The following is a 40,384-nucleotide window of genomic DNA, read 5'->3' on the forward strand; positions in this document are numbered from 1 at the left end:
GAGCTCGCCGCGATCGCGGGCAGCGGTCCGCACGGCCGCGTCGTGAAGGCCGACGTCGAGCGCGCCGCTTCCGAAGGAACCGCCAAGCGCGGCAGCGCGGCGGTCCCGAGCGCGGCCCCAGCGGGCACGCTCAGCACAGAGTCCGACGCCTGGGGCCGGCCCTACGTCTCGCGGCCCGACGAGCACGTGCGGCTCAATCAGATGCGCAAGGCGATCGCCCGGCGCATGACCCAGTCCAAGCAAGAGGTCCCGCACTACTACCTCACGCTCGAGGTCGACATGGAGCGGGCGATCGCGTTTCGTGCCAACTACAACGCCGCGATCGCGCCGGCCAAGATCTCGTTCAACGATCTGATCGTCAAAGCCGTGGCCCGATCGCTGCGCGAGTTTCCGGCTGTCAACGTCAGCTTTGCGGGCGCCGAGTTCATCCGCCGCGGCGACGTCCACGTCGGCGTCGCGGTCGCCGTTGACGACGGACTGGTCGTCCCCGTGATCCGCTTCGCCGATCAAAAGAGCCTCGAGGCCATCTCCCGCGAGTCGCGTGACCTTGGCGGGCGGGCCCGGAGCAAGCAGCTGCACCCCGACGAGATGAGCGGCGGCACCTTCACCGTCAGCAACCTCGGGATGTTTGGGATCCAGGAGTTCGCGGCGGTGATCAACCCTGGCGAGCCGGGCATCCTCGCGGTCGGGGCGATCGAGCCGCGCGCCGTCGTGGTTGATGGGCAGGTCGCCGTCCGCCAGCGCATGAGCATGACGATCTCCGCGGACCACCGCGTCACCGACGGGGCGATCGCGGCCCAGTGGCTGAACCTGGTCAAGGGCTACCTCGAGAACCCGCTCTCGATGCTCGCCGATCCCAAGTAGTTCGCTGGCGCCGGCGCGAGCCCGAGCCGGCTTTGATCGGACGATCAGGTGTCCGCGAGCGGGCGAGAAGCCCTCGCCCGAGCTGAAAACAGTTCGCTGGGTGTCCGTAAGCGCGTGATGCGCCTTCGTTGAGCATGGGTGTTTGGTCGATGCTGGCGCGAGGGCCTGCCCTTGCGACCAGGTGAGATCCAGCGAACGCCGTTGCAGCTGGCGACACCCCGAGGGTGACGCGAACGTGGCCAAATCCCACATACGCAGCGCCGCTAACCCATGCTAAGACTCTTCGCATAGTGAGGGATGTGATGACCCGGACGCCTCTCGAGATTTCCCTAGCAATCGGTCTTTCTGCCGCGCTCGCTCTGCCCACGGTCTTGCTGTCTGGCGAGGCCAAGGCCGAGGGCCCGGGCGACGGCACGGACGCGCCGATCATCGTCGTCACACCCGCGCCAGCACCCCAGCCACCGCCACCGCCACCGCCGGCCTATCAGACTGCAGTGCCCGGCTCGATGGCGCCCTCGCCCATGATCGTCAACCCGCGGGTCGCCGCGCTCAAGCAGCAGCGCAACTCGGGGCTCGGCATGACGATCTCGGGCTACACGATCTTCGGAACCAGCTACCTGATCTCGGCCTTGGTCGGCACCATCTCGCTGGATCTGGCGGCCGACGTGGGCGGCACCGGGGTTTACGGCAAGCGCATGCTGATCCCGGTTGCGGGGCCGTTCCTGGCGATCCCCCGGGCTGACTCCGCGACCGGCGGGCTGTTCACCGGGTTCTTGGGTGTGGTCCAGATCGGTGGCTTGGTGCTGGGCACCGCGGGCGCGATCAAGTTCGGTCGCGCCAATCGCCAGCTGCGCCTGTCCGCCAACAGCGGCGGGCTCGAGCTGCGATTTTAGCCGCAGCCCGCTCCAGCCCCCCCGGCCCGGCCCGGCCCGGCCCAACCCTGCGCAGACATGAAGCTCGTCGACCGCGTCGACGGGCTTCACGCGTCTTCTGCGGCTGGGCTGGGATCTTCGTAGTGAACCCGAGACAGCCTCAGCTCCGACTGAAACACGCTGGGCTTGTAGATTGAGCTGCCAAGCAACATCCGCACGCAGTCCTGCAGACCCTCTGTGATCGCCGGGTGCGGGTGGTAGAGTTCCGCGAGCTCGCGGGCCGAGCGACCGTGCTGGATCATCAAGGACACGGCCTCGAGCGTGGTCGAAGCGTGGGTCCCCAGCGCGCGCATGCCCAGGATCCGCATCTCGTCATCGTCGCTGACGAGCAGCTTGACGAAGCCCTCGGTGTCGCGCATGGCGATCGCCCGGTTGACCAAGCTGTAGTCATACACGCCCACGCGGTAGGGGATCCGCTGCTGCTGGGCGCTCTGCTCGTTGAGGCCGATCGCGGCGACCTCGGGGGCCAAGAACATGATCGTGGCCAGGTTTTCGTAGCTCAGCGCCCCGTCGTGAAGCCCGCAGATGCGCTCGGCCGCGTGGCGTCCCTCGATCTCACCGACGTTGACCAGCGCGACGTGCTGGGTGACGTCACCCGCCGCGAAGATGTGCGGAACGCTGGTGCGGGTGTCTTCCTCGCGCACGTAGCCCTGCTCGCTGAGCTCGACGCCGGCCTTGTCGAGCGCGAGCGCCTCTGTGTTGGGCACCCGGCCGACCGAGATCAGGGCCTTCTCGACCCGGATCGTCTCGCGCCCGCCGGTTGCGTGCTCGATCGTGTACTCGACGACGCCGTCGTGGGTGTCGCCGTGGTCCGGCGGGATCCGCTTCATCGAGATCAGCTTGGACTGGTGGTGAATTGTCACCCCCGCGGCCTCGAGGTTGGTCGCGCACAAATTGGCGATGTCGGCGTCCTCGAACGGCAGGATCCGCGGCGCCCGGTCGATCAGGTAGACCTTGGTGTGGCCGTAGTTGGCGAAGATCGTGGCGAACTCGCAGCCGACCACGCCCGCGCCAAGGATGACCAGGGAGCGCGGAAACTCGCGCAGCGTGCCGATGTGATCCGAGGTGATGATCGAGCGCCCGTCGACCTCGATGCCCGGCAGATCACGCGGGCGCGAGCCGGTTGCGATGACGAAGTGCGACGCGCTGATCCGCCAGCTCTGGCCCGCGCCGGTGCCCTCGACCTGAAGGCTGTGTGGATCGAGGAAGCGCGCGGTCCCTTGGAAGTGGCGAATGCTGCCGGGGCAGCCGGGCTGGGGGTGGGCGAGGGCCTCGAGCTGCCGGGCGATCTGCCGGGCCTTCTCGTTGCAAGCTTGATCGACGACCGCGCTGACCCGGTCGAAGTCGACCTCGACTTGCTCGGACCGGAACCCGCGATCGAGCCGCTTGGCGTTGCGAAAGTCGCGAGACAGCTCCCAGAAGGTCTTGCTCGACAGGGCGCCGTTGAACACGCCGACGCCGCCCAGCGGGCCCTTCTCGATCAGCGCCACGCGCTTGCCAAAGTCCCAGCAGCGCATCGCCGCCGCGAACCCAGCGGGGCCACCACCGATCACGCACACGTCGAAGTCGGGCACGCGCAGATGATACACGTCAGCCACGGTACAGTCAGGGCATGTCGACCCTGTTGGCCTACGCAGCCGCGCGCGAGGGCGCGTCGCTGCCGAACACCCGACATCCAACCTTGCAGCTTGGTGTTGGGAAGATCGCCGCGACCATGAGCCTGACCGCCGCGCTGACCAAGCAGCGACCCGACGCCGTCTTGTTGTTCGGCGTCGGGGGGGCCTACCCCGCGCGCCACCTTCGGCGCGGTCTGGATGCCATGGAGCTGCTCGACGCGTGCGTGGTCGTGACCGAGTTCATCGCGGACGACGGCGTCCTGACGCCGTCGGGTTTCTTGGACCTCGGCCACCTCGATCTCGGAGACGTCGGACCGATCCCCTGTGACCCCGAGCTCAGCGGCAAGCTCTCGGCGGTGCTTGGGTGCCCGCTGGTGGCGGGCGCCACGGTCAGCACGGGCGCTGGCGTGGACCCGATCTCGCAGGCCTACGCGCTGCGCAGCGGGGCCCAGATCGAGACCATGGAGGGCGCCGCGGTCGCGGCCGTGTGCCGGCACTTCGAGGTGCCCGTCGCGCAGCTGCGGATCGTCAGCAACCGCACTGGCGACCGCGATCAGGGCGGCTGGGACCTCGACGGAGCCGTGGCGCGGCTCGGCCAAGTCCTCGAGCGGGTGCTCGCCGCGGATGTGCTGCCCTGACCGTGCTATCTAGCGACTCGCATGACCCTCCGCGAGCTCGACATTGGCTTCTCGAGCTGTCCCAACGACACGTTCATGTTTCATGGGCTGATCTCGGGGGCGATCGATCTCGCGGGTGTGCGAGCGCGCCCGGCGATCGCTGACATCGAGGCGCTCAACCTGCGCGCGCTCGGGCGCGGCGAACCGCGGTTGCCCGTGACCAAATTGTCCGCCAACGCGCTCGCGCATGTCTGCGATCAGTACACGGTGCTCAGCGCTGGGGCGGCCCTCGGGCGCGGCTGCGGGCCGCTGGTGGTGCGCCGCGGCGCGGACAGCCAGATCGAAGATCTCGCGGCGCTGCGCGGACGCACCGTGGCGATCCCCGGCGAGTTCACGACCGCGCACCTGCTGCTGCGGACCTGCTTCGCCGAGGCCGCTGGCGCGGGTGAGCCGCTGTCGGTCACGATCATGCGCTTCGACCAGATCATGCCCGCGGTCGCGAGCGGGCGCGTCGACGCGGGCTTGATCATCCACGAGAGTCGCTTCACCTACCCCGAGCACGGACTGGTCGAGCTCGCGGATCTCGGCGTGCTGTGGGAGCAGGCGACCGGCCTGCCGATCCCGCTGGGCATGATCTGCGCCCAGCGCAGCCTCGCTCCCGCGCTGGTCGACGCGCTCGAGCACGGCCTGCGTCGCTCGATCGAGCTGGCCATGGCCGAGCCTGCCCGCTCGCGCGCGTGGATCCGCGAACACGCGCAAGAGCTCGACGACGAGGTCTGCCGCCAGCACATCGAGCTCTACGTCAACGCCTTCAGCGTCCAGCTTGGCGACGAGGGCCGGGCCGCGATCGACGAGCTGCTCGCGCGCGGCCGAGCGAGCGGGTTTCTGCCCGCAGGTCCAAGCCCCTGGCGCTGAGGCCCGCGCCCCCAGGCGAGCACGAGCGCCGCACACCCTGAGTTCGTTTTGGGTTAGGTGCGGAGCTGAGGCCCAAGGGCGAGGAGCGGCGACGACGCTGTACCGGGCGTACGTGCATGACCCAAAACGAACTCAGGGTGTGCGGTACTAGCGCTTTCCCGGTGGGAGCGGCCGGCCGTGTTGATCGAGGGTCTTCCAGAACACCGGCCAGTCGGGGATCTCCACCATTGTTGGCAGCACCTCTTCCCAGTTGTGTGGGTAGGTGCGCTGCAAGAATTCAACGACGGCGCGCGGCGACGGGGCCTCGACGAAGTGGGCCTCGAGCGGCGGGAACTCGTAGCGATACTTGGTCAGCATGGTGACCCCGTCAGGTGTTCTTCTGATCCCAAAGCACTTCGTCGTAGCCGAACCGAGCTGCGGCCGCGCGCGCGACCACGAACAGCCAGTCACTCAGGCGATTGAGGTAGCGCCGGGTCTCGCCGCGGACGGGCTCGTGATCGGCGAGCAAGACCAGCTGTCGCTCCGCGCGGCGGCACACCGTACGTCCCAGGTGGGCAGCGGTCCCCGTCGAGCCACCGCCGGGCAGGATGAAGCTTCGCAGCGGCTCGAGGACCTCGTTGTAGCGGTCGATCGAGTACTCGAGGGTCTCGATGTGGCGCGCGTCGATCTTCAAGCGGGCCCCGCCGTCGGCCGCGGCCGGGTTCGCCAGCTCGGCGCCAAGGTTGAACAGCTCCTGCTGGATCCGCGCGAGCTCGGCGTCCAAGGTCTCGCGGAACTGTTCGTGATCGGCAGCCTTCGGATCGCGGCCGAGCTCGAGGCGGACCAGGCCGACGACAGCGTTCAGCTCGTCGACCTCACCATAGGCGCAGACCCGGGCCGAGCTCTTGGCTACCGTGTCGCCGTTGGCGAGCATTGTTTGTCCTTCGTCGCCGAAGCGCGTGTAGACCTTGGAGATGTAGACCATGAGGCGACCGCAGCATAACAGCCAGCCGTCCAGAACAAGCCCGCGCGAGGCCCGCGAATGTTGCGTGCAAGCAACATTTACAGGTCGACCCAACCGTGGTCCGCGAGAGCATCCCACCGCGGGTTGGGGCATCATCGCCACACATGGGCCTGCTCGATCCTACGCCGCCGCCCTACGATCCGCTCGCGTGGGAGCAGGCGCCGTTCAGCGAGCGGGCCCGTCAGGCCTGCCAAGCGTGGGCGATCCAAGGCTACGGCACGCCGATCCCGGTGTACTTGGTCTACGCGTTCAAGCTCGCGTTCTACGTTGGGATGTGGGCGGTGTTTTGCTCGTTCACGCCGGGGCTTGGTGATCTGCGCAACATCTCGCAGTGGTGGCTCGAGCCGGTCGCGTTTCAAAAGGCGATCGTGTGGAGCCTGCTGTTCGAGATGCTTGGGTTTGGCTGCGGCAGCGGGCCGCTGACGGCCCGCTACATGCCGCCGGTTGGGGGGTTCTTGTACTTCTTGCGGCCGGGGACGACCAAGCTGCCGCTGTTCGAGGGGATCCCGCTGATCGGCGGCCCACGTCGCACGGTGCTCGACGCCACGCTCTACGCGACCGTGATGTGGCTGCTGATCTGGACCCTGATCTCGCCCGCGATCCTGCGCGAGCAGCTGTTCGCGTTGGTGATCTTGATCCTGTTGCTTGGGGTGGTCGACAAGACCTTGTTCTTGGTCGCCCGCGGCGAGCACTACTGGACGACCCTGGTGGTGTTCGCGTTCGCGGCCAGCATGGCTGGGTCCGAAGCCAACCCCGTGGCTTGGATCGCGGGGGCCAAGGCCGTGCAGCTGGCCCTGTGGTTCTGGGCGGGCTTCTCGAAGCTCAACCACCACTTCCCAGCGGTGGTGTGCGTGATGACGAGCAACAGCCCGTTCACGCGGTTTCGATGGTTGCGCGAGCGAATGTATCGCAGCTACCCAGACGATCTGCGGCCGTCTGGCTTGGCGACCTTGATGGCCCACGCCGGGACCGCGCTCGAGCTCGGGGTGCCGCTGGTGCTGATGTTTGCGCCCGGCGGCACCATGCTCGTCGTCGGCATGGTGTTGATGCTGATGCTGCACGGCTACATCACCAGCAACGTGCCCATGGGGGTGCCGATCGAGTGGAACGTGATGGTGGTGTACGGCGCCTTCGCGCTGTTCTGGGCCCACCCGGAGGTCACCGTGCTCGACGTTGGCCCGACCCCGCTGGCGGCGTTCTTGCTCGTCATGCTGGTGGCTGTCCCGCTGGTCGGCAACCTCGCACCGCGGGCCGTGTCGTTCCTGATGGCGATGCGCTACTACGCCGGCAACTGGCCCTACGGGGTCTGGTTGTTCCGCGGCGACAGCTACAAAAAGCTGGCCAAGCTGACCAAGAGCTCGGGCTGGGTCCCCGATCAGCTCGCGCTGTTCTACGATCGCAGCACCGCGGTCGGGTTGATCTCCAAGGTCGTGGCGTTTCGCATGATGCACTTGCACGGCCGCGCGCTGCCGGAGCTGCTGCCCAAGGCCGTCGACGATCTCGAGGAGTACGAGTACGCCGAGGGCGAGGTGGTCGCGGGGGTGGTGCTGGGTTGGAATTTTGGCGATGGCCACCTCCACGCAGATCAGCTGCTGCGCGCGGTCCAGGCCCAGTGCCAGTTCGAGGCGGGGGAGCTGCGCTGCGTGTTCGTCGAGGCCCAACCCCTTGGGCGTGGCACCCAGGCCTGGCGGATCGTCGATGCCCACTCCGGGTTGATCGAGCAAGGCGAGCTCAGCGTGGCACAGATGCGCGCGCGCCAGCCTTGGGAGGCGTCAAATCTCGCAGCGGGTGACGCCGATTTCGGGCGCTAGCGGCGAGCGGGCGAGTTTTTCGATCGAGTGCGTGACACGCGAACGGTCGTCGCTCTAGGATGCGGCCGATGCCTCCAAACGCGCTCGTGACTCTGACTGCTCTCGCTCCCTCGATACCCGGTGTACCCATGGACGGTGGCTTCGGTTCGATCGTCGCCGGCATGACGATCCCCGTCGCCGCCGCGATCTACATCTTGCTGTTTTGGGGCAAGCGCTCCGCGGGTGAGTGCTCCTGGCGCGACGACGACCAGATCGGGCTCAAGGTCATCGTGGGTACGCTGATCATGGTCGGCACCGCGTTGTTCGCTGGCGGGCTGCAAGGGCTCCTGCACCTGTTGCTGACCTTCAAGGAGTTCGTGCCGCGGCTCAAGGCCGCGATGCCGGACCTGCTCGTTGGCGCGGTGGTGCTCGGGGGCGCGATCATGTTCGCGGTGCCCAAGACCAACCATGAGCAGCAACCCAAGGCGCTGCGGTTGGTGGCGGGAGCGATCGCACTGACTGGCGCCGTGGCCACGGTCATGGGCCTCGACTCTCTGCTCAAGACCGTGTTCCAGTGGCCCGATTGGTACGCCGTCGCGGGTTCATTTACTTCGTTGGTGACCGCGATCGTGGTGTTTGGTGGCTCGGGCTACCTGTACGCAAAGATGGTCGGCGTCGAGGTCCCGGACATTCCAATGCCGGCCGAGGCCCAGGGCTATCAGCAACAGCAACAGCAACAGCAACAGCCGCAGCAGGGCTATCAGCAGCCGGGCCAGCCGCCAGCGCAGCAGGGCTACCAGCAGCCACAGCAGCCACAGCAGCCACAGCAGCCGCAGCAGGGCTATCAACAGCCGCAGCAGCCACAGCAGGGGTATCAGCAGCCACAGCAGGGCCAGCAGCCACAGCAGGGCGGGTACCAAGGTGGTGGCTCGCAGCCACCCCGGCCCGGCGGTGCGCCGCCTCCCGGTGGCTACGGCCCCGGCGGCTACGGCCAGTCGTAGTTCATCGATCTGTGTTCGCACGGGACCGCCTGCTCTTCGGAGTGGGCGGTCTTTCGTTTTGCGAGGGCTGTCTTCAGCGCGGGCGAGGCTTCTCGCCCGCTTGCGGATGCTTTCGTGAACTGGTTAACCCCGGGCAGCGAACTGTTTTCAGCTCGGGCGAGACGCCCTCGCCCGCGCTGAAAACACTCAGACGACGATCTGCAGGCGCTTGCGGCCGAACGCGCCGGGTTGTGCGGCGAATCGGCCGGGCAGCGGCGCGGCGCAGGCGGGACATTCGCCGGTTGGGGTCAACCCATACTCCAAGAGCGCATACCAATCGCGCACGATCAAGCGCTCGCCACAGGCCCCACAGGTAGTGGTGTCGCCGTCGACGTCGTGAACGTTGCCGGTATAGACATGGCGGATCCCGGTCGCCTTGGCGATCGCTCGGGCGCGGCGCAAGGTCGCGAGCGGCGTGGGCCCGACGTCGAGCAGCTTGTAGTCCGGGTGGAAGCCCGAGAAGTGCAGCGGCACGTCGGGGCCAAGCCGGTCCACGATCCACTCGCACTGCGCCCGCAGCTGGGCGTCATCGTCGTTGTGCTCGGGGATCACCAGGGTCGTGATCTCGGTCCAGACCGAGGTCTCGTGGACCAGGTACTCGAGGGTCTCGAGCACCGGGGCGAGCCGCCCGCCGGTCAGCTTGCGGTAGAAGTGGTCCGAGAAGCCCTTGAGGTCGACGTTGGCGGCGTCGAGCTTCGCGTAGAACTCTGCACGCGGGGCGGCGTGGATGTAGCCGGCGGTCACGGCCACCGTGCGGATCCCGAGCGCGTGGCAGGCGTCTGCGATGTCGATCGCGTACTCGGCGAAGATCGTTGGATCGTTGTAGGTGAACGCGACGCTGTGACAGCCGTGATGGCGGGCGGCTGCGGCGATCGCCGTGGGCGTGGCTTCGGCCGCGAGGGTGTCCATGTCGCGGGACTTCGAGATGTCCCAGTTCTGGCAAAATTTACAGCTGAGGTTGCAGCCCGCGGTGCCCAGCGAGAGCACGCTGGTGCCAGGGTAGAAGTGGTTGAGCGGCTTCTTCTCGATCGGGTCGATACACAGCCCCGACGAGCGGCCGTAGGTCGTCAGCCGCATCTGCCCGCCCACGTTCTGGCGGACGAAGCACAGCCCGCGCTGGCCCTCGGACAGGGTGCAGTCGCGCGGGCACAGCTCGCAGACGATCCGCCCGTCGTCGCGGGGGCGCCAGTAGCGAGCCGGGTAGGCGGAGTCGTTGGGCATCTCAGGGGCATCTCAGGATTCTGCGAACTCGTGAACTTCGAAGCGCTCGAGCGTCAGCGTAGGACTCCAAAAGTCCGCGGCCAGTCCGGCCTTGCGCTTGAGGTTGTCGAGGAACGCTTGGGCCTCGGGCAGCGCGTCCCAGACCTTGGGCAGGAACACGCCGCGGTGGCCGTCGCATGCCATGATCAGGCCGTCGACGTGGGGTCGCAGGCGGCGGCAGGCGTCGGCTTCGTCGTCAAACTGCAGTGGCGAACGCGGGCCAAGCACCGAGACCGAGAATCGCACCCACTCGAGCTCTGCGGCCCGCAGCGCCCGGGTGCGGGGATCGTGAAACGCGGCCATCACCGCGTTGTGGCGCAGATCCTCGCGCAGACTCGCGCGCGGCTCGATCGATCCGATGCACCCGTGCAGCTGCTCGCCCCGGTGGATCGACACGAAGGTGGCCGCGGGTTGTTCGAGCCAATCGTGCGCGGGGACGCGGAGCGCCGTCGCCCCAAACCGCTCGTCGACGGCGCCGCGAGCGATCGCCAGGACCAGGTCGGGGTCGAGCGCGCGGGGATCGACGCGGGGTCGGGCGTCCAAGCTCATGACGAAGGTTGCGACTCGTGAATGGCGAACGCGCCGTAGCCCACGACTTGGTCGCGCGAGCCCGCGGTGTCGCCGGAGCTGCGCAGGTCGAGCAGCTCGATGTCGAGTCGTCGTTGTTGGCCAAGCGCGATCAGGCCGTCGATACAGCGGGCGCCGCAGGCACGCTGGGGATCCAAGCCCGGGGTGTTCGCTGACGTGATCCAGCTCGCGGTCGCCCGATCCAGCCGGGCTGCCTCGGCGTAGCTGTGATAGTGCGAGAGGTCGCTCGAGATCACGATCGCCGTCTCTGGGCCACCCCAGCACCGCTCGAGTACCGCGGCGACCTGTTGGGGGCTCGCGTCGCCGACGACCAGGGGCAGCAGGGTGAAGTGGGGCAGCAGGGTCTGCAAGAACGGGATGTGGACCTCGAGCGAGTGCTCGAGCGCGTGCGCCTGTGCGCTGCGCTGGACGCATGCCAGCTCCAGCGCCCGTGCGGCGAGCGTGGGGTCGATCTCGACCTCGCCGAGCGGAGTCGCAAACCACGACGCGGCTGGCAGCGCCAGACCCCGAACGTACACGCGGTGAGCGGGGCCAAGCAGGACGACCTTCTCGATCAGCTGGGCGCGTGCAGCCAAGCTCGCGTACGCGGTCGCGGCGACCGGCCCGGAGTACACGTAGCCAGCGTGCGGTGCGATGATCCCCTTGGCGGCGTGGCGTGGGGCTGGCGAGCCGACCCCGGCCATTAGCTGCGCGAGCGCCCCGGCCAGCTCGGTTGGCTCCCGGGGGTAGAAGCGGCCAGCGACTGCTGGGGCACGCGCTCGCTCATCGTCCGGCAACACCGCTCAGCATGCCATGCTCGACGCCCAAATCGTGGGCCTCGCGCGGAAGATGCTGCGCCATTCGAGTTGGCGCGACTACGCTTCATGCTTGCGGGATGGCAAAGTGATCACCGACCCGCAGATATGGTCTACTCGGCCGCATGCGTTGGACTTCGGGATGCTCAATCTTGGCCATGGCGGCCTCGCTCGGTTGCTATCAGGGCATCGACGACTTTGGTGACACGCTGGCGACCGACGCGACCAGCGGCGGGACCGCTGACGGGAACACCAACCCGAGCGGCGATGGCGACGGCGATGGCGATGGCGACTCTGGTGACGGTGACGGCGATGGCGACTCTGGTGACGGCGACGGCGACACCGGCGACGGCGACGGCGACTCTGGCGACGGCGACTCTGGTGACGGCGACGGCGACACCGGCGACGGCGACGGCGACTCCGGCGACGGCGACACCGGCGATGGCGACGGGGATCCGCAGGGGGTCTGCGAGCGCTGGAGCGCGGACCGGGCCAACCTCAGCGAGGGCAACTGGAATGGAGCGGTCAACGGCTGCAGCGCCGGCGACATGGATGCCCCGTGGCGCGACCGCAGCCTCACGCAGATCAACTTGTACCGGTGGCTGGCCGATCTTCCCCCCGTCACGACCTCCGCCGATCGCAACACCAAGGCCCAAGCCTGCGCCCTGATGATGCAGGCCAACAACGCGCTCAGCCACACGCCGCCAATGAATTGGAGCTGCTGGAGCGGGCCCGGATCCGAGGGGGCGGGCAGCTCCAACATCGCCGGCACCGCCGCGGTCACGGCCGTGGACCTCTACATGATCGACTACGGCAACGCGTCCACGCTCGGCCATCGGCGCTGGATCCTGTCGAATTCGCTCGGGCCAACGGGCATCGGATCAACCGACGGCTACTCGTGCATGTGGACGGTCGGCGGCAATGGAAACGCTGGCAAGCAGTGGACCGCGTGGCCGCCCCCTGGGGAGTTTCCGAGCGAAGCGGTCAACCCGCTGTGGTGGGGCGATGGCCTGAACGAGAGCGGCTGGTCGCTGCAGAGCGACGAGCTCAACCTTGGCGGCGCGGCGGTCTCGATCACGACCAGCGGGCAGGATCGGCCCGTGACGGTCGTCAACCTCGCGGGTGGATACGGCAGCTCGAGCGCGATTTCGATCATCCCGAACGGCTGGACCGCGCAGGTTGGGGCCACCTACCACGTCGAGGTGTCTGGGGTTGGGGTGCCGATCAGCTACGACGTCGAGATCGTCGACTGCGGCTGAGCTGCCGCCCACTCGTTGTTACCGTAGTTACGAGGCGACTGGATGGTCAATGCAATGACCATTCGGTAGCCCGAGGTGTGGCCTTTGGGACAGCGGGGACGCTCGTACACAGTTCAACTGGACCGTAATTGGGCTCTCCCTGAAATTACACTCGAACTGTAACGCCGGTCTCGCTCGTGTGGTCGAAAGACCGCACCTGGCTCGAAAACAGACGTTATGAGGGCCATGTGCGGGGCAAACGCGTAGCCAAATTCAGCAGTGGGGTATTTTTCCACATTTTTCGTTGACTCTATTCTGTCCCAAGATTACAGTACTGCTGGAACTGGGGTGGCGGCGAGTGGTGGAGCCCAGTCCCTCACACAGCGAAAAGGTACACAATGCTCGGCCTAAACAATGCGCAAACCTATGATGCAACGTCGTTCCTTCCGGGGCTGATCGCCGACGCCGACGCCGAGCGCGTTGCGCCTGCTTGGTCGCCGGAGGACAGCTACCATGAGGTGATCGCTCGCTGCCTCCGGTCCTTGTGTGATGGGGTTGGATTTTCGGCGGCCCAGCGCGACGCGGCCGTGTCGCTGATGTGCATGCTCGCACCGTGGGGCGAGCGCGCCATTGGGGCGCGTCCAGCGGGGCAGTCGGACATCACTGACGAGCACTTTCCGATCGAGTTCTCCGTGGCGTTCGAGGACGGCGAGCCCGAGATTCGTGTGTTGTTCGAGGCCCAGGCCGACCAGTTCGTCCAAGCCGAGCTCTGGCGAGCCGGCTGGGAAGTCTGCGACGCGCTGCGGGACGGATGCGGCGTGTCCCTCGATCGGCTGCATCAGATCGCGGATCTGTTCGAGCCCACCGATCCGGCCTGCCGCTACGCAATGTGGCACTGCGTGTGCTTCTCGAAGTCGGGACCGCCAAAGTTCAAGGTCTACCTCAACCCGCTCGCGCAAGGAGCCGAGCAAGCGCCGCGCGTGGTGCATGAGGCCCTGGTCAGGCTCGGGTTCTCGGCGGCGCTTGGCGACGTCTTCAACGATGCTGCCGTGGGCGAGCTCCGGTTCTTCTCGCTCGATCTCTCCGCGCGAGAAGACGCGCGGGTCAAGGTCTATCGCGTGCACAGCGACTCGACCCGCGACCAAATCTCGGCGTGGCTCCGCTGCGTGCCAAGCTATGACGATGCGTTCGTCGACCGGTTCTGGCAGATCATCGCGGGCGACACGATGCGCTTTTCCCGGTTCCCGGTGAGCACGTACATCTCGCTAGACTCGCGCAGCAGCCATCCGAACGCCGCCACGATCCACTTTCCGGTGCGGAGCTACGCCAACGACGACCTCGACGCCTACAACCGAATCCGGGCGTTCATGGGTCCGGAAGAGATGGCACTCTATGACCAGGCCCTGACCGGCTTCGCCAAGCGGTCGTTGTCGTCGGGAGTTGGATTGCAGGCCTACGTCGCCGTGCGGATCCACCCGGGAGCGCAGCACACGACCGTGTACCTGTCACCCGAGGCGTACGAGGTCGCTCCGGTACAAAAGGTCGTGCGCGAGGGCCTGCGCGTCGTGTCCTGAGCGATGGTGCCAGGGCGCGGTGGCGAGTATCGTGGCCTCGACACGGGGGTCATGGAGTTCGCCGATGATTTTGGACACATCGTCCATTTGCAGCCTCGAGCGGTCGAGCGGCCGAGGGACGCGGCCGACATTGTTCGAGTCCTAGAACACGCGAAACGCGAGCGCATCAATGTTGCGGCGCGGGGACGTGGCCACAGCGTCTTTGGCCAATGTCAGGTTGACGACGGCATCGTCCTCGACATGAGCGGCCTCGCGGGCATCGAGGTCAACGGCGACACCGCGCGCGTGGGAGCCGGGGTCTCGTGGGGTGATGTCCTGCGGGCAACCGTGCCGCTGGGGCTCGCTCCACCTGTGCTCACGGACTACGTGGGCCTGTCGGTCGGGGGCACATTGTCCGTGGGGGGCATCGGCGCCACCAGCTTTCGGTTTGGTGCGCAAACCGATCAGGTCCGCGCGATGACCGTCGTGACGGGGACGGGGGAGATCGTCGAGTGCTCCGCGACCCGCGAGCGAGGGCTGTTTGACGCCGTTCGTGCGGGACTTGGCCAAATTGGGATCGTGACCCGGGTGGACCTGCCGCTGATCGCTGTTCCTGAGCAGGTTCGGCACTATCGGATACCCTACCCAACGATCGACGAGCTGCTGAGCGCGCTCGAGCGGTTCGTCGCAGAGCGAAAATTCGACCAGCTGAGCGGCGTGGGCGTCATCGATCCCGATGGGCACTGGACGTACCACATCGACGCTGTCTTCGAGGGGGTTGGGGAGGGGCTCGGGAAGGCCGGCCTCGACGTCGCGGGGGTCGACATCACCCCAGCGTCGTACCTCGAGTACGGGACTCGACTGGATGCTGCGATTGAGCAGTGGCGCACGGCTGGGCTCTTTGATGCCCCGCACCCCTGGCTCGATGTCTTCGTCCCAGGCCCCGCGCTGCGCGGGTTTGCCCGAACGGTGGTTCGCTCGCTCGGTCCGCGTGATCTTGGAACGGATGGCGCGATGATCCTGATATATCCGATCGCGGAGAGCTCGACTCCACTCTTGCCAATACAGGCCGGCCGTGGGTACTTGTTCGATGTCCTTCGCTGCAATGTGGGGGCGAGCTCCGAGCGCGTAGATGAGCTGCTGCGAGACAATCGAAGCCTGTATGAAGCGGCGATGCAGGTTGGGGGTACGCTCTATCCCATTAGCGCTGTTTGCATGTCGACGCAGGATTGGCAGCGACACTTTGGATCGCAGTGGGGGCCCCTGCAGCGCGCAAAACAGCAGTTTGATCCTCACGGTATCATCGGGTCCAACTATCGCGCGCCTTGGCCGCGCTCTTGACCAAATAATGCGCACGCCTTGCTCGGCAGCGTCGTTACTCTGGAAGTCGGGGTAGGGGTGGACTATTCTCGGCGGCGCGCAGGCATCACACCGCACCGAGAACTTCGAAATCATGGCCGCCAAAACAGATCAAGATCCCTACCTCGACACCCTCGCCGAGCCCTTTCGCATCAAGACGGTTGAGCGGATCCGGCTCCCGACACGGGCAGAACGCGAGGAGATCCTGAAGCGGGCATTCTACTCCGTCATGTATCTGGACTCCGCCGATGTGTTCGTCGATCTTGGCACGGACAGCGGCACCGGAGCGATGAGCGATGAGCAGTGGGCCGCGTTGATGCGTGGCGACGAAGCCTACGTTCGGTCGCGCAGCTTCTTCACGCTAGAGAAGACGGTCCAGGATATCACCGGGTTCCCGCACGTGGTTCCCACTCACCAGGGCCGGGCAGCCGAGAACATCATGATGAATCTGTTGCTCAAACCGGGCGACATGGTGCTCTGTAACGCCCACTTCGACACCACCAGGGCCCATGTCCAACACCATCAGGCGGTGCCCGTCGATCTCGTGGGTGACTGGCTGTGGGAGTACGACGAGGAACTGCCATTCAAGGGCAATTTCGATCTCGAGCGGCTCGCGGTCGCGCTGGAACGATACCACAGTCGGGTGCCGTTCATCTTGATTACGATCCTGAACAACTTTGCGTGCTCTTCGCCGGTTTCAATGGCGAACATAAAAGCTGTAAAGGCGCTCGCTGACCAGTACTCCAAGCCGATCTACTTCGACGCATGTCGAATGTCGGAGAACGCTTATTTTATCAAGACTCGGGAGCCTGGGTACGAGAACACCTCGGTCACTGACATCGTACGTGAGATGCTCTCTTACGGCAGCGGTTGTTGGATGAGCGCCAAGAAGGACGCGATCGTGAACATTGGCGGCTTCCTGGCCGTGCGCGACGAAGACTTGGCTCGCAAGTGCCAGGAGCAGCTGGTGCTGTATGAAGGCTTTCCGACCTACGGTGGCCTCGCAAGGCGCGACCTCGAGGCGATGGCTGTGGGGTTGCGCGAGGGCCTGGATGAGGACTATCTGTCACATCGTGTCCGGTCGGTCGCTCACCTGGGCGATCTTCTTTCGAGCGAAGCGGGCGTTGTCGTGAGCAAGCCAGTCGGCGGTTCGGGAGTGTTCGTCGACGTGGCGTCCTTGTACCCCCACCTGACTCCGGAGCAGTTTCCCGGGATCGCGTTGGCGTGTGATCTGTACTTGGAAGGTGCGATCCGTGTCGGCGCGATCACGTTTCACATGAATCGGGTCGTGCCCGCGACCGGAGACATCGTGGAGAAGGTGTTTCAGTTCGCGCGCTTCGCGGTTCCGCGGCGCCTCTATACACGCAGTCACCTGGAGTACACGGCCAAGGTGATGGCCAAGGTCAAAGACCGGGCCCCTGCGAATCAAGGCTACCGAGCCGTCTACGTTCCTGAGGTGCTGGGTCACTTCTTTGCCAAGTTCGAGCCGCTCGGCTGAGCTCAGGCCGGGCTGGGCCAGCTGGACTCGCGGGCGGCCGCGCTGCTGGCGCAGTTGCCCGTCTTTGCCCCCATTGGCACCAGGTGACCCGTGGTGTGTCCGAATATTGGCTGACTCGGCACGTGAACGAGCTTCGATTTGACCTGTGGCGCCGTGAAGGATATCCAACCCATAGGCGATGCGGCACACAGGGCAGAGGCCCCCGGAGTCGAGAACACATGGACATGGGCCTGAAGATTGTGAGCTGTGACAACTTGCGGGTCGCGCTCTGGCTGCACACGGAGCAAGACCCGCCCGCGGAACTCTGGACTTCCGCGATCGAGCAGCTGTCCGCCCTCAAGCAGGAATTACGAGGTGACGTCTCGTCCCTGCGCATGCTCGTCATCACGGATGGCGGCGCCCCGAACGCGCTTCAGCGGAGTGCCTTGTTCACGCAGCTGCTCGAAGGCAAGGTCAAGAGCGCGGTGGTGACGACGGTGCTCGCCAACCGTTTCAAGCGCGGGATCGCTACCGCAATTTTCTGGCTGAACCCCAATTTTCGTGCGTTTGGACCCGATCAGCTCGATCAGGCGCTCGCGCACTTGGACTTGGACGGACACGGAGAGCGGCTCATCGAGCAGCTCCGAGAGGTCCAGCGCTCGGTCGCGCCGACCAAGACACTGCCCATGCTCAGCACGGGCGGCTGACAGACGCTCTTTAGCTAGAGCACCGGGTGGGTTGGCAGGTAGCCCCCGTTGCCAAGCAGCGCGTCGGCGATCTCGCCCAGCTGCACGTCGCCGTTCTTGCGACCCTGCTCGATCGCCCGAAGCCGCCGACGGATCCGCCGGTTGGCGCGCTGGCAGAACACCGAGGCCAGCTGGGCTTCGTGGCTGGCGGCCGCCCGGCTTTGCTCGAGGGCTCGCGTGGCCCGGCTGACCACGGCGACCATCGCATACAGCTCGATCGCCACGTCGGCCAGGCGCTCGATGAGCATTTGCTCGTCGATGATCGACTTGCCGTGGTGTCGCAGCAGTCGCTCGATCACCTGGCCGAACGCGTCGGTCTGATCCTCGATCAGCACGGCGGCGCGCTTGAGCTTGGGGTGGGCGCGATCGAGATCCTCTGTGATCACCCGATCGCGCACCCGCGAGACCAGCTCGGTCAGCAGCATGCTGTAGTTCTCGAGCGGATCCTTGAGCGCGCTGGCGAGCTCGCGCAGGTGCTTGCCGGGCGCCTGGATGCCCGAGAGCGCGATGAACAGGCGCAGGATCTCGTTGGTGCCCTCGAAGATCATGTTGATGCGGCTGTCGCGAACGAAGCGCTCGTACGCGTACTCGCGCGAGTAGCCAAGCCCGCCCATCACCTGCAGACACTCGTTGGCGACCGTCCACATCGTCTCGGACGCGAACACCTTCGACATCGCGGCTTCAATCGAGTAGTCGCGGCCGCCGCGATCCATCAGGCCGCAGGTCATGTAGGTCATCGACTCGGCGGCGTAGACGTTGAGCGCCATGATCGCGAACTTCTTCTTGATCAGCCCAAACTCGCTCAGCTTCTTGTTGAACTGACTGCGCTCGTTCGCGTAGGTGGCGGCGTCGCGGATCAGTCGCTTGGCCCCGCCCACGCAGCCGGCGGCCAGCCCGAACCTGCCGTTGTTCAGGATCGTCATGGCGATCTTGAACCCGCCCCCGACTTCGCCGAGCACGTTGGACTTGGGCACCTTGCAGTCCTCGAAGTGGATCGCGGTCGTGCTCGAGCCCTTGAGGCCAAGCTTGTGCTCCTCGGGCCCGCTCTCGACCCCACCAAACTCGCGCTCGACGATGAACGCGGTGATTCGGTCTTGCCGCTTGCCGTCGATCTCGACGGGGGTCTGAGCGAACACGGTCATCACGTCCGCGAAGCCGCCGTTGGTGATCCACAGCTTGCCGCCGTTGAGCAGCCAGTGCTCGCCGTCTTCGGACAGCTCGGCGCGGGTCCGGATGCTGGCGGCGTCGGAGCCCGAGCTGGGCTCGGTCAGGCAGAACGCGGCGATCTTCTCTCCGAGGGCGAGGTCGGGCAGGTAGCGCTGCTTTTGCTCGTCGGTGCCGAACAGCAAGATGCCCTTGAGCCCGATCGACTGGTGGGCGCCAACGGTGACCGCGATGCTGGCGCTGGTCGCCGCGATCCGCTCGAACAGTCGCGCGTAGCCGGTGTTTGACAGGCCCAGGCCGTCGTACTCGGTCGGGATGATCAGCCCGAACAGCCCCATTTCCTTGAGCTCGTCGAGCAGCTCGGGGGCGAGCAGCTTGTCGTGGTTGATGTCGGACTCGTCGATCCGCTCACGCAAGAAGCGATCGAGCGGATCCAGCAGCGAGGCCAGGGTCTCGCGCTCTTCAACACCGAGCTCGTCGGGGTAGGGGAACACCTCGTCGTCTTCGATCGAGCCGAAGAACAGCTGGCGCGCGAACGACAGCTCGTTGTCCTCGGGCTTGCGGGCGGGCTCTTTGTTCGGCTTGCGACGGTCGTCCATACGCGCCCGAGGGTAGCGCTCCCCATGGGCAAGGGCGAGGGCGATGGCGATGGCGAGATTGTGCGCGTGGCGTGGCTCGTTCGGTCTGGAAAACCGGGCTGCGACTCGAGTCTCTCCAGGCGCGCCGAACCTGACGCGCGGTCGCTGGCGGCGCCGTGATACAAGCCGGCCATGCACGTGTTGGTCATCAATTGCGGGAGCTCGTCGATCAAGGCCGAGATCGTCAACACCGAGTCGGGGCTCCGGCATGGCGGCTTCCTCGTCGAGCGGATCGGCGACGCGCAGGGGCGGGCGCGCCTGTCCTGGCGTGGCCCGTGGGCGGAGCGCGATGGGGGCACACACGCCGTCGCGGCCGCAGATCATGCAGTCGCGCTCGCCGAGGTGCTGCCGCAGCTCTGCGAGCGTCTGACGGCGGCATCTGTGGCGCTCGACGGGGTCGTGCACCGGGTCGTGCATGGTGGCGATCGCTTCGCCGAGCCGGTGCGGATCGACAGCGCGGTCGAGGCCGCGATCGCAGAGTTGAGCCCGCTCGCGCCGCTGCACAACCCTGCCAACCTCGCGGGCATTCGCGCGGCGAAGCAGCTGCTCGCCGAGCTCGAGCACGTCGCCGTGTTCGACACCGCGTTTCACCAGACCCTGCCGCGTCGGGCCCAGGCGTACGCGATCCCGACCGAGCTCGCGGCCCGCCACCAGATCCGCCGCTACGGCTTTCACGGCCCCAGTCATGCCCACGTGGCCGCGCGCGCGGCCGAGCACCTTGGCGAGGACCTTCGTGACCTGCGCCTGATCACCTGCCATCTCGGCAACGGTTGCTCGGTGTGTGCCGTCGAGTACGGCCGCTCGGTCGAGACCAGCATGGGCATGACCCCGCTCGAGGGTCTGGCGATGGGCACCCGCAGCGGCGACCTCGATCCTGGGGTCATCCTGCACCTGCTGCGCAGCGGCGAGTTCGATGTTGACGGTCTCGACGAGCTGCTCAACCACCACAGCGGCCTCGCGGGGCTGTCGGGTGTCGGCAACGACATGCGGGACATCGAGCGCCGCGCGGGGGAGGGTGACGAGGCTTGCCGGCTCGCGCTGCACGTGTTTGGGCACCGCCTACGCAAGTACATCGGCGCGTACGCGGCGGTCATGGGAGGTGTCGACGCGATCGTGTTCACCGGTGGGATCGGCCAGAACAGCGCGCTGATCCGCCATCGCGCGTGCCAGCGCCTGGAGTTCCTCGGGGCTCGGTTCGACGAAGATCGCAACCGCGACGCGACGGTCGACGCGGCCTGCCCCGTCGCCGAGCTGAGCGTGGCGACCAGCCGCGTGCGGTTGTTGGCGATCGCAACCGACGAGCAGCTGGAGATGGCCCGAGAGGGCGCGGCGCTGCTGGCTTCGCTCGACAAGATCGGCGCGGGCCGGCACGAGCAGGCCCCGCGAGCGGAGCGTCCGATCCCGATCGCCATCTCGGCCCGCCACATTCACCTGACGCCCGAGGCTGTCACCGCGCTGTTTGGCGAGGGGCACCAGCTCACCCCTCGCAAGCCGCTGTCGCAGCCCGGGCAATACTCATGCGAAGAGACCCTCGACCTGATCGGCCCCAAGCGCAGCATCGAGGGCGTGCGCGTGCTCGGCCCCACGCGGTCCGCTTGCCAGGTCGAGATCAGTCGGACCGACGAGTTTCACCTTGGCATCGACGCCCCGGTCCGGGCTTCGGGGGACGTCTCGAACAGCCCAGGTATCACCTTGCGTGGGCCCAAGGGCTCGCTGCAGCTGCGCGAAGGGGTGATCTGCGCGTGGCGGCACATCCACATGACGCCCGATGACGCCGCGCACTACGGCGTGGTCGATCGGGACGTCGTCGAGGTCGCGGTCGACTCGCCGACCTCGGGCCGCGATCTGGTGTTCGGTGACGTGATGGTCCGGGTATCGCCAAAGTACGCGCTCGAGATGCACATCGACACCGACGAGGCGAACGCCGCGGATCTGAACCCGGACGCAGAGGGGATGCTGGTCCCAACTGGCGGCTCGGCGCGGCTGACCTCGCGCAAGATCGTTGCTGGCCGGCTGGGCTAGGCGGCGACTACGAGACCACCGAGACGGCTCGGGGCGAGCCGATGACGGCGGCGGCGAGACGTTCCTCGAAGGCCTCGCGATCGTCGCAAGCCTCGACCAGATCGCCGCCCGTGACCGCGTTGATGATCACCGCCACGCTCTGGACCACGCGGCTGCGAAACAGGATCACGATGCCATCGAGGGCGGTCTCGTTGCGCTTGATCCACTCCGTCCAGAGGTAGCGAAACCGGGCGTCGTAGCTCGCCATGCCCTCTGCGTCGATCGCCAGGTACAGCCGCCCCCAGGTGTTCAGCAGCTGATCCATCAGCGGGGTCATGGCCTCGGCAAACTCGACGTAGGCGTGGCCCTCGACGTCGATTCGAACGACCGTGCCGCTGAGCTGGGCGATCCTGCCACGCCCAGCGGCGCCCGCGACCCACAGGCCATCTCCAGTCTCGCCAACTTCGATATTGGAGTCGCCGCGGGCCATGAACGAGGAGCAATCCTTGAGGGGTGATTTCGCGCGCTGCCAGATCCGCGTCGCCTGCACTGAGTAGCATGATCAATTCTGGGCAACTACTGTACGTTGTTCGCGTACCGTGAAACCGACATTTGATCTTTGGAACAGGTCAACGGCTCCGGCGTGAGGATCAAGTTTCTCCCGCACATCGTGCGTCCCACGCACACGGAGAATGCGTTCAGATCCCGCCTGTAGGGCGAACACCAGCCCATGCGAACAGCCAGCCCCGAGGAGCGAAGCGACCAGACGCGCCAGCGGCTGCAGTCGGCGAAGTCCAAGGTCCATGTGGGGGTATAAACCAACGATGACCAGCCGCAGGGAGCGACTCGGGATTGTACAAGTACGGCGTTTCGCGCTCGCGGGAGTGCTGTTGTGCGGGTGCGGAAAGTCCGACCAGCAGCCAGAGGGCGCGCCCTCGGGCGAGCGAACCAAAGAGCCCGTCCCCGAGGTGCCGAAGGACGCGCCGACCGGCCCGTTCGCGGCGTTCGACTTCGACGCGGCCGAGGCCAGCTGGCAGGGATCGTGGGTGCTCGAGGGCGAGGTGGCCGGCAAGCAGGTCGCGTGGATGATCGACGGATCCTCGCTGGTGGAGTTCGACGGGACGACGGAGCGCAAGCTCGAGTTCTCGCTCTACTCGCCGTGTCAGATCACCTACACCGACGTCGAGGAAGGGGTCACCGGCTACAAGAGCTTTGTGTTTGTTCGAGACACGCTGCACGCCGGGCTGGGGTCATCGGGCACGGTCGCGGGTGATGCCGTGATCGTGTGCGACGGCGGCAAGACCTACGTGCTCGACGCCGCTGGTGCGTGTCTGGCTTGGACCGAGCGCTTCGACGACTGGAAGAGCGAGCCGGCGACCTGCAGCGTCGCTGGCGAGGGCGACGCGCGCAAATTCGTGGTCGAGGGGCACGAGATCGCGTTCTTGGATGACGCGTCGCTCGGCACAGCGCAGATGAAGAACAACGTTGCGATCAAGCACGCCAATTTCGCAGCAGCCAAAGCGGCGCTCGCGAGCGCATCCGAACCCGCGGGCACCGATGCGCTCTGAGACGCGGGACCCCGAGCCGTCGGTGAGCGCAGGCTCGGCTCGCGCCGAGCGGGTGGCGTGCTATCGCGGGCGGCTGAAAGTATGGGAGGCCACGCTCGCGGGGCTCGAGCGACGTGACAGCAACTTCTCGCGGGCTCGCGTCGCCTGCTTCGTGCTGTTCGTGGTCTTGGTGATCGCAGGCTGGCAGCTGTCGTTTTCGTGGCTGAGCCTGGGCGTGCCGGTTGTCGCGTTCGTGATCTTGCTCGTCGTGCACGAGCGCGTGCTCGCGCGCCGCGACGCGGCCCGCCGCGCGGTCGCCCACTACCAAGAGGGGCTCGACCGCCTGCACGATCGCTGGGCGGGCAAGGGCGTGACGGCCACCGACTACGCAGACGCTTCGCACCCCTACAGCGGGGATCTCGATCTGTTCGGTGAGGGGTCGCTGTTTGATCTGCTGTGCCGGGCCCGGACCCGTGGGGGCGAAGAGCAGCTGGCGAGCTGGCTGACCGACCACGCATCGCGCTGCGTCGACGCAGCGGTCATCCGCGCGCGTCAGGACTCGGTCCGGGCGCTGATCGATCGCGTTGACCTGCGCGAGGATCTGGCCGTGCACGGCGTCGCGGCGCGGGTCCAGGTTCGGCCGGCGGTGCTGATCGACTGGGGTCGCGCGCCGTCGTTGTTCTCGGCCCGCGCGCGGCGGGTCTTGCCGGTGTTGGGCGTGGTGTTGCCGCTGCTGGCGGGCGCTTGCGTGGCGTTGTGGGCGCTCGGGTCCAACCTCGGGCCGTGGGCGCTGCTCGCCGTGCTGGTGATCGAAGGCGGGGTGTATCGCGCGATGAAGGACACCCTGGCGCGCGCGGCCGGGCCCGCGGATCGCCACGGTCACGAGCTCTCGGTGCTCGCGGCGTTGCTGGCTCGGATCGAGGCCGAGCCGTTCGAGGAGCCGCGCCTCGTCGAACTTCGTGGGGCGCTGATCAGCGCGGGGCAGCCAGCTTCGGACGCGATCGCGGATCTGCGGCGGCTCGCGGGTTGGTACGAAGCACAGCGCAACGGCCTGTTTGCTGCGTTCGCGGTGGTCTTGATGTGGGGGCCCAACTTTGCCGGGGCGATCGAGCGCTGGCGTCAGCGCCACGGCCCACAGATCGCCGCTTGGATCGCCGCGCTCGCCGAGCTCGAGGCCTTGTGTTCGCTCGCCAACCACGCGTTCGAGAACCCCGACGACGTGTTCCCCGAGCTGCTCGACGCGCCGACCGAGGTCGGCGAGGGTCTGGGTGGGTCGTGTCTGGTGGGGGAGGCGCTCGGTCACCCCTTGCTGTCGCGGGAGGTCTGCGTGCGCAACGACTTGCGGCTGCTCGCGCCGGTCCGTGCCCACGTGATCAGCGGCTCGAACATGTCGGGCAAGAGCACCTTCTTGCGCACGGTCGGGTCCAACGTGGTGCTGGCGCTGGCCGGGGCGCCGGTTCGGGCCAGCTCGATGCGCCTGACCCCGATGCGGATCGGCGCGACGCTGCGGGTCCAAGACTCGCTGCGCGAGGGCGCGTCTCGGTTTTGGGCCGAGCTGACCCGGCTGCGAACGGTCAGCGAGCTCGCCGCCGCCGACCCCACGCTGTTCTTGCTCGACGAGATTTTTCATGGCACCAACTCGCACGATCGGCGGATCGGCGCGGAGGCGCTGCTGCGCAGCCTGCTCGAGCGCGGCGCGATCGGCCTGATGACGACCCATGATCTCGCGCTGGCGAAGGCCGCCGAGGTCCTCGCGCCGGCAGCGACCAACGTGCACTTTCAAGACGACCTGCTCGATGGTGAGCTGCACTTCGACTACCGCATGCGCGAGGGCGTGGTCCGCAAGTCCAACGCGCTCGCGCTGATGCGCTCTGTGGGACTCGACGTATGAGCACCGACTACCCCGCTCGATTCTACGCCGCCGTTCACGACGGCAACCCAGGTGACATCGAGTTCTACCGCGAGCGCTGCGCGGGCGCGCGCTCGATCCTCGAGCTCGGCTGTGGTGACGCGCGGGTGCTCGGGGCGCTCGCGGAACGAGCGGCGGATGGCTGCTCGCTGGTCGGCGTCGACATCGACGCGCAGCTGCTCGAGCTCGCGGCCGCGCGCGCGCCCACCCTCGAGTTCGTGTGCGCGGACATGTGCACGGTCGGTGATGCGCAATCGGGCGCGGGGTTGGGCGGCCGTCGCTTCGACCGGGTGATCATCCCCTATGGCGGGCTGTACTGCCTGCTGACCGAGGACGCGGTCGCGGCCACGCTTGCGCGTGTGGCCGATCTACTCACAGACGAGGGTCTGTTGGTCCTCGATGTGTGGGCCGCCGATGGCTTTCACGCAGACGCCGACCCGGACGATCAAGATCCCAGCTGGCTCGAGCGGGTCAAGATCATCGAGCTCGACGGCGACCGCTGGGAGGTGCTCGAGCGCAGCAGCTGGGACAAGACCCGGCAGCGGATCGACGCCACGTACCTGCACGTGCGAGTTGGGGCCGAGGAGGCGATCGAGGGCACGCTGTGCCAGCGCTATCTGCTCGCCGAACAGCTGCGCGCGGCCCTGGCAGCGGCGGGGCTCGAGCTCGTCGAGCTCGCGGGCGGATTCGATCGGCAGCCGTACACGGACGAGTCGGAGCTGATGGTCGTTAGCGCGCGTCGCGTGTAGCAGGGGCACGCTCGATTTTCCCAGCGACGGGCAGGACCAGGATAGACTCTGGCGTCATGTCTGTCGCGATGTTGCGCCGCTCACTGTTCGTGTCTTCGTTGTTCGCGCTCGGGTGCACGGGATCGGGATCGGAGGCGGCCGACGAGGAAGCGTCGGAGTCGGGTCCCTTCGACGAGGGTACCGGGCTCGGTGATGGCGCGTGCACGGATGCCTGCGGCACGCCAGGGTGTGGGACCTGCCCGAGCGTCAGCATGGTCGACGGTGGCGGGTTTCAGATCGACGCGACGGAGGTCGACAACGCCCAGTACGCACAGCTGCTCGAGGTCGAGTTCGACATGACCGTGCTGCCATCTGGGTGTGAGTGGAAGAGCAGCTTCGAGCCGTTGGGCTGGTCCGACGAGATCGATCCCGACTTGCCCGTGGTCGGGGTCGACTGGTGTGACGCGGCGGTCTTTTGCGCGTGGGCTGGCAAGCAGCTGTGCGGCGCGGTCGCGGGCGGACCCGCCGACTTTGACAGCAGCGACGGCCCCGAGAACGCGTGGCACCAAGCCTGCTCGAACGCAGGCGCGAGCGCGTATCCCTATGGCGCCGACTATGACCCGGCGCTGTGCAACGGCGACGACTCGGGCAACGACGCGCTGCTGCCCTCGGGGTCGCTGCCGACCTGCGAAGGCGGCGTCCCTGGCCTGTTCGACATGAGCGGAAACGTTTGGGAGTGGACAAACGCCTGCGAGTCAACCGGTGGCGACGCGAACACCGAGTGCCGCCGCCGGGGTGGTTCGCGTCACAGCGACGCTCCCAACTTGCGCTGCGCGGTCAACAGCGCGCGGGCTCGGGGCGAGCGGGACAACGGCCTTGGATTTCGCTGTTGTTCGATCTGAAGCCGCAATGGTTGGCGGACATGCACGCCGAGAGGGCGACCGCCAGTTCGGGGGATCACCCAACCTCGGCGTTCCAGCAGCAGACGAATCGTGTCGAATTCACGAGAAGCCTCTCAACAGCGTATTTCCACGTGGTAACGAACGAAATACCGTGAGTTGCCACAATGAGCAGTGTAGATAACTACAGTATGCGGCCGTGAAGTCTACGGGCTATGACATACATCAAATTCAGCCTGAGAATGGCATTGGCTCAGGTCTTCCAACTCCCAAAACGGGTTCGTCTCCTCGCTAATCGAACTCGAGGCGGGGCCGGTTTTGTTTCCCAATCTTCTCTTCGCGACCCTAGATACCCGCCCATTCTCGGGGATACTCGGACCAACACCATGAAATCGCTTCACCAAACGAACTTGGCCCTGCTCCTCACCTGCGCGTTTTCACTCACCGCTTGCAATGACGACGCGCCGGTCGCTGACGCTGGGACCGGCGACACGGCCACCGGCACGGGCGACGGCGACGGCGACGGGGACACGATCTCCGGCGACGGAGATGGGGACACGAACTCGGGCGACGGCGACGGCGACACGAACTCGGGCGACGGAGACGGCGACCCGGGCGACGGCGACGGCGACGGGGATGGAGATGGGGATACGAACTCTGGCGACGGCGACGGGGACGGCGACGGCGACGGGGACGGCGACGGCGACGGGGACGGAGATGGCGACGGCGACGGAGATGGCGACGGAGACGGGGACGGAGACGGAGACGGCGACGGGGACGGCGTGTGTCAGAACGGCTGCGGCATGCCGAACTGTGGCCCGTGTCCCGAGGGCCCCAACACCGTGGTGATCGGCCAATACTCGATCGACGCGACCGAGATCAGCAACGCCGAGTACGCGGTGTTCAACGCCATCCAGTTCGCGCCGGAGTATCTCGACGTGTTGATGCCCCCCGAGTGCGGGTTCAAGAACGACTTCATCCCCGACAACTGGCCCGTCGAGCCGCCGCCCACCCTTCCGGTCGTCGGCGTCGACTGGTGTGACGCGACGGCGTACTGCACGTGGGCGGGCAAGCGCTTGTGCGGCGCGATCAGTGGCGGGCCCGCGGAGCTCGGCGACGTCCAGAATCCTGCCAACAACGAGTGGTACAAGGCCTGCACCCAGGGCGGCATCAAGAACTACCCCTACGGGCTGCTCTACTTGGGCAACGCCTGCAACACCGTCGACGCTGGGTTTGGTCAGCGCACCCCGGTTGGCAGCGTGCAGACCTGCACTGGCGGCTATCCCGGCCTGTATGACATGAGCGGCAACGTGTGGGAGTGGACCAACGCCTGCAACGACGAAGGCGAGTGCCGTCGGCGCGGCGGCTCGTACTTCAGCGATGGCCCCACGTCACGCTGCAGCATCGACAGCGTCCGCCCCCGTGATTTTCGTGCCAGCAGCCAAGGCTTTCGCTGCTGCGATAACCCCTGAGTCCGAACGGTCGAATCACCCGGCTCGTGAGGGCCGCGAAAGACAGAGTCATGAAGCGCGTACAACTTACAAACTACGGAGCATCACTTCTTTCCCTCGCCCTGCTCGGCGGCTGCGTGGACGACACGGGGATCGGCGGAGAAGGAGAGGGGACGGCGGAGACGTCGGACTCGAGCGGAGACGGCGACGGCGACGGCGACGGTGATGGAGACGTCGGCACCGAAACTTCGGACACCGGCGACGGCGACGGCGATCCGGGTGACGGCGACGGTGATCCGGGCGACGGCGACGGCGACGGCGACGGAGACGGCGATGGGGACGGCGATGGGGACGGGGATGGGGACGGTGACGGGGACGGCGATATGCCAGACCCGCTCGATGAAATCCCCGAGGAGGAGTGGGAAGACGTGCCCAACCCCGACGGCGTGCCCAGCCCTTACCCGGGCGTCTACGACGATCTGGGCGCCGCTGATCCCAACGACCTCTTCCGCGCGCTGATCGGCCTGGACCTGCGAGATCGCGAGCAGCTCGAGGACTTCGTGCTCGAGGTCTCGGATCCGCTGAGCGATCTGTACGGCGACTACATGTCGACGCAGGAATTCCTGGACAACCACGCGCCGCTGGAGAGCGACTTCACGCTGCTGCAGGCGTGGCTCGCCTTCGAGGGGCTGTCGGTCAACTACCTGGCGACCAACCGCCAGCTGATCCAGTTCTCGGGCACGGTCGGGCAGTTCAACGAGGCGTTCAACACCACGCTGCACGTCTGCATGCGCAAGAACCCGCAGCAGGGCAACCCGCCGATCCCGGTCTACTGCGCGACCGAGGCGTCGACGCTGCCGCTGTTCGTCGCGAACCGCAGCCCCGGCATCGTGACTGCAGACTTGCCCGCCGAGGTCGGCAACCTGCCCAACGAGCTCGGCAACATTCAGGCGATCCCCCCGAACGGGGCCAACAGCGGCTCGCGCCTGACCCCAGATCGGGTCGCGCGGGCGTACAACGTCGACGATCTCTACGCCCAAGGCTACGACGGCACGGGCCAGAAGATCGGCGTCGTGATGGGCGCGCAGATCCACAGCAAGTGGGCCCAGACCTTCTGGCAGAGCTGGGGCATCCTCCGCAGCAACCCCGAGATCATCTACCTCATGGAGGATCCGGTCACGCGCTACGTGGAGTCGCAGCTCGACAACACCTGGGCTGGCGCGATTGCGCCCGGCGCCGAGCTCATCGGATACGAGGGCCCCGACTCGCGCAACACCTCGATGGTGTTCGTGTTCAACGAGGCCGTGACCCGTGCGCAGGCCGACGGGGTCTCGGTGATCACCAATTCGTTTGCGCATCGTGAGGACTCGGAGCCGCCGGTCGTGCGCCGGCAGTATGATGATTCCGGCCTGGTCGGCGCGGCGCTGGGCATCACGTTGCTCGCGGCGACGGGCGACTCCGGCGGCGTCGACACGCCCAGCCACAGCTCGTGGGTGACGGGTGTCGGGGGGACCCAGCTGTACCTCAATGGCTCCGGGAACGTGACCAACGAGACCGGCTGGAACAAGTCAGGATCGGGCATTTCGCTCACGATCGAGATCCCCGACTGGCAACTCGCGGTCGCCGGCAACATTGGCAATGGCAACCGTCGCGTGACGGCAGACGTCTCGGCTGCGGCGTCTACCGGGTCTCCGTATTGGGTCTACTATAACTCTTCGTGGATGTTGTACGGAGGTACGAGCTTCTCGTCGCCGGTTTGGGCGGGCATCATCGCCGTCGTCAACCAGTATCGCGACGAGAATGGAATGGCCCCAGTGGGCTATCTCAATCAGATGCTGTACACAACGCCAGCTGTACAGGCGACGTTCCGCGACATCACGGCTGGGGCGACCGCAGACCACAGCGCGGGCCCGGGTTGGGACCCCGTGACCGGGTGGGGGACGCCGGACGCCGAGGCCTTCGCGATCACGGTGCCTTCGCCGTAGCTGTCAGCGAGCGCACACGACAAGCCGGGGTGGCCAAGGTGGCTACCCTGGCTGTTTGTTTTGGGCCCATGACCACGCGCCCGGCGCTGGACGTGGCTGCTCGTGTCGAGCAAGCTGCTGCCACCCTGCGACGCATTTCGGGCCACGTCGAATTTCACTCCGGGCACCAAGACTAGCGATGGCGAAGGCGAGGATCGAGACCCGCACCGACCGGCGAGCCGCGAGCCCGCGCGAGTTCGGTATTTTGGTGCGAGTCGCGATGGTGATCTGCGGCGCGCTGCTGCTGGTCATGTTGCTCGACAAGGTTGGTTTGGTCGGCGCGATCGACAGCCAGCTGCGCGAGCGCTGGGTGCAATTGGGTGAGGCCGCCGGTCGCCCGCGTCCAACCAATTCGAAGGTGCTGTTGATCGCGGCCGACCACGACACCGTGGCTGATCCCGAGTGGGGTTGGGGTCCGCCGCCGTGGCCCGCGTCTCGGCTCGAGCAGCTGATCGAGCACATCGAGCCTGGCGGTCCGGTGCTGCTCGCCGAGGTTGGGCACACGCGCATGTTCGAGTCTGGGCCCGCGCTCGATCAGGTCCTCGCCGCGCATCCAGAGGTCGAGATGCTGATCACCCGCGACGCGGCCGAGCGCAGCTCACCGTGGGCTGGCGGCGGGCTGGAAGCCGGCGACATGGTGCTCGGCAAGGACAGCCGCCTGCACTTGATCGTTCGCGCCGGATCGATCGGGCCGATCGGTGAGCGGCTGCCGGTCGCGTGGATGGTGCCAACGTCACGGCTGCCGGTCGTGCCTGCCTACCAGGTCGCGGCCGACCAGGTCCCACCCAGCACCTTCTACGCGCGGATCGTCCTGCTTGGCGTGACGGACCCCGCCTACGAGATGCTGCTCGATACGCCGGTCGGCAGGCTGAGCCCAGCCGAGATCGAAGCCCACGCGCTCGCGGGTCAAGCCGACGGGGCCGTGTGGGAGCCGCTGATCGAGAACGTTTATTTGCTGTATGCATTGGGCGCTGGGCTTGCGCTGCTGTGGCTGTGGCTGTTTGTGCGCCTGCGTGGGGCCGCGGCCGCGGTGATGGTGTTCGCGAGCTGCGTGCTGATCTTGGTGCTGGACTTCGCCTGTTACCAGCGCGGGTGGTACCGGCTTGGCTCCGCGCACGCGCTGTTGACCTTGGCGGCCGTCGCCGTCAGCTACTGGGCCCACGAGGCGACCGAGACCTTCATTGGGCTCCGACAGCTTCGGGCGCGAGTGCTGCGTGACGCGACCGGCGGCGGCGGAGCCAGCGACAGCGAGCCTGATGACGTCGGGTTCTGGGACGACCTCGCCGAGCTCGGAGCCGAGTACGCGCAAGAGACGATCGGAGGGGCGGCCGCCTCGACCGTGATCGAGCGCGAGGGCAACACCTGGCGACTGCGCGTGCGGGCAAGCGCCAGGCTCGACCCCGACAGCCACGCGTTCGTTGCTGGGCGCGAGGGGCTCGACCTACGGCGGGCGCCGTTTCGGACCCCGTGGTTGACGCTGCGGGCTGGCTGGGCGGTCGACGTGGTCCCCAGCGGCCCGCACGTGGGCCGGCGCAAGACCTTGATCGTGCCGCTCGAGGACGACGGCGAGCTGCTGGGCCTGTGGCTGGTCCACATGCTCGAGGACGTCGCGCTCGAGCGCGACGACTGCGAGACCTTCGAGGGCCTCGGTCGGCAGATGGCGGGCGCGCTTGTCCGTCGGCGCGAGCGCGTCGCGCTGCGCGATCAAGCCACCAACGCGCGGCTGCGCGACCACGTCGAGACCATCGTTGGCGGCCTGCGCTTGCTCCGAGACGAGCACCGCTGGGCGCTCGAGCTGCTCGAGCAGCTGCCGGTGCGGGCCCTCATCGCAACCGTCTGGGGCGAGATCGAGTTCATCGATCCCCGGCTCCAGGCCGATCTCAAGCGCCGCTATCCAGGCGTCTTCTCGCCCGACACCCCCGACGACAACCTGCGGACCGTGCTCGCGCGCTTGACCGGCAAGTCGATCGAGCACGCCAACCGCTTGATGCGAAAGGTGATCAACGACGGCCACGAGATCGAGCTCGACGCCACGCCCGGGATCGAAGATCCAGGCGACGACGTGTGGGTGCTGTCCAGGATCCGCAGCAAGCGAGGCATCGATCTACCCGGCTTCAAACCGGCAGTTCACGAGCACATTTTGCTGATGGCGAGGTCCTCGGCACCAGCACAGACTATTCGAACCCGCAGCGGCGGCCTCTTGCGAGTGCTCCGCGGCGGCTCTGGCGAATCATGAACGCGCTTCGCTCGCTTCGTGGGTTGTCTGTGCACGTTGGCATGATTGAGCTGCTTGGCGGGGGCGCGTCATGACAGAGCCCTTCATGCTCGAGCTGCTGCCGGCTCGCGGCCTCGACCAATCGATGCTGCTGCCCGTGCTGGTCGGGCTGATGGTCGTGTTGCTGTGCACGGAGACCTTGGGCTGGGTGTTCGCGGGCGCGGTCGTGCCGGGCTACCTGGCCTCGGTGCTGATCATCCAGCCGGTGACCGGCGGCATCGTGATCTTCGAGTCGCTGGTGACCTTGGCGGTCTCGGCCGCGCTGGCCAAGGGCCTGAGTCGGACCGACGCGTGGACGCGGTTCTTTGGGCGAGAACGGTTCTTCTTGATCCTGGTGATCAGCCTGATCGTGCGCATGCATGATCACGCATGGTTCGCGCCGTGGGCGATCGGTGAGATCGACGCGCTGTTCGGCACCCAGTACGAGACCCAGCAAGAGTTCTACAGCGTCGGCTTGGTGCTGGTCCCGCTGACCGCCAACATGCTGTGGAAGCCCGCGCTGCACCGGGGGCTCGCGCAGCTGGCCGTGCAGGTTGGGATCACCTATGCGCTGGTCAGCCTGGTGCTGCTGCCCTACACCAACTTGTCGCTGAGCAGCGTCGAGTTGACCTACGAGAACGCCGCGATCAACTTCGTCGGCCACGCCAAGGCCCACATCATCTTGTTGACGGCGGCGCTGTTGGCCGCGCAGTTCAACCTGACCTATGGCTGGGACTTCAACGGGATCTTGGTCCCGGCGCTGCTCGCGATGCTGTGGCTGACGCCGCTCAAGTTGGTTGCGACCCTGGGCGAGGCCGTGGTTGTCCTGTACCTGGTCAAGGGCTTCTTGCGGCTGCCGGTGATCCGTCACCTCGACTTCGAGGGCCCCCGCAAGATCGTGCTGGTGTTCACGCTGGCGTTCCTGTGGAAGGTCGCGCTGGGGTTCTCGCTCGCGCCGTGGTTTCCCAACCTGAAGATCAGCGACACCTACGGGTTTGGCTACCTGCTGTCGAGCTTGCTCGCGGTCAAGATGCTCTCGGTCAAGAGCGTGCGCGCCGTGATGCTCCCAAGCTTGTTCGCTTCGGCGGGGGGGTTCGTGATCGGCAGCTTGATCGGCTACCTGCTCGACGTCGTGCGGCCGCAGCTCCCGCCCGACGAGGATCTCACGCAGCCGCAGAGCACCCGGCTGGCCAGCAACCCGCTCGGCGTGATGACCCTCGCGCGAATGGACTACGCCGCGCGGCCCGAGGACCCCGAGCCGATGTCGGCGACCACCCGGGGCTGGATGCAGAATTTCTGGACCACCGCCGCGATGTTGCAGCGCGAAGGCGGCGGGCAGGTCAGCGGGGTCAGGCTCCCGATGGGCGCGCGTGGACTCCCGTCCGACATCGACTCGCTGCGCAGCGCGGGGAGCATTCTGGGCCTGCAGGTCGTGTCGCTTGGGCGCTACCCCATGGGGCTGGCGGACGACTCGCGCGGCGCCAGGCCAGCCGACACGCCACAGGCGGAGTCCGAGGTCGACGCGCGGCCGCGTCGCGAGTGGTTGGCGATCGTCGCCGACGACTCGGGGCGCCGACGCGGGCTCGTCACCGGGCTGTTGATCCCAGGCGCGCAGGGGCCCGTGTTGGTCGTGCCGATGCCGTGGAGCGAGGCCCCGGTCGCGGAGGCGGCCGCGGTCGCGTGTCGGCGCGTCGACTGTCGGGCGGTGTTGGTTGCGGGCCGCGAGCGGCACGCGGTGGGGACCCCGCTCAACCCGCGACCGCTCGAGCTCGCGATGCAGGCCTTCGACGCCGACGTCGTGGTCTTGCGCGCGGACGTCGACGCCCCCCAGCGCGGCTTCGTGGGTCAGCTGGTGGCGGACCTCGAGGGCAGCGAAGCGTTGGCGGAGCCGCCAGGGCCGGCGCTCAAAGACTCCGGTCGCGCGAGCGCCCGCATTCATCAGCTGCGTGGCTACTTCGATCTGGTCGCGCTGTGGCCAGACTACGAGATTGACTGGGAGCCGCACGCGACCGTGGTCCGGATGCCGGCCGGCGACAGCGACTTCGTGCTGCTGCGCTCGACGCAGGCCCGGTTTGAGGCGTTCGTGATCGAGGGCGCACCCGAGTTCGAGCCGGCGCTCGCGGTCGCGCCCCCGCGCCGGCTCGAGCCCGATCACCTCGTCGAGCTCTTGATCGAGATTGACGAGGACCGCGAGCCGGCGGGCACGGCCGGCAAGGGCTACCGGGCCCCCTCGGGCGCGGAGCTGCTGGTCCTCGAGCAGCTGGTCGTCGAGCCGCTGATGCGCTGGGCCGACGATCTGACGCCGGGCCGGCCGCTGCCGGGTGGGGTCAGGGTCCGCGCGGCCGAGCTCGACTATGAGCTGCTCGAGCTCGGCGACTGCCGGCAGCCTGGGCCGGGCTGCCTGGTGATGCTGCGCGAGCGCTCGCGGCCCAGCACCTCGGGGTGGGGCACGCTGGTGGTGCGCCGTGATCCTCGGGCAAAGTCGCACGTCGTCGAGGTCCCGCACCCGCATCGCGAGCGCGAGACCTGGCGGGTTGGCGCCGAGATGTGGCAGCTGCTCGACGGTCGCGCGCTGTTGATCGCGGGCGCAGACGGGCTGCCGCTCAACCCCAAGGCCGCCAGCGAGGGGGGCGAGCGCGACAGCGACGAGGTCGGAGGCCTCCCGCCAAACCCCGACCCGGTCCGGACCGGCAACCTCGAGACCCCGTTCCACGCGATCCACCAGGGCATTGATCGGACCGCGCCCGAGCAGTTCGAGTTCGTGCAGCTGCGCGGGCTCGGGTCGTTTCGGCCGATCACGCGCGACGTGATCTTGGGCATGGGGCTGCCCGTGGACGGCCTGCAAGAGCAACAGGACTGCTGGGGGCTGCTGCGCGACGATCTGCGCCTGTTGGTCGCGATCTGGGACAGCTGTCAGGTCGCGAACGGCTCGGAGGATCTGTATTTTCTGTCCGGCGCCGGCGTCCCCCAGCTCGAGTACAGTCGCGAGCTCGGCAACGGTGATGGTCGGGTGGTGTGGCTCAGCGCCGGGCTGCGCGAGCGCTACGCGGCGCGGCGGACCAGCAGCGTGGATCGCAGCGCGGTCATGCGTGGGCTCCGACAAGCACACTTCGCGGTGCCTTCGCGGCACGAGATCGGGGCCATGCTCGAGCCGCTGTGGTCGCGCGATGACTCGCCAAGCCCGAACGGTAGCGAGCGCATACAGGTTGGCAGGCCCGGCTACGATCAGGCCGTGGCGTGGGCGATTGGGTTCGCCGAGACCGGCAACTTGCACCTGCTGCGCTCGCTGTCCGCGCTGCGTGACGAGGCCGTCGACGTGCGGGTCAGCGCCGCGCTCGGGCTCGACTTCGGCCACCCGATCCTCATCATCGACTATGTCGGCCTCGAGCTCGGCAAGCGGGCGGTCGTGACCCTCGACCACAGCTTCGGGGGCAAGGCCAGCTTGTCGTTCGCAGAGTTTGGCAGCGATCCAAGCGCGCGCTTGCGGACCGTCGCGCTGGCCCGACCGCAGCTGCTGGTGGTCGAAGACATCGAGGTCCAGCAGCAGCCAACGCTGACCCCGACCACCGAGCCGGAGCCGCCGCCATGAGCACAGATGGGCGCGTGCTCCGACCCGCGACGCGGTCGAGCCCCGAGCTGTCGGCGCGGCTGCGTCGGCCGGCGCAACACGGCGCGCGGCCGGGGCAGATCGTGCTGGCCACCAGCATCGTGGCCTTGATGATGGCGCTGTTGATCTCGATGACGATCGCGCGTCAGCTGATCTCCGACTACGTCGAGTCGCCGCTCGCAGAGAAGCTCGCCGGCACCGATCGAGTCGCCTACTACGTGATCCCCGAGGAGCTGTTCAACGCGCCCAGCTTTCGGATCGGGCCCAGCGACGTGTCGCTCAAGTTGATCACCCACGTGGAGCTGCCGGCCGGCCATGAGTTTGGGGCCGACGAGGACTTTGCCTACGGGATCCGGCTCACGCTCGAGAGCCTCGACGGCGAGCCGCAGTGGACCCACGAGGTCAACATCCGCACACGTCAGAGCAAGAGCGGCCACGACCGGTTCGGCTGGCGGCACGAGAACGCGTTCTTGCTCGATGACTCGGGCACCGGTCGGCGCCCGCGCGAGCTGACCGACGATCGCCTGACCCGCGTGCGCTTGCCCGAGGGGGTCGGGGACCGGCGCCTGCGATTGACCTTTCTACCGCGCGAGCCAAGCGCGGACGTTCGCGGGCTCGCGCGGGTCTACGTTCGCCACGAGCGGCCGGTCGACGAGCGAACCTTGCGCGAGCTGTCGCTCGCGCCCGAGACCGCCGCCGAGCTCGTCGACCACCTGACCTACCGCGACTGGGATCAGCTGAGCGAGGACGAGCGCCGCCAGAAGCTGGGGCACGTGTGGACGCGGATGTCCGCCGAGGGCCTCGCGGGCGTCGACTACGAGATCCTCAGCATCTACGAGAACGGGTTTCGGTTGCCGCGCGGGACCAAGACCGACCAGCGCCGGCTGACGGTCAACGACGCCCACTCCCTCGCGATCAACGTGCTGGGCCCGGCCGAGCTCAGCCTCGAAGTGTTTGGTGACGTCGAGCACTTCGCCGGCTTGTCGGTCAAGCGGCGCGGTCTCGACTGGCTCGGCGGGACCGGCGGGCGCGACGTCCCGTTCGGCCGCAGCCGGGTCGCGCTGCGCTCGCTGAGCGTGCCCGAGGGCGTGCACACGCTGATCTTCGAGTCCGAGCACGAGCTCGAGCTCGCGCTCGAGGTCGCCGAGTCCCGGGCCGACGACGCCAGGGTGTGGCTGTGCGAAGCGGATCGACCCAGGCGGACCGACGAGGAAGGCAACGAGGTGCTCGAGCCCGACGTGCGTCGGATCCAGACCGTGCACCTTGGCCAGCAGTGGCAGGTGCTGCCGCGCTGGGCGATCGAGGGGCCCGACGACGTCGCAACCCGGATGTTTCGGTTCGACGTGCGGGTCGTGCATCCGTCGCCGATGGCGTGGTCGTGGCGCGAGCCCAACTGGGGGCCCGAGCCGGAGCTCGACCTGTGCTTCTTCGACCACGCTGGCGAGCAGCTGGAGTGCGAGCCCTGGACGGGCCGCCGACCGGCGCAGTCGCACTTCGAGGGCGTCATGATCGCCGACGAGTCGGGCGGGGCGGGGCTGATCGAGTCGCGCTGGTACGCGGTGTCGGAACCCCAGACCTGGCGAGTGATCGCGCCGGTCGGCGCGGCCGGGTTCGAGCTACGCGCCCGGGCGGGGATCCCTGGGCTGCTCGAGGTCCCCGAGCAGCGGCTGATCGTGCGCGCGTATGGCTACTGGCCCGAGGTCGAGACGGTCGTGGGCCTGCCGTTTCGCGAGCACCAGACCGAGCACACGATCTGGCGCTACCCGCCGCTCGACACCCGGACATGGTTTCCGCTGCGTCCGGTCAACTACGACGAGCTGCAAGATGACTCCGCGATCGCCGATCTGCTGGCCCAGGTCCGCTTGCAGCCGCGCGGGTACGGGAGCGGGGAAGGCGACGGCAGCGGCGGGGGGCGCCGCGATCCCGGCGACCGCCTCGCCAACGAGCGCGCCGGTCAGGACGGCTTTGATCCTGGACCCTGGGTCACCCTCGAGCCTCGCGGTGTCCATCGGCGTCGCTCGATCCTCGAGGAGCTCGACGCGCAGGCTGGCCGCCGGCTCGCGGATCGTTGGGACCCGAGCCTGTTCACCGAGCTGTGGCCCGATCGCAACATGATCATCGACTTCTCGGCGACGGGCCCCGGCGCGCCGCAGCTGCACTGGCAGGTCGCACCCAACACGCTCGGGCGCAGCGTGATGCTCGAGATCGGCGACAAGAAATACGAGCACACAGTGGCCGAGACGCGCGGACGCTGGAAGCTGCCGATCGAGAGCGGGCGGCGCGACGTCGAGCTCGAGTTCGACGCGGTCAACAGCGAGTACGAGATATGGATCGATCGCCCCGTGCTGGTCGCGAGCCCGCCGGTGTCGCGTCGTCGGGTCGTGCACGAGCTGACCAACAGCCTGGTGTTTCCGCTGCGCAAGCCCGACCAGGAGGCGCTGACGGTCAACATCGTCGTGTATGTCCCGCGTCGGCGTGAGCGGGCCGAGCTCGCGGTGTCGATTGACGACGGGCGGCCTCAGCGTCGAACGGGGGTTCCGATCGAGCACTTGAGCATCGTCGATCGCAGCTACTCGATCGACCCAGGCGGGGCCTTCGATGAGCAAGATCGTCTGGTCGATGCCCGCGAGCGAATTCGCTTCGTCGATCTGGAGGGCAGCAACAAGCTGCCGCTCGACGTCATGACCGTGCAGATCACTCTGGGTGAAGACATCGTCCCAGGCGTGCACGAGGTCCGCGTCGATCTGCTCGATGGCGATCGCGTGTGGGTCCGGGCGTTTCATCGGGGCGTGGCCGATCGCAGCAAGCCGGCCGCCAGCTGGACCGAGACAACCAAGCGCGCGGGCGAGGTGAAGCCATGATCGCGCTTGGAACGGCGACGCGGCCAGGGATTCAGCCGGGTGTGCGGCCGGCAGTGGCGGCGCTGCTGCTGGCGCTCGTGTCGTTGTCCGAGGCGTGTCTCCACGAGGTGCCCGTGACCGAGCCCGCCAGCGACCACGCGGCGCTCGAGGAGACCCTGAACGTCGAGCAGCTCGAGCAGCTGCTGTGGCCCAAGACGCAGGATCGCTGGGATCCGGTGACCGAGCGCGAGCTGGTCGCGCTCGAGGATCTGGTCGTGACCTTGCTCGAGCGCGCAGAAACTGGATATTTTGGCCCGGCGAAGCTCGCTCGGGTCGAGCGCCTGCTGGCTGTGACCGCGCTCGAGCTGCGGGTCGTCGAAGTCAGGCTCGATCCCAACGGGAACACCAGCGGAGATCAGCAGGGCGAGCCGCTGTGGGTGTTGAGCGAGCCTGCCCACGATCGCCGCGGGCGGGGCGCTTACGTGTTTCGGATCGGCCAGCTCGATCCGCGACGGCGCGGCGGGGTCGAGCACCTGCTGCAGGCACCCCACAGTCGGTTTGACAAGCACACCGGCGCGCTCGCGCTGGGGCTGTTCGTGGAGCGTCACGTCGGGGTTCAGCCGGCGCGGGCGTTGTTCGTCAACAGCAGCCATCGCTACCGTCAGTTCGATGGGACGCGCGATCCCGTCGTGCCGCCAAGCCGCAACCCGGCCGACGCGGCTCATCGGGTCGATCATCCGCTCGCGCGCGTGACCGCGGTGGCGCTGCGCAAGCGTCCGATCGTGGTCGTGCAGCTGCATGGGTTCGAACGCGACTCTGCGCTCGCTGACCCCGAGATGATCATTTCGTCGGGCGAGCGACACCCAAGCGAGGCGAGCGAGGGCGTGCTCCGGCGCCTGCGGGCTGCGTTTCCGAAGCTCTCGATCGCGCAGTACGGCGTCGACGCGAACCGCCTGGGTGGCGAGACCAACGTCCAAGGCGAGGCCGCCAGAACTGCAGGACGTTGCTTCGTGCACGTCGAGATGGCCGAGACGCCGCGCGAGCAGCTGCTGGCCGATCGCGCGGCGCGTCGCCGGTTCGCCGCGGCGCTGCTCGGGGCCGACAAGAAGGAGCTTCGCCGTGGCTGTCAGTGACCGGCTCTCGACGGCCCGGGCGACGGCGCTGGCCCTGGTGCTGATCGCCGTGGTCGCGGTGCTCGGCGGTGGGCCGGCGCGCGCCGGCGCTCCACCGGACGCGGACCCGAGCGCGGACCCGAACGCCGATGAGCACGACGTCGACGAGCCAACCCCGGAACCCAGCAGGTTGCGGGGGGACGCTCGCAGCGACCGCGACGACCACCTTGGGGCCCAGGCGGACGATGACATCGGGCTGCGATCGAGGCGCGCGCCGTCGCTGGTGTCCACCCTCGACGCGGCCTGGGACGCGGCCGGGGACGCAGTCTGGGACCCCGATCGACTCGCGTTGATCTGGCGCCCCGACAGCTCGGTGATCGTGGCGACGGTTGCGTTTGGCATGGGCATCGACAAGCCC

The 40,384-nt window shown here is 67.4% G+C and carries 30 protein-coding genes and 1 pseudogene; 23 read left to right on the forward strand and 8 right to left on the reverse strand.

Annotation, left to right across the window (positions count from 1 at the left end; all coding sequences use genetic code 11):
• Window positions 1-864, forward strand: an 864-nt coding sequence (locus DB30_RS28220; protein ID WP_052554686.1) for a dihydrolipoamide acetyltransferase family protein, incomplete at its 5' end; no start/stop codon positions are given.
• A gap of 302 nt (window positions 865-1,166) precedes the next feature.
• Window positions 1,167-1,757 (forward strand): hypothetical protein, encoded by a 591-nt coding sequence (locus DB30_RS28225; protein WP_146660963.1) that lies wholly within the window; start codon window positions 1,167-1,169, stop codon window positions 1,755-1,757.
• Window positions 1,758-1,843: 86 nt separating this feature from the next.
• Here the strand turns inward: DB30_RS28225 and DB30_RS28230 are convergent, their stop codons facing one another.
• Entirely contained in the window at window positions 1,844-3,370 is a 1,527-nt protein-coding gene (locus DB30_RS28230) for a dihydrolipoyl dehydrogenase family protein (protein WP_146660965.1), read from the reverse strand.
• Window positions 3,371-3,408: 38 nt separating this feature from the next.
• On the opposite strand from DB30_RS28230, the gene mqnB reads away from it, so the two are divergent.
• A complete protein-coding gene (gene mqnB / locus DB30_RS28235; protein ID WP_052554690.1) occupies window positions 3,409-4,050 on the forward strand; it encodes a futalosine hydrolase in 642 nt (213 codons plus the stop codon).
• Window positions 4,051-4,071: 21 nt separating this feature from the next.
• A complete protein-coding gene (locus DB30_RS28240; RefSeq protein ID WP_052554693.1) occupies window positions 4,072-4,944 on the forward strand; it encodes a 1,4-dihydroxy-6-naphtoate synthase in 873 nt (290 codons plus the stop codon).
• A 147-nt stretch (window positions 4,945-5,091) separates the two neighbouring features.
• Here DB30_RS28240 and DB30_RS28245 read toward each other — a convergent pair whose 3' ends face one another.
• Both DB30_RS28245 and DB30_RS28250 read right to left on the reverse strand, forming a co-directional pair.
• Window positions 5,092-5,301 (reverse strand): hypothetical protein, encoded by a 210-nt coding sequence (locus tag DB30_RS28245; protein ID WP_052554696.1) that lies wholly within the window; start codon window positions 5,299-5,301, stop codon window positions 5,092-5,094.
• 10 nt (window positions 5,302-5,311) lie between these two features.
• Window positions 5,312-5,908 carry a cob(I)yrinic acid a,c-diamide adenosyltransferase gene (locus tag DB30_RS28250; protein WP_052554700.1) on the reverse strand — a complete coding sequence of 199 codons (597 nt, stop codon included), beginning with the start codon at window positions 5,906-5,908 and terminating at the stop codon, window positions 5,312-5,314.
• Window positions 5,909-6,051: 143 nt separating this feature from the next.
• Here DB30_RS28250 and DB30_RS28255 point away from each other — a divergent pair, with 143 nt between their 5' ends.
• Together DB30_RS28255 and DB30_RS41740 are read left to right on the forward strand one after the other, a co-directional pair.
• Complete coding sequence (locus DB30_RS28255; RefSeq protein ID WP_052554703.1) at window positions 6,052-7,758, forward strand: DUF3556 domain-containing protein; 1,707 nt, start codon at window positions 6,052-6,054, stop codon at window positions 7,756-7,758.
• A gap of 128 nt (window positions 7,759-7,886) precedes the next feature.
• Window positions 7,887-8,738 (forward strand): hypothetical protein, encoded by an 852-nt coding sequence (locus DB30_RS41740; protein ID WP_052554704.1) that lies wholly within the window; start codon window positions 7,887-7,889, stop codon window positions 8,736-8,738.
• A 186-nt stretch (window positions 8,739-8,924) separates the two neighbouring features.
• Here DB30_RS41740 and amrS read toward each other — a convergent pair whose 3' ends face one another.
• The 3 genes from amrS to amrB are packed head-to-tail and all read right to left on the reverse strand — an operon-like array spanning window position 8,925 to window position 11,401.
• Window positions 8,925-9,998 carry an AmmeMemoRadiSam system radical SAM enzyme gene (amrS, locus tag DB30_RS28265; protein ID WP_052554707.1) on the reverse strand — a complete coding sequence of 358 codons (1,074 nt, stop codon included), beginning with the start codon at window positions 9,996-9,998 and terminating at the stop codon, window positions 8,925-8,927.
• A gap of 12 nt (window positions 9,999-10,010) precedes the next feature.
• Window positions 10,011-10,586 carry an AmmeMemoRadiSam system protein A gene (amrA, locus tag DB30_RS28270; protein WP_052554710.1) on the reverse strand — a complete coding sequence of 192 codons (576 nt, stop codon included), beginning with the start codon at window positions 10,584-10,586 and terminating at the stop codon, window positions 10,011-10,013.
• Window positions 10,583-11,401 (reverse strand): AmmeMemoRadiSam system protein B, encoded by an 819-nt coding sequence (amrB, locus tag DB30_RS28275; RefSeq protein ID WP_052554767.1) that lies wholly within the window; start codon window positions 11,399-11,401, stop codon window positions 10,583-10,585. Before amrB ends, amrA begins: the two co-directional genes overlap by 4 nt.
• Window positions 11,402-11,544: 143 nt before the next feature.
• Between amrB and DB30_RS41745 the strand changes: the two genes are divergently transcribed.
• From DB30_RS41745 to DB30_RS28300, 5 genes are all read left to right on the forward strand, one after another.
• The gene (locus DB30_RS41745; RefSeq protein WP_146660967.1) at window positions 11,545-12,678 is read left to right on the forward strand and encodes a CAP domain-containing protein; all 1,134 of its coding nucleotides are present in this window, start codon (window positions 11,545-11,547) and stop codon (window positions 12,676-12,678) included.
• Window positions 12,679-13,055: 377 nt separating this feature from the next.
• Window positions 13,056-14,231: a tryptophan dimethylallyltransferase family protein gene (locus DB30_RS28285; protein WP_052554715.1), complete on the forward strand. Its 1,176-nt coding sequence runs from the start codon at window positions 13,056-13,058 to the stop codon at window positions 14,229-14,231.
• Window positions 14,232-14,282: 51 nt separating this feature from the next.
• Window positions 14,283-15,551, forward strand: coding sequence for an FAD-binding protein (locus DB30_RS28290; protein WP_240480349.1), 1,269 nt, complete (start codon window positions 14,283-14,285; stop codon window positions 15,549-15,551).
• Between the two features lie 112 nt (window positions 15,552-15,663).
• Window positions 15,664-17,067: a tryptophanase gene (locus tag DB30_RS28295; protein ID WP_052554722.1), complete on the forward strand. Its 1,404-nt coding sequence runs from the start codon at window positions 15,664-15,666 to the stop codon at window positions 17,065-17,067.
• Window positions 17,068-17,291: 224 nt separating this feature from the next.
• Window positions 17,292-17,753, forward strand: a complete 462-nt coding sequence (locus tag DB30_RS28300) for a hypothetical protein (protein WP_146660969.1) — start codon at window positions 17,292-17,294, stop codon at window positions 17,751-17,753.
• A 14-nt stretch (window positions 17,754-17,767) separates the two neighbouring features.
• On the opposite strand, the gene DB30_RS28305 is transcribed toward DB30_RS28300, so the two are convergent.
• Window positions 17,768-19,555 (reverse strand): acyl-CoA dehydrogenase family protein, encoded by a 1,788-nt coding sequence (locus tag DB30_RS28305; RefSeq protein ID WP_052554727.1) that lies wholly within the window; start codon window positions 19,553-19,555, stop codon window positions 17,768-17,770.
• 171 nt (window positions 19,556-19,726) lie between these two features.
• Here DB30_RS28305 and DB30_RS28310 point away from each other — a divergent pair, with 171 nt between their 5' ends.
• Window positions 19,727-21,616 (forward strand): acetate/propionate family kinase, encoded by a 1,890-nt coding sequence (locus DB30_RS28310; RefSeq protein ID WP_052554729.1) that lies wholly within the window; start codon window positions 19,727-19,729, stop codon window positions 21,614-21,616.
• 7 nt (window positions 21,617-21,623) lie between these two features.
• On the opposite strand, the gene DB30_RS28315 is transcribed toward DB30_RS28310, so the two are convergent.
• Window positions 21,624-22,085 (reverse strand): hypothetical protein, encoded by a 462-nt coding sequence (locus tag DB30_RS28315; protein WP_146660973.1) that lies wholly within the window; start codon window positions 22,083-22,085, stop codon window positions 21,624-21,626.
• A gap of 334 nt (window positions 22,086-22,419) precedes the next feature.
• Here DB30_RS28315 and DB30_RS28320 point away from each other — a divergent pair, with 334 nt between their 5' ends.
• From DB30_RS28320 to DB30_RS28375, 11 genes and pseudogenes are all read left to right on the forward strand, one after another.
• Entirely contained in the window at window positions 22,420-23,163 is a 744-nt protein-coding gene (locus DB30_RS28320; protein WP_146660975.1) for a hypothetical protein, read from the forward strand.
• The gene (locus tag DB30_RS28325) at window positions 23,153-25,033 is read left to right on the forward strand and encodes a MutS-related protein (protein ID WP_052554738.1); all 1,881 of its coding nucleotides are present in this window, start codon (window positions 23,153-23,155) and stop codon (window positions 25,031-25,033) included. The genes DB30_RS28320 and DB30_RS28325 overlap by 11 nt, the downstream gene beginning before the upstream one ends.
• Entirely contained in the window at window positions 25,030-25,800 is a 771-nt protein-coding gene (locus DB30_RS28330; protein WP_052554740.1) for a class I SAM-dependent methyltransferase, read from the forward strand. Before DB30_RS28325 ends, DB30_RS28330 begins: the two co-directional genes overlap by 4 nt.
• Before the next feature lie 56 nt (window positions 25,801-25,856).
• Window positions 25,857-26,681 (forward strand): formylglycine-generating enzyme family protein, encoded by an 825-nt coding sequence (locus tag DB30_RS28335; protein ID WP_052554743.1) that lies wholly within the window; start codon window positions 25,857-25,859, stop codon window positions 26,679-26,681.
• A 383-nt stretch (window positions 26,682-27,064) separates the two neighbouring features.
• Window positions 27,065-28,150, forward strand: coding sequence for a formylglycine-generating enzyme family protein (locus DB30_RS28340; protein ID WP_205633085.1), 1,086 nt, complete (start codon window positions 27,065-27,067; stop codon window positions 28,148-28,150).
• 50 nt (window positions 28,151-28,200) lie between these two features.
• Entirely contained in the window at window positions 28,201-30,114 is a 1,914-nt protein-coding gene (locus DB30_RS28350; RefSeq protein WP_240480348.1) for a S53 family peptidase, read from the forward strand.
• A gap of 178 nt (window positions 30,115-30,292) precedes the next feature.
• Window positions 30,293-32,389, forward strand: coding sequence for a CHASE2 domain-containing protein (locus DB30_RS28355; RefSeq protein ID WP_052554750.1), 2,097 nt, complete (start codon window positions 30,293-30,295; stop codon window positions 32,387-32,389).
• Window positions 32,390-32,459: 70 nt separating this feature from the next.
• On the forward strand, window positions 32,460-35,996 hold the full coding sequence (locus DB30_RS28360) for a poly-gamma-glutamate biosynthesis protein PgsC/CapC (protein ID WP_052554752.1): 3,537 nt from the start codon (window positions 32,460-32,462) through the stop codon (window positions 35,994-35,996).
• Window positions 35,993-38,875, forward strand: coding sequence for a ubiquitin family protein (locus DB30_RS28365; protein ID WP_052554755.1), 2,883 nt, complete (start codon window positions 35,993-35,995; stop codon window positions 38,873-38,875). The genes DB30_RS28360 and DB30_RS28365 overlap by 4 nt, the downstream gene beginning before the upstream one ends.
• On the forward strand, window positions 38,872-39,987 hold the full coding sequence (locus DB30_RS28370; RefSeq protein WP_146660979.1) for a hypothetical protein: 1,116 nt from the start codon (window positions 38,872-38,874) through the stop codon (window positions 39,985-39,987). The genes DB30_RS28365 and DB30_RS28370 overlap by 4 nt, the downstream gene beginning before the upstream one ends.
• A pseudogene (locus DB30_RS28375) lies at window positions 39,974-40,384 on the forward strand (hypothetical protein); the annotation flags it as partial. The gene DB30_RS28370 and the pseudogene DB30_RS28375, both read left to right, overlap by 14 nt.

Origin of the sequence: Enhygromyxa salina (assembly GCF_000737335.2) — a bacterium.
GTDB classification, from domain to species: Bacteria; Myxococcota_A; Polyangia; order Nannocystales; family Nannocystaceae; genus Plesiocystis; species Plesiocystis salina_C.

Bases quoted from the DNA above. Each gene is read 5' to 3' on its own strand.
- DB30_RS28225 (WP_146660963.1), top strand. From the start codon at position 1,167: ATGACCCGGACGCCTCTCGAGATTTCCCTAGCAATCGGTCTTTCTGCC.
- mqnB (WP_052554690.1), top strand. From the start codon at position 3,409: ATGTCGACCCTGTTGGCCTACGCAGCCGCGCGCGAGGGCGCGTCGCTG.
- DB30_RS28240 (WP_052554693.1), top strand. From the start codon at position 4,072: ATGACCCTCCGCGAGCTCGACATTGGCTTCTCGAGCTGTCCCAACGAC.
- DB30_RS28245 (WP_052554696.1), bottom strand. From the start codon at position 5,301: ATGCTGACCAAGTATCGCTACGAGTTCCCGCCGCTCGAGGCCCACTTC.
- DB30_RS28250 (WP_052554700.1), bottom strand. From the start codon at position 5,908: ATGGTCTACATCTCCAAGGTCTACACGCGCTTCGGCGACGAAGGACAA.
- DB30_RS28255 (WP_052554703.1), top strand. From the start codon at position 6,052: ATGGGCCTGCTCGATCCTACGCCGCCGCCCTACGATCCGCTCGCGTGG.
- DB30_RS41740 (WP_052554704.1), top strand. From the start codon at position 7,887: ATGGACGGTGGCTTCGGTTCGATCGTCGCCGGCATGACGATCCCCGTC.
- amrS (WP_052554707.1), bottom strand. From the start codon at position 9,998: ATGCCCAACGACTCCGCCTACCCGGCTCGCTACTGGCGCCCCCGCGAC.
- amrA (WP_052554710.1), bottom strand. From the start codon at position 10,586: ATGAGCTTGGACGCCCGACCCCGCGTCGATCCCCGCGCGCTCGACCCC.
- DB30_RS41745 (WP_146660967.1), top strand. From the start codon at position 11,545: ATGCGTTGGACTTCGGGATGCTCAATCTTGGCCATGGCGGCCTCGCTC.
- DB30_RS28285 (WP_052554715.1), top strand. From the start codon at position 13,056: ATGCTCGGCCTAAACAATGCGCAAACCTATGATGCAACGTCGTTCCTT.
- DB30_RS28290 (WP_240480349.1), top strand. From the start codon at position 14,283: ATGGAGTTCGCCGATGATTTTGGACACATCGTCCATTTGCAGCCTCGA.
- DB30_RS28295 (WP_052554722.1), top strand. From the start codon at position 15,664: ATGGCCGCCAAAACAGATCAAGATCCCTACCTCGACACCCTCGCCGAG.
- DB30_RS28300 (WP_146660969.1), top strand. From the start codon at position 17,292: ATGGGCCTGAAGATTGTGAGCTGTGACAACTTGCGGGTCGCGCTCTGG.
- DB30_RS28305 (WP_052554727.1), bottom strand. From the start codon at position 19,555: ATGGACGACCGTCGCAAGCCGAACAAAGAGCCCGCCCGCAAGCCCGAG.
- DB30_RS28310 (WP_052554729.1), top strand. From the start codon at position 19,727: ATGCACGTGTTGGTCATCAATTGCGGGAGCTCGTCGATCAAGGCCGAG.
- DB30_RS28315 (WP_146660973.1), bottom strand. From the start codon at position 22,085: ATGGCCCGCGGCGACTCCAATATCGAAGTTGGCGAGACTGGAGATGGC.
- DB30_RS28320 (WP_146660975.1), top strand. From the start codon at position 22,420: ATGACCAGCCGCAGGGAGCGACTCGGGATTGTACAAGTACGGCGTTTC.
- DB30_RS28325 (WP_052554738.1), top strand. From the start codon at position 23,153: ATGCGCTCTGAGACGCGGGACCCCGAGCCGTCGGTGAGCGCAGGCTCG.
- DB30_RS28330 (WP_052554740.1), top strand. From the start codon at position 25,030: ATGAGCACCGACTACCCCGCTCGATTCTACGCCGCCGTTCACGACGGC.
- DB30_RS28335 (WP_052554743.1), top strand. From the start codon at position 25,857: ATGTCTGTCGCGATGTTGCGCCGCTCACTGTTCGTGTCTTCGTTGTTC.
- DB30_RS28340 (WP_205633085.1), top strand. From the start codon at position 27,065: ATGAAATCGCTTCACCAAACGAACTTGGCCCTGCTCCTCACCTGCGCG.
- DB30_RS28350 (WP_240480348.1), top strand. From the start codon at position 28,201: ATGAAGCGCGTACAACTTACAAACTACGGAGCATCACTTCTTTCCCTC.
- DB30_RS28355 (WP_052554750.1), top strand. From the start codon at position 30,293: ATGGCGAAGGCGAGGATCGAGACCCGCACCGACCGGCGAGCCGCGAGC.
- DB30_RS28360 (WP_052554752.1), top strand. From the start codon at position 32,460: ATGACAGAGCCCTTCATGCTCGAGCTGCTGCCGGCTCGCGGCCTCGAC.
- DB30_RS28365 (WP_052554755.1), top strand. From the start codon at position 35,993: ATGAGCACAGATGGGCGCGTGCTCCGACCCGCGACGCGGTCGAGCCCC.
- DB30_RS28370 (WP_146660979.1), top strand. From the start codon at position 38,872: ATGATCGCGCTTGGAACGGCGACGCGGCCAGGGATTCAGCCGGGTGTG.